The following is a 57,671-nucleotide window of genomic DNA, read 5'->3' on the forward strand; positions in this document are numbered from 1 at the left end:
AGAATAGATTGCTCATGTCATACCCCTGAAACTCACGGGTATGAATCACGCAGGCGGGATGACGGCAACCAAATTAATAGGTCCAGAACCTAGGGATTGTGCCGCTCAAAGGCGATAGGGCTGGCTAGGACGGTTGGCAAGATCGCGATGTGGCCAAGATCTTGGAGAAAGCTAACAAGTATAGAAGTGGCTACCTTGCCCGCGCAATCAGGCGCCGGGTAAGTGAAGTTTTTGCTAAGTATTAGCTAGAGCTTCACGCCGCCGCGACTGGGCCTGAAGTCCGAACCTTTTGGCCGTTGCTATCAGCGGACCCGGTTTCGGTTGGCGTTCCCTTGGCGACTTGCACCTGATTGCGCCCTTTGTCTTTTGCCATATACAGCGCGTCATCGGCGGCGCGCATTAAATCTTGCGGCATGGTGCCGTGCGCCGGGTAATGCGATAAACCAACCGAAATCGTTATTCGCGGCAGCGACTTGTCACCGTATCGGACCGAAACCGCTTCGACCGACTGCCGTAATTTCTCGGCACGGCTCACCGCGTCATCCGGGGTGTTGTCCGGCAAGATCAGCATGAATTCCTCACCACCAATACGGCAGGCAACCTCGTCCCGGTCACAGCCCTGTTCCAAGGCGGCTCCGACTGCGCGCAGCACCATGTCGCCTGCATCATGGCCATGAGTGTCGTTGAACTTCTTGAAATGATCGACATCAACGGCGATCAGGCTCAGCGGTACACCGGTCTGTTGACTGCGTGAAATAGACTTGCGCAGGGTTTCCGTCATATGACGACGGTTGAACAGTCCGGTCAAAGGATCACGCACGGACTGGTCGTGCAGCTGATCGCGCATCCTCACATTTGCAATGGCCATGCTGATCTGTTCAGCACAGAGCTGCGCCAGTTTCCTGCTGACGTGAAACTCTTCTTCGCAGTTTTCATGTGCCCGAAGATGCAACAATCCAACCGTCTCGCCATGAGCCAGAATCGGAAAACAGAAATATTGGCGCCCGTCATGCGGTTCCGCATGTTCGCAGATGAAATCAATCTCGGAGGCGCCGAATTCATAGGTACGCCCCCGGCGCAGACCCCAGCACCCCTCGGGGTGGATATGTGCCTTATGGGTGCCGCCGTTCCAACTGGCACAGCCATCAAGCACATCGCGCGAGTTCGAGTAGACGTAAACGCTGCCCTCTGCTTCGGGCAGGATATGGGTCATAAAGCGCGAAACCATATCGAACAGTTCATCCAGCGAACGGCTGGATTGCAGCCATTCGTTCAGCTCCCCTAGCAGCCGCACCTCACGCGCCAGGCGGAGCTGGTCTGCCATCAGATCACGCTCTTTCTCGGATTGTTTGTGCAAAGAGCGCAGTTGCGCCCGGTTGGTCCTGTAGGTCACCAATGACACCATCGCCAGCGCCAACAGGGCCACACCGCTTAGAACGATCAGCGAAATTCTCAGCCGGGTTATGAAGGTCGCCCGCAAATCCGAGATATCGGTAAAAAACTCTATCGCACCGATGAAGCGACCGTTTTTGGTAACCGGCATAAAGACTTTGACTATGTGATGCGCACTGGAGTTCTGAATGTTGCCTGTGTGCAAGTCCAAGCCGTCAATCTCGGATAGGGGCACAACCTCTTGTAAATAGTACACCATTCCCCGGGCAACATCGGCGCGAAAGAACGCGCTGTCTTCGCTCAGGCCGACCTCACCTTGACGAGTGGACCAGACCACGCGTCCACTCGTGTCGAACAACCTGAACCGGTAGACATCCGATGCTTCGGGCATCGAGGTCAGAAACTCTGCGTCATGCCCGTCTATATGGCCGGTTCGCAGCGTTTTTTCGGGGTCTTCAAGATGCAAAACAACCCGGCGTTTCCACAATTCTGACTGTTTGAGGATATCTGTCCGCAGCATCCGTTCCACCAAGGGCGCAGGAAGCCTATAGACACCCCAACCCGCACCAATGGCGAGGCTGATCAGCAATAGGGTGATCCCGGTCCATTTGAGTCGATGATTGATCGTCCCCCGCTCAGCCAATGCCATATCCATATGCTCCCAAACCTTTGGGCCAAGCATCTGACCTAAGGCTTTACAGAGAGTTAATGGCATCAGTCGAACACCGCTTCATTTGGTTGGAATTGAACGCAAGGAAAATCTTAAAAGCTTGTGAACAAGCCGTGAACAAAGCCTTTCCCTTTGCGCCCATCCGGCGTAGTTTGAGAGTATGAGCAGTTTTGACGAAATGGACGCCTTCGAGGGCGCATTGCTGTCGGCGCGGGCGATGCCTGCGGTGGCTGTCGACTATTTGAACGACCTCAACCCGGCACAGCGCGAAGCGGTCGAGCGGCTGGACGGTCCGGTTTTGATGCTGGCAGGTGCCGGCACGGGCAAGACCAAGGCACTGACCGCGCGGATCACCCATCTGCTCAGATCTCATCGGGTGCGTGAGAATGAGATTCTGGCCGTGACCTTCACCAACAAGGCCGCGCGCGAGATGAAAGAACGGGTCGGGCGCATGCTGGGCCGACCTGCCGAAGGGATGCCGTGGCTGGGAACGTTCCACGCGATCTGCGTCAAACTGTTGCGCCGCCATGCCGAACTGGCGGGCCTCAAGTCGAATTTTACCATTTTGGATACGGATGACCAAAAGCGCTTGCTCAAGCAACTGACTCAGGCAGCCAATATCGACGACAAACGCTGGCCTGCGCGGATGCTGGCCGGGATCATTGATGACTGGAAAAACCGCGCGCTGACGCCAGATAGAGTGCCTGCTGCGGATGCCGGAGCTTATAATAACAAAGGCATTGAGCTTTATGCCCAATACCAGACCCGCCTGCGTGAGCTGAATGCGGTGGATTTCGGCGATCTGCTGTTGCACATGGTCACGATCTTTCAAACCCATCCGGATGTTCTGGAGCAATACCAGCGCTGGTTCCGCTACATCCTTGTGGACGAGTATCAGGATACCAACGTCGCCCAATATCTCTGGCTGCGTCTGCTGGCCGGGGGGCATAAGAATATCTGCTGTGTTGGCGATGACGATCAGTCGATCTATGGCTGGCGCGGGGCCGAGGTAGGCAACATCCTGCGGTTCGAGAAAGATTTTCCCGGTGCTTTTGTGGTTCGGCTGGAACAGAACTACCGCTCGACCCCGCATATTCTGGCGGCGGCTTCGAACGTTATTCGGGGCAATGAAAGCCGGTTGGGCAAAGAGCTTTGGACCGACAGAGAAGAGGGTGAAAAGGTTCGCCTGATTGGCCATTGGGATGGTGAGGAAGAGGCGCGTTGGATCGGAGAAGAGATCGACGCGATGCAGAGCGGGACGCGTGGCGTGCGTCCGATGAACCTGGACGAAATGGCTATCCTCGTGCGCGCGTCGCACCAGATGCGCGCGTTCGAGGATCGGTTCCTGACCATCGGGATGCCCTACAAGGTGATCGGCGGGCCACGGTTTTATGAGCGGATGGAGATTCGCGATGCCATGGCCTATTTCCGGTTGGTGGTCAGCCCCGAGGATGATCTGGCGTTCGAGCGGATCGTAAACACGCCCAAGCGCGGCCTTGGGGACAAGGCGCAGCAGACCATTCAAGTGGTGGCGCGTGAAAACGGGGTGTCCCTGGTCGAAGGGGCGCGGATCGTGGTCGAGCAGGGGCTGATCAAGGGCAAGGGTGGCAAGGCGCTGCGCGAGTTGATCGACGGGCTGGCTCGGTGGAATGCGATGACACGCGGACCACGGATCGAAGTGGATGATGACACCGTCATTGATGACGGGGTGTCTCCGATCCGCTATGGCGCGCCCGAGCACACGCATATCGAACTGGCGCAGATCGTGCTGGATGAATCCGGCTATACCGCCCATTGGCAGAATGAGAAAACGCCCGAGGCGCCGGGGCGGCTGGAAAACCTCAAGGAACTGGTCAACCAGCTGGACAATTTCGAGAACCTGCAAGGGTTCTTGGAACATGTCAGCCTGGTCATGGACAATGAAAAGGAAACGGATGGGGCAAAGGTCTCGATCATGACTTTGCATGCGGCCAAGGGGCTGGAGTTTCCCGCCGTGTTCCTGCCGGGTTGGGAGGATGGCTTGTTCCCGTCGCAGCGGTCGATGGACGAGACCGGAATCAAAGGGCTCGAAGAGGAACGGCGCCTGGCCTATGTGGGCATCACCCGTGCCGAAGAGGTCTGTACGATTTCCTTTGCCGCCAACCGCCGGGTGTTCGGGCAATGGCAGAATTCGATGCCATCACGGTTTATTGACGAACTGCCCGAGGAGCATGTCGAGGTTCTGACGCCTCCGGGACTCTATGGCGGGGGGCAGCCCTCGGCCGGGATCGAAACCCGTGCGGCTGAGGCAAATGTCTATAACTCACCCGGCTGGAAACGGCTGCAGGCGCGGCAGGGACAATATGGCATGTCGCAACCGCGCGAAACCCGCAACACGGTGATCGACGCAACCGCAGTGGCAAGTTTCACGCTGGGCGAACGGGTGTTTCACAAGAAATTCGGCTATGGCGCTGTGGAGGGCATCGAGGGCGACAAGGTTGAGGTCGCGTTCGACAAGGCGGGCACCAAGAAGGTTGTTGCCCAGTATCTTTTTCCGAAGGACGACGTTCCGTTTTAACCAAAAGGAATGCGCCTGACGGCGCATGCTCAATGTTTTGAAAGGCGCCTGGGTGGGCGCCTTTTTCTTTGGGAGAAACGAAAAACGGCGGTTCCCAGGGAGGAGGAAGGAAACCGCCGTTCTTTTCAACACCAGGGCAGGGAGGAGGAGAGCCCCGATGTATCCGAACCCGGGTTTGATCCCGGTATGAGGAAGACGCGGCGACGTCAGGGAGGAGGAGAGACGTCGCCGCGTACTTTCAACATCAGGGCAGGGAGGAGGAGAGCCCCGATGTATCTGCTTCCGGCGTTCAGGGCCGGTATAAAAGGCGGCAACGTCAGGGAGGAGGAGAGACGTTGCCGCAGATTGCAGACCCAAGGGAGGAGTAGGGTCTGATCTCTGTATTGCTGTGCGCTTAACGCGCGAATTGTTCTTCTGCGGCCTGCATTGCCAGCCGACGGATCATTGAGCGGTGCAGGCCCAGGTCGGCCAACTCGCGATCGGACAGCTCGGACAGTTCGTTAACCGTCTGGCGGTAGGCTCGATAGCGTGCAAACCGGGTCTTTGCGGTTTCGATCATCGAAGCCAGGCCGAATGCCGGAGCGCTTCTCAGAGCGGTTTGTTGTGTTGCTACACCCATCTGCGTAACCCGTTTCGTATGTTGGTGCCGAAGTGTTTCGGCGTTTGCTTGAGGATGAAAATAAGCAAATGCTGCGATTGCACAATAGTTGACGTCGTCAATGCTGCTATGCAGCAAATGCATGGATATCAAAGAGTTGAATGTTGGCAATCGAATATGCCTTAAAAATATGGGTTTGAGTTGCGCCAAGGGTGTCGCTTCTAATGCGGTTCCACTGAAAACCATAGGATCGTGACGTAAGGTCCGATTGCTTCGGTACGGTTATCGAAGAAGCCGAACGGCTGTGCTCGTGCGTATATGGGAAATCGTGGGTTCAGGTGGTTTTTAGTAACTTGGGGGTGCATGGGAGCCGAGCCACCTTTGTTGATTCGTAGTTTGGAATGGAGGATTTGCTGGCTCTATCTACGGGGAATCGACGAAAGTAAAAAAATGTTGGGAATTCATGGGACGTTCAGAATTTCTCTGATTTATCTATATATGGTTACTATAAGGTAGTTGTATCCTAATTCTGGTGTATAAATTGAGTTTCCATTCATTTTCTTATCGATTACATTGTGAGCTGGGGCATGAGTGTGAGAAATTTTCTATTGATTTCCATGAATTCCCATGCCATCCCTTAGTTATCCGATGAGGACGAGGCACATGGGGCGCTAAACGACCCCGAACCAATAAAATCAGGTTTCATACAGGCTTCTCGCTTTCATCAATCAAGAGATCCGGCGCGCGGGCGAGCAGACATCCCCCCAGGTGGCGCGCGCAGCTGGACATCCCGCAAAGCGGGTCAATGCGGCGGGTTGATCAGTGGCAGCAGATCAACCCGCCGTTTTAATTCTGGGGGGAGTGAGAATTTCAAGTGGGGCGCAAGCGAAAGGGACAGTCGTCTTGGCGCGCAGGTTTAGAGGTGAAAGCCACCATAAGGTGGACACGAAGGGCAGGGTATCAATCCCGGCCTCGTTTCGCCGTGTGCTTGAAGCTTCTGATCCCAACTGGAAGCCCGGTGACAATCCCGAACTTGTAATTGTTTATGGCGACCACAGGCGCAAATTCCTTGAATGCTATACTATGCAGGCGATTGACGAGGTTGACGCCAAGATCGATGCGCTTCCGCGCGGTTCGATGCAGCGGAAAACCCTGCAGCGTATGTTCCACGGGCAATCCTTTCCGACCAATGTGGACGAGACCGGGCGTCTGGTCCTGCCTGCCAAGCTGCGCAGCAAGATTGACCTAGAGGGCGAAGCCTTCTTTATTGCTGCCGGCGACACGTTCCAGATCTGGAAGCCTGAAACCTATGAGTCTGATGAATTAGCGGCGGCCGAAGAATGGCTGGATGATCAGCCCGAAGATTTTGACCCTCTGGTGTTCCTAGATGGCGTCGGGGACGCGTGACGGCATGGCCGGTGCGCAACCCTCTTCTGACAAACCACATATTCCGGTATTATTGCGCCCTTTGCTGGCTGCGGTCTCTCCGGTGTCGGGTGTTTGGTTGGACGGAACCTTTGGTGCCGGGGGATATACCCGTGGCCTGCTCGAGGCAGGCGCGGACAAGGTCGTCGGCGTTGATCGTGATCCGCTGGCCTTTGAAATGGCTGCGGACTGGGCCAAGGGCTATGGCGATCGGCTGGTGATGCAGCCCGGCGTCTTTTCGCGTCTGGACGAATACGCGCAGGACTTAGACGGGGTGGTGCTGGACCTTGGGGTTTCCTCCATGCAGCTGGATTTGGCCGAGCGTGGCTTTTCCTTTATGAAGGACGGCCCGCTGGACATGCGCATGAGCCAGGACGGCGAAAGCGCGGCTGATCTGGTCAACACCGCAAGCGAAGCGCAACTCGCCGACATCCTGTTTCACTATGGTGAAGAACGCGCCAGCAGGCGAATTGCCAGGTCTATAGTCAAGGCGCGGGCGGAAGAGCCGATCACAACCACTTTGCGGTTGGTGGGGCTTATCGAATCCTGTCTGCCCAGGCCCAAACCCGGTCAATCGCATCCCGCGACACGCAGCTTTCAGGGGCTGCGCATCGCGGTGAATGCAGAATATGAAGAATTGTTCCAGGGCCTGATGGCCGCTGAGCGCGCGCTGAAACCTGGCGGGCAGCTGGCTGTTGTGACGTTTCATTCGATCGAAGACCGCATGGTCAAGCGGTTCTTTCAGTCGCGGGCGGGCAAAACAGGCCGGGCAAATCGCTATGCGCCCGAAATTGCGCAGGACCAGCCGCAATTTACGCTCAAAACCCGTAAGGCAGTGGGGCCGGACGAGCAGGAATTACAAGAAAACCCGCGTTCGCGCTCAGCCAAGCTGCGTGTTGCTGTGCGCACTGAGGCTCCGGCGGGGGAAATTGAAGCCCGCGCCATTGGGATGCCGCAACTAGAGGGAAGGGCAAAATGAAGAGTGTATTGTATGTGTTGACTGCCTTGGCCGTGTTCGGGGTGGCCCTTTGGGCGTATCAAGAGAACTACCGCACCCAGCAAGTTGTGAAAGAAACGCAAACACTGCAACGAGAGATCGGCGTGGCGCAGGTCCGACTGGCCGTTCTGAATGCGGAATGGGCTTATTTGAACCGTCCTGATCGTCTTCGAGAGCTGGCGGATCTGAATTTTGAACGTCTCGGCCTGCTGCCCTTGCGAGCAGAGCAGTTTGGGCGCGCGGATCAGGTTGCCTATGCCGAGGATCCAGATCTTCCGATTGTCGATCCCATCGAATTGCAGGCGATAACCAACATTAAGGCGTTGGGAGAGGTTCAGTTCCCATGACGCGCACGCCCCTCCGCCCTCTGGCCCGTGTCCTGGATGCGCGTGCACGCGGTGAAAATCCCAAGGTTATCGAGCGCGAAAACATCCAGAAGCGCCATGAAGATATGAAGGACAGGGCCCGCGCTCGGGCCGAGGGCCGTTTGCTGGTGCTGGGTCTTTTCTTCTTTTGCGCCTTCTCGGTGGTGGGCGTTCGGATGGGGATGCTTGCGACATCCGAGGCGCAAGAACCCTTGGCCAACGCCCCCGGTGCCACAATCGCGATGCAGCGCGCCAATATTGTTGACCGCGAAGGGCGCATTCTGGCGACCAACCTGGACACCTATTCCGTCTATGCCCAGCCGCCGTTGATGATCGATCCGATTGCCGCCGCGGATCAACTGGTGGCAATCTTCCCGGATTTGGAAAAAGACCGTCTGATCAAGGATTTCACCGGCAACCGCAAGTTCCTGTGGATCAAAAAGCGTATCTCGCCCGAGCAGAAGCAAGCCGTGCATGACATCGGTGATCCAGGTATTCTGTTCGGCCCGCGCGAAATGCGCCTATACCCGAATGGCAAGCTGGCAGCACATATCCTTGGCGGGTCAGGTTTTGGGCGTGAAGGTGTCAGTGCTGCCGAGGTGATCGGCGTGGCCGGGATTGAAAAGCAATTCGACGATTATCTGCGGGACCCTGCCAACGGAAACAAGCCGCTGCAACTCTCGCTGGATCTGACTGTACAGGCCGCTGTCGAACAGGTGCTTTTTGGTGGCATGAAGATCATGAACGCCAAAGGCGCCTCAGCCGTTTTGATGGATGCGCATACGGGCGAGGTCATCTCGGCGGCGTCGCTGCCATCCTTTGATCCCAATGATCGCCCGCGCCCCCCGACCTCGGGGTTCGATCCATCGGACAGCCCCTTGTTCAACCGCTATGTGCAGGGCGTTTACGAGCTGGGATCGGTGTTCAAGATATTCACCGCCGCGCAGGCAATTCAGCTTGGTCTGGTGAATTCTGAAACGATCATCGACACCTCGGGTCCGATGAAAATCGGGCGTTTTCCGATTGGTGAGTTCAACGGCAAGAATTACGGCAAGATCAGCGTGGCGGATGTGATCGTCCACAGCTCGAACCGGGGTACTGGGCGTCTGGCGCTGCAAATTGGCGCGCAGCGGCAACAGGAATTCCTGCGTTCGCTGGGCATGTTCGAACCGACCCCGTTCGAGATTGTCGAAGCAAAAGGTGGCGAGCCGCTCAAGCCCAAGAAATGGGGTGAGCTGAGCACAGTGACCATTTCTTATGGCCATGGCTTGTCGACCAGCCCGATGCATCTGGCGGCGGGATATGCGGCGATTGCCAATGGCGGGTATTATGTCAGCCCAACCATTCTGCGCCGGAGCGGGTCACAATATGGCCCGCGCGTGATGTCGCAGGGGGCGGCGACGCAGGCGCAGAAGATGCTGCGCAAGGTTGTCACCGATGGCACCGCCAGCTTTGGCGATGTCGCGGGGTATGACGTGGCAGGTAAAACCGGTACGGCAGACAAACCGAAACCGCGCGGTGGGTACTATGATGACAAAGTCATCGCCACTTTTGCGACGATCTTCCCGGCCTATGATCCGAAATACGTACTTATCGTCACTCTGGATGAACCTTCCATCGTGGCCTATGGCGAAAAACGCCGTACAGCAGGGTGGACAGCCGTACCTGTGGCTGCGGAGCTGATCGGGCGTGTCGCGCCCTTGTTGGGATTGCGCCCCCGGCTTGAGCCTGAGGCGCGCGCTGCTATAACGCTGACCTCGAATTAGGCGTCCGGCGAAAGGTGGGTCATGGGCACTAGGACTAAGAAACTCAGCCAACTGGCCCTGACCGCACGTGCGGGTGCAAACCCTGAGATTACCGGGTTGGCCGTTGATAGCCGCGAGGTCAAAGACGGTTATCTGTTTGCGGCACTTCCGGGAACGCGCGTCCATGGCGCAGAGTTCATTCAATATGCTCTGCGCATGGGGGCCGCCGCAATCCTCACCGATGCCGAAGGGGCCGAGGTCGCAGCGGGCGTGCTTGCGGGGTCGGATGCCGCGCTGGTGGTGGTTGAAGACCCAAGGCAGGCGCTGGCAGGATGCGCAGCACTGTGGTTCGGAAAGCAGCCTCAGACCATCGTGGCTGTGACGGGGACCAATGGTAAAACCTCTGTCGCGACCTTTGTCCGCCAAATCTGGATGGAACTGGGTCATGCGGCCGTCAACCTGGGCACAACCGGGGTCGAGGGCGCATGGACTGCCCCTTTGGCGCATACAACGCCCGAACCGATCACCCTGCATCGGTGTTTGGCCGACGCGGCTGAGAACGGTGTGACACATGCCGCGATGGAAGCATCCTCGCATGGTCTCGAGCAGCGCCGCCTGGACGGGGTACAGTTGGCGGCAGCGGGTTTCTCGAATTTCACCCAGGATCATCTGGATTATCACGAAACCTTCGAGGCGTATTTTGCCGCCAAAGCAGGACTTTTCGACCGCGTGTTGCCTCAGGACGGCACGGTTGTGGTCAACATGAGCGATCCAAAGGGTGGGCAGGTTCGTCGTATCGCTGAAACCCGTGGGCAAAATGTGCTGACCGTTGGATTGGGTGATGCAGATCTGTGTCTGCTCAATCAGCGCTTTGATGCAACCGGGCAGGATCTGCGATTTTCGTGGCAGGGTAAGGTATATCAGACCCGATTGAACCTGATCGGTGGGTTCCAGGCTGAAAACATCCTGCTGGCATGTGGGCTGGTGATCGCTGGTGGCGAAGATCCCAGGCGTGTTTTCGAGACCCTGCCACATCTGACGACGGTCCGGGGACGGATGCAACTGGCTGCGACGCGTGAAAACGGAGCTGCTGTGTTTGTCGATTACGCCCATACGCCAGATGCTGTGGCCACGGCACTCAAGGCTTTGCGCCCTCATGTTATGGGCCGGCTGATTGCCGTCATCGGTGCCGGCGGAGATCGTGATGCGACCAAGCGACCGCTGATGGGCAAGGCTGCGGCCAATAACGCTGATGTGGTATTTGTTACCGACGACAATCCCCGCACCGAAGACCCAGCTACCATTCGTACTGCGGTGATGCTGGGCGCGCCCGAGGCAACCGAAGTGGGTGATCGTGCCGAAGCCATCCTGCGCGGCATAGATGCCCTGCAACCGGGTGATGCGCTGCTGATCGCCGGTAAAGGGCACGAGACAGGCCAGATCGTGGGCGATCAGGTTTTACCTTTCGACGACGTAGAACAGGCCAGCATCAGCGTGGCCGCCCTCGACGGGAGGGTAGCATGACGCTCTGGACTGCGGCCGAGGCTGTTGCGGCCACTGGCGGGCGTGCCACCGCCGATTGGCAGGTCAATGGCGTATCCATCGACACCCGCACATTGCAGCCCGGAGATCTATTTGTTGCGCTGAAGGCGGCGCGCGATGGTCACGACTTTGTGACGCAAGCGCTTGAGAAGGGCGCAGGCGCCGCGCTGGTCTCGCAGATACCCGAAGGCGTTTCCCCGGACGCGCCGTTACTGATCGTCGAGGACGTGCAGACCGGGCTTGAGGCGCTGGGACAGGCGGCTCGTGCCCGGACAGAGGCGCGCGTGGTCGGTGTAACCGGCAGCGTCGGCAAGACATCGACCAAGGAAATGCTAGCCAATATTCTGGAAACGCAGGGGAAAACTCATGCCAGCGTTGCCAGCTACAACAACCATTGGGGTGTGCCGCTGACGCTGGCGCGGATGCCGCGCGATACCGAATTCGCTGTGATCGAGATCGGGATGAATCATCCCGGAGAGATTGCTCCGCTGGCGCGTCAGGCCCGTCCACACGTGGGAATGGTCACCACAGTTGCGGCAGTCCATCTGGAAGCATTCGAGTCGGTTGCAGGTATAGCGAAAGAGAAAGCCGCGATATTCGAAGGGTTGGTCCCGGGCGGTGCGGCCATCGTGAATGCGGATATCGAACACGCCGACATCCTGCGCCAATACGCAGATGAGGCCGGAGCAGGGATCGTCGATTTTGGGCGCGCTGCGTCAGATTACGTGCTGACCGGAGTTGTGCAAAAACCTGACTCGGTCCATGCAACGGCCGGCGTCGACGGAAAAGACATCTCTTTTGATGTGCAATCAGCAGGCACTCATTTCGCCATGAATGCGCTTGGGGCATTGGCCGCCTGCGTTGAACTTGGTGTTGACCTGAACGACGCCATCACCGGCCTGCGCAACTGGTCGCCGGTAAAAGGTCGCGGCGTTCGCGAGCAGATTTCGCTGGCCGGTGGTGGTCAGATCGAATTGCTGGACGACAGCTATAACGCCAATCCAACTTCGATGGAGGCTGCCTTGGAAGTTTTGGCCGCCTCACAGGGCATGCGCCGGATCGCGTTTCTGGGTGATATGAAAGAGCTGGGCGCGCAAGAGATCCCCATGCATGCAGCGATGGCGAATGTCGCGGCTATGACGCAGATGGATCAGGTTCACTGCATTGGCCCGCTTATGAAAGCGCTTTACGATGCGTTGCCAGCGGAAAAGCGCGGACTTTGGTTTGAGACCAGCGTTGAGATGGCTGAACGGCTGCCAGAGCTGATCTGCGCAGGCGACACTGTTCTGGCCAAAGGATCACTCAGCATGGCGCTGGCGCGAATTGTTGACGGTTTGCGGGAAATGGGGCAAGGGGACGCGCTTGAGCCATGATCGCCGCACGGGAAAGGTATTGATATGCTCTATTGGTTGACCGGCCTGTCGGACGGAGGGGATTTTTTCAACCTCTTCAGGTACATCACGTTCCGGGCAGGCGGTGCCTTTATGACAGCGCTGATTTTCGGGTTTATTTTTGGCAAACCGCTGATCAATGTTCTGCGTCGCAAGCAGGGCAAAGGGCAACCGATCCGGGATGATGGCCCCGAGGGGCACTTTTCCAAGGCGGGTACGCCGACCATGGGCGGCTTGCTGATCGTGGGCGCGCTTGTCACATCGACACTGGTTTGGGCACGGTGGGACAACCCCTATGTCTGGATGGTCTTATTCGTAACGTTGGCCTATGCCGCCATTGGGTTTGCAGATGACTATGCCAAGGTCTCCAAGCAAAACACCAAAGGTGTTTCTGGAAAAATGCGGTTAGGACTTGGTGTGATTATCGCGGTTCTGGCATCTATTTGGGCCACGATGCACCACCCTGAGGCGCTGCAGAATCAGCTTGCGGTACCGGTGTTCAAAGACACGCTGCTTAACCTGGGGATATTCTACATTCCCTTTGCGATTGTCGTGATTGTTGGCTCAGCAAATGCGGTGAACCTGACCGACGGGTTGGACGGTCTGGCGATCATGCCCGCAATGATCGCGGCATCGACCCTGGGGATCATCGCCTATGCGGTGGGCCGGGTCGACTTTACCGAGTATCTGGATGTGCATTACGTGCCCGGTACCGGCGAGATCTTCATTTTCACCTCGGCCCTGTTCGGCGCTGGCCTTGGGTTTCTATGGTATAACGCGCCGCCTGCGGCCGTGTTCATGGGGGACACCGGATCGCTTGCCTTGGGCGGCGCTTTGGGCGCGATTGCGGTGGCCACCAAACACGAATTGGTGCTCGCCGTTGTCGGAGGTCTGTTCGTGGTCGAAGCGCTGAGCGTGATCATCCAGGTGCTGTACTTCAAACGCACAGGACGCCGCGTGTTCCTGATGGCCCCTATCCACCATCACTATGAGAAAAAGGGCTGGGCCGAGCCCACCATCGTGATCCGGTTCTGGATCATCTCTCTGATCCTGGCGATGATCGGTCTGGCCACGTTGAAAGTGCGCTAACAACGCCTGTTCCCTGCAGATTACGCCCGAACTCAGGCGAAACCCACCTTCCAAACGCACCACATGCCGGTATGGTGGTGCAATAGATTATGGATTGGTGCGGCGTTGGATTGGCTTGCAGATTTTGGGTTTTCCATTTGGGCTTGGTTTGGGGATGAGGATCACCAAAACAGGGTGACGGCAATTTCGGCTGCGGTCGCAGTTTTCTTGACGTTAATCGGGATGGTACTGGGTGCGATCTGGTTTTGTATTCAATGGATATCGCCAAAATCAAAACCCCTGCACGACGACCCTAAACCAACCCCGCTTCCGGACGTCAACGTGCTGACTCTGGATCAGCATTTGGCGATTCTAGAAAAGCGTGAGCATCAGTTAGAGCAGAAACTGGCAACTGCCCGTGATGATGAGAAAGCGCAGTTAATTGCACAGATTGCTGAGCTCAAAAATCAGATGGCCAATCCAGACGCGTCGCTTGCAACAGCGCGAAAACGTATTGCCGAGTTAGAAGCGCTGTTGGAACGATCCGGTAATGAAATCGGCGGGGATCGTCTGGCAGAGGCGCGGGAGGCTTTGGAAAAAGGCGATTACTCCATCGCGGATGATTTGTTTGCCGAAATTGAGGAGCGTCGCAAACTGGAGATTGAGGAAGCCGCGCGCGCGGCCTTTGGCCGTGGAGAGATTGCTGAGGCTGAAGTCCGCTGGGCTGATGCTGCTGCGCACTATGCCCGGGCGGCAAAACTGGATGCACGTTTTGAGAACTTGCGAAAGGCCAGCGACCTTGCAGAGCGCTCTGGCAACTATGATGCAGCCTTGCGTTTCAGCGGTGAACTTCTAGAAGTTGCCCGATTGGATGAAACACTTGAAGGTCTCGCTCAGGCACTCAACGAACATGCAATCAACTTAAAAGCGCTGGACCGCATCGATGAGGCCGAGCTACTCTCTCGCGAGGCACTGGAGATTGGTCGTAAAACGGTCGGTGTCGAGCATCCGGACTATGCCATCCGTCTCAACAATCTCGCCTCGTTGCTGGAAACAACGGGTCGTTTAGATGATGCTGAGGGGCTCTATCGCGAGGCACTGGCCATTGGTCGCAAAACGGTCGGTGTCGAGCATCCAGACTATGCCATCCGTCTCAACAATCTTGCCGGGTTGCTGCAGACTATGGGTCTTTATGACGAGGCCGAGCCGCTCTATCAAGAGGCATTGGAGATTGGTCGCAAAACGATTGGTGCCGAACATCCGAACTATGCCATCCGACTGAACAACCTCGCCGTGTTGCTAAAGACAATGGGTCGTTATGATGAGGCCGAGCCGCTTTATCGCGAGGCACTGGAGATTGACCGCAATGCGCTGGGCTCCGAGCACACCGGCTATGCAACCGACCTCAACAATCTCGCCATGTTGCTGGAGGCTACTGGTCGCTACGATGAGGCCGAGCCGCTTTATCGCGAGGTGCTTGAGATTGACCGCAAAGCGCTTGGTGTCGATCATCACGGCTACGCAATCGACCTCAATAACCTCGCCGGTTTGCTGACTGCAACGGGTCGGTATGATGAAGCCGAGCCGCTATGTCGCGAGGCGCTGGGCATTCTTGAGAAGGCTCTAGGGTCCGAGCACCCAAAAACGGTAACCGTCCAGAAAAACTTGAATGACTTGCGCGCAAACAAGCCCGGCTAACCGCGCTTGCATTCCACATCGTGGCCTGTACAGGGTAGTCTGCGCGGCAAACGGCAAGGATGGAGTGCACGAATGATCCCGGTCAAAGGGTTTTCTGGACAGAAAGTTGCGGTTCTGGGGCTGGGTCGGTCTGGCCTGACCACGGCGCGCGCCTTGCGGGCCGGTACTGCCGAACCCGTCTGCTGGGATGATAATCCGGCTGCACGCGCGGCGGCCGAAGCCGAAGGGTTCACATGCTGCGATCTAGGCCGTCACGGGGCGTTTGATGAGGTTGCCTGTCTGATTGTCTCACCCGGGATACCGCATCTCTACCCATCGCCGAACCCTGTGGTGGCCGCAGCGCTTGAGGCCGGGGTGCCGGTGGATAACGATATCGGTTTGTTTTTCCGCTCGTTCGCTGGGCCGGAATGGGACAATCTCGATATTCCGCCCCGCGTCGTCGCGGTAACCGGGTCGAACGGGAAATCAACCACCGCCGCCCTTATCCATCATATCCTTATCGAAGCCGGCCGTGAGGCACAGCTGGCGGGGAATATCGGCCGAGGCGTTTTGGACATTGATCCAGGGGGCAATGGCTCGGTCGTGGTGTTGGAGTTGTCGAGCTATCAGACAGAGCTTGCGCGGTCGCTGACACCTGATGTGGCCGTTTTCACCAATCTGTCACCGGATCATCTGGATCGTCACGGCGGCACGGGGGGCTATTTCGCCGCCAAGCGCCGTCTGTTTGCCGAAGGTGGCCCTGACCGTGCCGTGATCGGCGTGGATGAGGACGAAGGCGCCTTTCTGGCTGGTCAGCTGGCCGAAGCGCCAACGGATGACCGGGTGATCCGTATTTCGGTTGCCCGCAAGTTGACCGGACCCGGATGGCAGGTATTTGCGCGCAAAGGGTTCCTGTCGGAATATCGCAAGGGGCGACAGGCGGGGTCGATTGACCTGCGCGAGATCAAAGGTCTGCCCGGTGCACATAATCACCAGAATGCCTGTGCCGCCTACGCCACGTGCCGCGCGTTGGGGTTGGCCCCACGGATCATTCAGGATGCGTTGCACAGCTATCCGGGCCTGCCGCATCGCAGTCAGATCATTGCCGAAGCGGATGGGGTCACCTATGTGAACGATTCAAAGGCGACCAATGTCGACAGCGCTGTAAAGGCGTTGAACGCGTTCAAGAAGGTCCGCTGGATCTGTGGCGGGCTTGAGAAAGAGGGCGGGTTGTCTGCACTCAACTCAGCCAGTGAACATGTGCTCAAGGCTTATGTGATCGGGCGCGAAGCTGCCGGATTTGCAATGCAGTTACAGGCAGATACCGTGGTTTGCACCACAATGGCAGAAGCCGTTGAACAGGCAATGAACGACGCGCAGTCGGGCGAGACGATTTTGCTGGCCCCTGCCGCAGCCAGTTTTGATCAATATGACAATTTCGAACAACGCGGTGAGGATTTTGCCGAACAGGTTCGCAAACGGCTTTAGAACACGCCATTTGCAATAGATCGCCGGTTGGGCCAAGCTGAGATGCTATCAGCTTGACGCGCCATATTTTTTGGTTTTGCTACCCGTCAAATTCAACACGAGGTTATGACTATGCCATATCGTAAGTTTTCCCTGATCCTGCCTGCCATTCTGATTGCGGGTGCCTGCACCAACACTGGCGCAAACTACCAGCCGATCATTGATGGTCCGGTTGGCCCTAATTACAACGTTGATCTGCAGCAGTGCCAACAGCTTGCGGCATCGCAGGCATCTGTTGATGGCACCACGGCCGGGAATGCAGCCATCGGCGCCGTTGGCGCAGCCGCAGTGACCGGGATCGTACAGGACAGCAGCGATAATCTGGGCCGTGCTGCAGTTGCAGGTGCGTTGGTTGGCGCCGGTGCGGATGTGATCAACAAGAACCAGAACAAAGAAGTGTTGGTGCGTAACTGCATGCGTGGCCGTGGGTACAACGTCGTCGGCTAGTGCCGCGCAAATACCGTGTCGGCTAACCACGACTGGCGATTGCAGTTCCAGCGGCATGGCCTGAGGACCATGCCCATTGGAAATTGTACCCGCCCAGCCAACCGGTGACATCCACCGCTTCACCTATCGCATAGAGGCCGGGGACATCCCTGGCCTCCATCGTTTTTGACGACAGATCATCGGTGTCGATGCCGCCCAGCGTGACCTCGGCGGTGCGATAGCCTTCGGTCCCGGAAGGGGTCAGATGCCAGTTCGACAGGGCCTCGACCAGGTCCGAAAGGGCAGTGTCCGATTGGTCGGCCAGATTGCCCTGCATGGGAATGTGTTGGCTCAGGAAATCGACCAATCGCGCGGGTAACTGCCGGGAAAGTTCAGTAGTCAGGGCTTTGCGTCCGCTGTTTTGGCGCTGATCTCGCAGCAGGTCGAACAGTGGCATATCCTGGATGAGGTTGACCCGGATCGCCTCACCCTCGCGCCAGTATGAGGATAGTTGCAGCGCAGCTGGTCCGCTGAGGCCGCGATGGGTGAAAAGCAAAGCCTCGTCAAAGCTGGTCCGGTCGTTCGACAGCCGCGTCGGCAGCGAGACACCGGACAGGTCCTTGAACCTGCCATCGGAAAAGGTGAACGGCACCAGAGCCGCGCGTGTCTCGGTCATCCGCAATCCAAACTGGTGCGCGATGTCATAAGCCAGACCCGTCGCCCCCATTTTAGGGATCGACTTGCCGCCTGTGGCCAGTACCAGATTGGTGCAGGTCAGGGCATGACGCTGCCCCTCGCGCTCAACCGTCAGCGCGAAACCAGTGTCGGTTTTGCGCAGGTCCTTCATCTCGGTCCTTACCCACAGCTCGGCCCCGGCGCGCTCTATTTCATCCAGCAACATTTGGATGATCTGTTTCGAGGAACCGTCGCAGAACAGCTGTCCCAGTGTTTTCTCGTGCCAAGCGATGTCATGACGCCCGACCATTTCAATGAAATCCCACTGCGTGTAGCGCGCCAATGCGGACTTACAGAAATGCGGGTTCTGAGACAGGAAGTTGCCTGACCCTGCATACATATTGGTGAAATTGCACCGCCCGCCGCCCGATATGCGGATTTTCTCACCCGGCGCCTTCGCGTGATCGATCACCAGAACGCGCCCAACGCAATGGGCGGCACACATCAAGCCAGCAGCACCGGCGCCCAGGATGATCGTATCATAAGTCATGCGCGGGGGATGGCGTGGAATGGCTGGGATGGCAAGGGGGAGACGTGAAAACGCGCTGCAAACGTCCGTCCGTGACTGTGGCTCCGTCCTCTGATTGGTTTGGGAAAATGGAATGAAATTGGCAGTTGGAACATTTGTGATATTGGCCGGAATACCATGTGCCAGAATACGCCTGACAAGGAAGCTCAATTTGACGCACTGCACAGGAGGCCGGTTCAGTGATCACGCGCATTTCCCAAGTCACAGTTCAACTGGGAAAAAAGGCTGAATTGGTCGAATCCAGGAGGATAAAGCACTACGATCTTGTTCCCTAGGTGATCCGAACGCCCGGGACGGGAAGCCATGAAGCGGATCACTGGCTTGAAGGCGCCAATTTCCCCCTGTTGCGGCGTCATTCCACTAGCCCAAACGCTAAAACCCCTGTAGACTCGCACGTAGACCCCGAAAACGGGGCGTTGACGAGGCAGATAGTGGCGGTATCTCATGACTGAGATGGTGTATGGCGCGGTCCAAGACCAGCGCGGAGAACCGATTCTACCGAAGTGGTGGCGGACGATTGATCGTTGGACGATGTCCTGCGTACTGATCCTGTTTGTCATCGGGCTGTTGCTGGGGTTGGCCTCATCGCCGCCGCTGGCTGGTCGCAACGGGTTCGACCCGTTCCATTACGTCGAACGCCAGGCGTTGTTCGGCGGAATGGCGCTTGTTGCGATGCTGCTGACTTCGATGATGTCGCCCACACTGGTTCGACGTCTGGCGGTGTTGGGGTTTCTTGCTGCTTTTGTCGCGCTGGTCTTCCTTCCCGTCTTTGGCACAGATTTTGGCAAAGGTGCGGTGCGTTGGTATTCGCTTGGCTTTGCCTCGCTGCAGCCGTCTGAATTTCTGAAACCCGGGTTTATCGTTGTGGCGGCCTGGTTGCTGGCCGCGTCACAACAGATCAACGGCCCGCCCGGTCGGCTATGGTCTTTTGCGCTGTGCATGGCGATTGTCGCCATGTTGGTTATGCAGCCCGATTTTGGTCAGGCCTGCCTGATCCTGTTTGGCTGGGGCGTGATGTATTTCGTTGCCGGTGCGCCGATGTTGTTGCTGGTTGGTATGGCGGGGTTTGTCGTGCTAGGCGGTATGTTCGCCTATTCCAACTCGGAACATTTCGCCCGACGTATTGACGGATTTCTGAACCAAGAGGTCGATCCGACCACCCAGCTGGGCTATGCCACCAATGCGATCCGCGAGGGCGGGCTTTTCGGTGTCGGCGTGGGTGAAGGGCAGGTGAAATGGTCGCTGCCCGATGCCCATACGGATTTCATCATCGCTGTCGCGGCCGAGGAATATGGCCTGATCCTGGTGCTGATCATCATCGCGCTGTATTCCCTGATCGTCGTGCGGTCATTGCTGCGGCTGATGCGCGAGCGCGACATGTTCATCCGCCTGGCGGGCACCGGTCTGGCCTGCATGTTCGGGGTTCAGGCGATGATCAATATGGGCGTCGCCGTGCGCCTTTTGCCTGCCAAAGGCATGACTTTGCCGTTCGTTAGCTATGGTGGGTCCTCGCTGATTGCAGGTGGTATTGCAATCGGCATGCTTCTGGCGTTTACCCGCACCCGCCCACAGGGCGAACTTGGTGATATTCTACGCGGACGAGGCTGATGGGCAAACCCTACCTTCTGATTGCGGCTGGCGGGACCGGGGGCCACATGTTCCCGGCTCAGGCGCTAGCCGAGGCGATGCTGCACAGGGGCTGGCGTGTGCGCTTGTCCACCGATACGCGCGGCGCACGATATACGGGTGGCTTTCCGCATTCGACTGAAATTGTCGAGGCGTCCTCGGCAACCTTCGCTCGTGGCGGACTGGCCGCCAAACTGATGGTCGGTCCCAAGATCGCAGGTGGTGTCGCCGGTATGGCGTTTCAGATGCTGCGCGACCGACCGGACGTCGTGGTCGGCTTTGGCGGTTACCCCTCGATCCCAGCGCTGGGCGCTGCGACGATGTTGAAGATCCCGCGCATGATCCATGAGCAGAACGGCGTTTTGGGCCGCGTGAATCAGCTGTTTGCGACCCGCGTGGCGCAGGTGGCTTGTGGTGTCTGGCCGACTGATCTGCCGGACGGTGCAAAGGGCATACATACCGGCAACCCGGTTCGGGCCGCCGTGCTGGACCGGGCTGCGGCGGGCTATATCCCACCGGGCGATTACCCGATGTCGATCCTGGTGATGGGTGGCTCGCAAGGTGCGCGCATCCTTAGTCAGATTGTGCCCGAAGCGATTGCCGCGCTGCCTGATGAGATGCGCCGACATATTCGTGTCGCGCATCAGGCCCGCGACGAAGACGGCGCCCGTGTTTCCGCGTTTTATGACGACCACGGTATCCGTGCCGAAGTGAAACCGTTCTTTCAGGATGTGCCCCGTCGCATGTCTGATGCGCAGCTGGTGATATCACGCTCAGGCGCGTCAAGTGTGGCGGATATATCCGTCATCGGGCGGCCCTCGATCCTGATCCCGTATGCCGCCGCAGCGGGCGATCATCAGACCGCCAATGCACGCGGGCTGGTTCAGGCCGGAGGGGCAATCATGATCCCCGAGAACCTGCTTGACGTTCCTTCGCTGACACAGCAAATCACCGCAGTTCTGACAAACCCCGAAGCCGCGCAAAAGATGGCCCATGCCGCCTTATCGACCGGCGCACCGGACGCGACCGAGCGCTTGGTCGCCCAGGTCGAACAGTTGGCGCAGAAGGAGACCGCATGACCCCAGCAACCAAACTGCCGCAGGATGTCGGGCCGATCCATTTTGTGGGGATTGGCGGGATCGGGATGTCGGGCATTGCCGAGGTGCTTTTGAATCTAGGCTATCGTGTGCAAGGTTCGGACTTGAAGGCCTCGAAGATCACCGACCGTTTGGCGGGGCTGGGGGCCGAAATCTTCGTTGGTCAAAGCGCTGAAAACCTTGAGAACGCCGCCGTGGTTGTGGTGTCGACCGCGATCAAACCGGGCAACCCGGAGCTGGACGGTGCCCGTGCGCGCGGCCTGCCAGTGGTGCGTCGGGCCGACATGCTGGCCGAGTTGATGCGCCTGAAATCCAACATTGCCATTGCCGGAACCCACGGCAAGACCACCACCACCACGATGATGGCTGAACTGATGGTGGCAGGGGAATTTGACCCGACCGTGATCAATGGCGGTATCATTCACGCTTATGGCTCGAACGCGCGGATGGGGCAGGGCGAATGGATGGTGGTCGAGGCGGACGAATCCGACGGCTCGTTCAACCGTCTGCCTGCGACCATTGCCATTGTCACCAATATCGACCCCGAGCATATGGAACATTGGGGCGATTTCGACCAGCTGCGCGACGGGTTCTACGAATTTGTCTCGAACCTGCCGTTTTACGGGCTTGCCGTCTGCTGCACCGACCACGCCGAAGTGCAAACACTGGTGGGTCGCATCACAGACCGGCGCGTGCGGACTTATGGTTTCAACGCGCAGGCGGATGTGCGGGCCGAGAACCTGACCTATAAGGGCGGCGTCGCACATTTCGACATTCACCTGCAATACGAAGACAAGAGGATCGAGGGTTGCACCCTGCCGATGCCCGGCGACCACAACGTCTCGAACGCATTGTCGGCCGTCGCTGTTGCCCGCCACCTGGGCATGAAAGCCGCCGAAATCCGCGAAGCGTTGGCTAATTTCGGTGGCGTCAATCGTCGCTTTACCAAAGTGGGTGAGGTCGATGGCGTCACGATCATCGACGATTACGGTCACCACCCGGTTGAAATCGCAGCGGTTCTGAAAGCCGCACGCCAGGCCACTGAAGGCCGAGTGATAGCGGTCCATCAACCCCACAGGTATTCGCGTTTGTCTAATCTGTTCGATGATTTCTGTACCTGTTTCAATGACGCCGACGTTGTTGCCATCGCCGATATTTTCGCTGCCGGAGAGGACCCGATCGAAGGGGCGTCCCGCGATGACCTGGTTCAGGGGCTGATCCGGCATGGGCATCGACATGCCCGCGCTTTGATGGACGAATCCGATCTTGAACGCCTGGTTCGTGAACAGGCCCGCCCCGGAGACATGGTTGTCTGCCTTGGTGCCGGTACGATCAGCGCCTGGGCCAATGGCCTGCCTTCGCGCTTGCAGAAATAACAGGCGATGTGACGTAATGGACTCTTTTGTGGTGCAACCCTAAAGAGTGATCGTGCAACCGCAGAAAAAGCGGTCTCGGAGGCAAGATTTGGCGTATTCGGTATTATTTGCAGGGTTGTGGGTCATAGCATCGACTATCGTGGCCATGCTACCGATGCGCCTGCAATTTCCACCGGGGATTGTGTTGGTTATCGTTGCGCCGGCGCTGATTGTCTGGCTGGGTTACGATTTCGGCTGGTTCTTTTCGGTCCTGGGCTTTGCGGCTTTTGCATCCATGTTCCGAAACCCAATTCGCCACTATTGGCAACGTTGGACAGGCCGAGGGGACGACGAATGAATTGGTCCATTGCCCTTGCCGCCCTGTGGGGAGTTGTTGCGAATGTCCTGGCGATGATCCCCAGCAAGGATAATCACTGGACCCGCGCCTATTTCTTGATTGCTGCGGGTATTCCTATCGTTGGCTATGTCACGCTGCAGAACGGTCCGTGGATCGGGTTGATTGTTCTGGTTGCTGGGATCTCGGTACTGCGTTGGCCCGTGATTTATCTGGGCCGGTGGTTGCGTCGGATCCTGGGTGCCGCGCAATAGCGGATACAGCTTGCTTTGGCGGTTCGAATCCGCGAATTAGCGGCCATGACTTCTGTTCCCTCGCCACGCGGCAAGCTCACCCAGAACCGCCCGCTGAATGATCTGACCTGGTTGCGGGTCGGAGGACCGGCGGATTACCTCTTTCAACCCGCCGACCAGGAAGACCTGCAGCAGTTTCTGCGCGACTTGCCTGACGATATCACGGTTTTCCCGATGGGCGTCGGCTCAAACCTGATCGTCCGGGACGGTGGGCTGCGCGCCGTAGTGATCCGGTTGGGCCGGGGATTTAATGGCATCTCGATTGAGGGCAACATTGTCACCGCAGGCGCGGCAGCGCTGGATGCGCATGTGGCGCGCAAGGCAGCTGATGCGGGCGTGGACCTGACGTTTTTGCGAACCATTCCGGGGTCGATTGGCGGCGCTGTGCGGATGAATGCGGGATGTTATGGCAGCTATACGGCGGATGTTCTGTGCAAGGCGACGATCATTACGCGGCAAGGGCAGGTCGTCGATCTGACGCCCGAAGAACTGAATTTTCGCTATCGTCAGTCGGATCTGCCTGAGGGTGCGGTGCTGATCTCGGCCACGTTCGAAGGCCCCCTAGATGATCCTGATGAACTGCATGCCCGCATGGACTCGCAGTTGAAAAAGCGGGATGAGACCCAGCCGACCAAAGATCGCAGCGCGGGCTCGACCTTTCGCAATCCGGCGGGATTTTCCTCAACCGGTCGCGCGGATGATGTGCATGACCTCAAGGCCTGGAAGGTGATCGACGACGCGGGAATGCGGGGCGTGATGCGGGGCGGGGCGCAGATGAGCCCCAAGCATTCCAATTTTCTGATCAACACCGGCTCTGCCACCGCTGCCGACCTCGAAGGGTTGGGCGAAGATGTGCGAAAAAAGGTTTACGAAACAAGCGGCATCACGCTAGAGTGGGAAATCATGCGGGTCGGTGATCCGCTGACAGATTAAAGCTCCGACCGTCAGACCCAAAACAGGCAAAATAGGGCGACGGATCAAAGGCATAAAGCAGGACGGACCACCACATAAGGTCCGCAGAATTTGAGGCGCACGACGTGGGTAGTTCGAGCAGGACAAACCCCAAAGTGGCGGTATTGATGGGTGGACCCTCGGCGGAACGTGAGGTGTCTCTCAGCTCTGGGCGCGAATGCGCGGCCGCCCTAAGGGGAGAAGGCTTTGAAGTGGTCGAACTGGACGCGGGTCCGGACCTCTATGTGCGCCTTTTGGATATCAAGCCGGATGTGGTCTTCAACGCTCTGCATGGTCGCTGGGGCGAGGATGGCTGCGTGCAGGGTCTGCTGGAGTGGTTGCGTATTCCCTATACTCATTCCGGTGTGCTGGCATCGGCGTTGGCCATGGACAAGCAGCGCAGCAAAGCGGCGTTCCGTATCGCGGGTCTGCCAGTCGCCGAAAGTGTGATCGAGGCCAAATCCGAAGTTGCCGCGCGTCACACGATGGAACCGCCCTATGTGGTCAAGCCCAACAACGAGGGTTCCAGCGTCGGCATTTATCTGGTGCATGAAGGCGCCAACACTCCACCGAAACTGGCAGACGACATGCCCGAACTGGTAATGGTCGAACAATATGTGGCTGGCCGCGAGTTGACCGTCACAGTCATGGGCGACCGCGCTTTGACCGTGACAGAAATCATGACGGATGGCTGGTACGATTACGATGCCAAGTACAAGCCGGGTGGGTCGTGGCATGTGCTGCCTGCTGAAATCCCGCAGGACATTTTTGACCTTTGTATGGGCTTTGCCAAACAGGCGCATGATCTGTTGGGTTGCAAAGGCGTCAGCCGCACAGATTTTCGGTGGGATGACAGCAAGGGCGCAGAGGGCTTGTTCCTTCTGGAAACCAACACCCAGCCGGGAATGACGCCGACGTCACTGGCTCCGGAACAGGGCGCGCATTGCGGGATAACCTTCGGCCAGCTTTGCGCATGGATGGTGGAGGACGCATCATGCGACCGCTGACAGCCACCCGTGCGCCGGTTATCCATCGCTCAAAGCCACTTGCTGGTCCGGATGCCGATTTCGCTTCGGGGGACCGCAACAATGTAGAACCCAAGTTCCGCCTGCGGCGACTTTGGGGGCGTAAGTCATCGGCGTTTGATCCGGCGCCGTCCCGCCTAAGCTATCGGTTACAGCGCTGGATGTTGACGCCTGGTGTTCGCCGTGGCCTGAAATACGGGCTGCCGGTCTTCGCTGTGTGTGCAGCGCTTGGCGGGTATTTCAGCTCTCAGGACCGGCGCGAAGCGATTGTGGCTCATGTCCATGATGTGAAAATCTCGATCCAGCAGCGACCAGAATTCATGGTCAACCTGATGGCGATTGATGGGGCGGGAACCAACCTTTCGGAAGACATTCGTGAAGTGGTGCCGCTGGACTTCCCAATCAGTTCCTGGGACCTGGATGTCGAACAGATGCGCGAAACGATCACAGGATTGGATCCGGTTAAATCAGCCTCTGTGCGCATCCGTCCAGGAGGTATCCTGCAGGTGGATGTTGTCGAACGGCAGCCCGCCATTGTCTGGCGTACCCGCCGAGGGGTCGAATTGCTGGATGAAACCGGCGCGCATGTTGAAATCATCGCATCGCGGCAGGATCACTCCAATTTGCCACTGATCGCGGGTGAGGGCGCGGATTCCTATGTACCCGAAGCGCTGCAACTGACGGCCACAGCCAGCAGTCTGGGCAATCGGGTGCGCGGTCTGGTGCGAATTGGCGAACGTCGCTGGGATCTGGTTCTGGATCGCGGTCAGCGCATCATGTTGCCGACGGAACGGCCAGTGCGCGCATTGGAACGCGTGTTGGCCGTGAACGAGGTTCAGGATCTTCTGGAACGCGATGTGGCCGTGGTGGATATGCGCCTGGGTCAGCGACCGACAATCCGAATGACCAAAGCCGCCAGCGAAGACTGGTGGAATACAAAAGTAGATGTGAGTAGCGGGCAGTAACGACAATGATGACCGATCTTTATCAGTCCCAACGGGCCATGCGGCAAATGCGCAGGCAGGCGATGCAACGCGGCGTTGTCGCTATTCTAGATGTCGGGAGCTCTAAGATTTCCTGCCTTGTGCTGCGGTTCGACGGCGCCGGACGTTTGCACGAGGACAGTGGCATCGGGTCTCTGGCCGGACAATCCGGGTTTCGGGTGATCGGTGCCGCGACCACGCGTTCCCGTGGTGTGCAATTTGGCGAAGTCACTGCGATGCAGGAGACCGAGCGCGCCATTCGAACCGCGCTTCAGGCCGCGCAGAAAATGGCAGATATCCGTGTCGACCATGTGATCGCCTGTTTCTCGGGGGCAAACCCGCGGTCCTATGGTTTGGATGCCCAGGTGGATCTGGAAGGTCAGCTGGTAACCGAGGCCGAAGTCGGCCGTGTTCTCAATGCCTGTGACGTACCCGACTATGGTGCGGGCCGCGAAGTCCTACATGCTCAGCCGGTGAATTTTGCGCTGGATAACCGATCGGGCTTGATCGACCCAAGGGGTCAGATGGGGCAATCGCTGGCCGTCGATATGCACATGCTGACCGTGGACGCGGTTGCAATCCAGAATATCGTGCGCTGTATCAAGCGTTGCGATCTCGAATTGGCCGGTATCGCGAATTCGGCCTATGTCTCGGGTATTTCGGCGCTGGTTGAGGATGAACAGGAACTGGGTGCCGCCTGTATCGACATGGGCGGTGGCACCACGAGCGTGTCAATATTCATGAAGAAACACATGATCTATGCCGATTGCGTGCGCATGGGTGGGGATCATGTGACCAGTGACATCTCGATGGGGCTGGGCGTTCCGGCGTCTGTTGCCGAACGGATCAAGACATTCAATGGCGGCGTTCACGCGACCGGCGCGGATGACCGCGACCTGATCGACATTGGCGGTGATACCGGCGATTGGGAACATGACCGCCGTACCGTCAGCCGGGCAGAGTTGATAGGTATCATGCGTCCACGTGTCGAAGAAATCCTGGAGGAAGTGCGTGTACGGCTGGATGCGGCTGGCTTTGAGCACATGCCCAGCCAGCAGATCGTCCTGACCGGAGGCGGCAGCCAAATCATGGGGCTGGACGGGTTGGCCTCTCGTATTCTGGGGCAGCGTGTTCGCCTTGGTCGCCCGCTGCGGGTCCATGGGTTGCCGCAATCGGCCACAGGGCCGGGGTTCTCTTCGGTTGTGGGGCTAAGCCTGTTTGCAGCCAACCCACAGGATGAATGGTGGGATTTTGAAATCCCCGTAGACACCTATTCCGCACGCCCGTTCAAGCGCGCTGTGCGGTGGTTCCGTGACAACTGGTAAAGCCGCGATCGCGGCGCTGGTCATGGCTGTGCCGTCAGCGATAGAGGCTCAGACCCGTATCACACCCGAAGCCTTCCTGGGGGCCGTTCAAGGAAAGACCGTAAAGTTTCACGTCTATGACAGCGGTATGCTGGTCGGCACCGAAGAGTTCCTGAGCCCGACTCTCTCGGTCTGGCGTATGGAGGGCAAGGGTTGTGTGTACGGGAAAATTACAACTCCTAATGGGCAGATTTGCTTTCTGTACGACGATGACGAGGATGGTCTGCCAGTTTGCTGGTGGCCGTTTTTGTATGAAGACCAGTTGATGGTGCGAATGGTCGGTTTCTCTAGGACAGAAATTCAAGAGGTCAGGGACATTTCTGAGAAGGGTCTTAACTGCCCAAGTGCCCCAATTAGCTAAAGAAATATCTTGCAGGGGCTGTCAAAATCCCGCAAGATATCCACAGGGCCCGTCAGAGGCCTTGCGAGAGGGCTTGAGCAGTTTTCCGCAGTCAGAATGTAAATGAATTGCAAGTGACGCGCCCGTCAACCGTGGCGCGAGCGTCGCATGTTTTGTGGTGCTTTGAGATAATTCCGCAACATCTGGCAATCTCTGCCAAATACTGTTTTCAGGTGCCTTATTTCCTCCATATTTTGTGGATTTTCGCGATTTTTGGCGTGACGTTTGCCGTTTGGATCGGTAGGATTGTTAGTGGATAGGTAAGAAAAACACCGCGTTGGCGGGTTATATAAACAGGCGGACAGAAGCATGACATTGAATCTTTCGATGCCCGGGCACGACGAGCTGAAGCCTCGGATTACAGTTTTTGGCGTTGGCGGAGCGGGCGGTAACGCCGTCAACAACATGATTGAAAAACAGTTGGACGGTGTCGATTTTGTCGTTGCCAACACCGATGCCCAGGCGCTGCAGCAAAGCCAGTCTTCGTCACGAGTTCAACTGGGCGTGAAAGTCACCGAAGGTCTGGGTGCGGGCGCGCGTCCGACAGTGGGTGCGGCAGCGGCCGAAGAAAGCATCGAGCAGATTGTAGACCATCTGGCAGGCGCGCATATGTGCTTCATCACGGCCGGTATGGGCGGTGGCACCGGCACGGGTGCCGCACCGATCATCGCGCAGGCAGCGCGTGAATTGGGTGTTTTGACCGTCGGTGTTGTGACCAAGCCTTTCCAGTTCGAAGGCGCCAAGCGGATGCGTCAGGCCGAAGACGGTGTTGAAGCCTTGCAGCGCGTTGTCGACACGCTGATCATCATTCCAAACCAGAACCTGTTCCGTCTGGCCAACGAAAAGACCACGTTTACCGAGGCGTTTTCGATGGCGGATGACGTTCTGTATCAGGGTGTCAAAGGCGTGACCGACCTGATGGTGCGTCCGGGCCTGATCAACCTCGACTTCGCGGATGTTCGCGCCGTTATGGACGAGATGGGCAAGGCGATGATGGGCACGGGCGAAGCCACCGGCGAAGATCGCGCCGTACAGGCCGCCGAGAAGGCCATCGCCAACCCGCTGTTGGACGAAATCAGCCTCAAGGGTGCCAAGGGCGTTCTGATCAACATCACTGGCAGCCACGACCTGACCCTGTTCGAACTGGACGAAGCCGCAAACCGTATCCGTGAGGAAGTGGACCCAGAGGCGAATATCATCGTCGGCTCCACGCTGGATACCGCAATGGAAGGCGGCATGCGCGTTTCGGTTGTGGCAACAGGTATCGACGCCAGCGAAAAGCAGGATGATGTGCCTGTCGCGCGTCGTTCGATGTCGGCACCGCTGACCCGTTCGGTTTCTGCAGAGGAAGCGGCCCTGGAAGAAATGTCAGTGGCGGCAAGCGCCGAACCTGAACCTCAGCCCGAACCAACGCGTGAACCTTCGCTGTTTGAAACAACTGAAGAGCCGATGGAACCGCAGTTCCAACCGCGCGCAGAACAGGATGATGACGGCCTGCCACCCCCGGCTTATCAGCCGCGCGTGGCCGAATTCGAGCCGACTCCCGAGCCGGTCGAATACGCCCCAGAAAGCTTTGTTGCACCTCAGCCGCAAGCACCCGCAGGATCGCCATCACCTGAAGCGCTGAGGCGCTTGCAGGCAGCCGTCCAGAATGTACCTCCGGCTGAAAGAGGTCATCCTGCGCCTCGGCCGCAGGAGGTCTCCGATAGTCATGGGGATGCCGACCGCCCGCGGTTTGGTTTTAACCGCCTGATTGATCGCATGACCGGCCACGCAGCCGATACTCCGGCGCAGCAACCGGCCCGCCAGCAGCCGGTCTTGCGCCAATCTGACGCTACGGCACCTGCACATGTCGAGGACGACCCGGAGCAGGATCGGATCGAAATACCGGCCTTCCTTCGCCGTCAAGCCAACTGATCGCGGTAACAATATACTAAAGAGGGGCTGCCATTTGGCGGCCCTTTCTTATTTTAAAACAGTGCATTATCCCTATGTGAGCAGGGTTTTGCCGACCTGTCACATTCATGTTTCATTCGGTTGCAAAGAGTGAGTTGAGCCTTTTGACCTGCTTCCTTAGTTGAATGCCAACACGGCCATCACAGGTCGGACGCCACTCACCGAGGTCACACTTGCAACATACGCTCAAATCTTCGATCACGTTTACAGGCCTCGGGCTGCACAGCGGTAAGCCTGCGACGATGATCCTGAAGCCGGCTGCTGCTGGCCACGGCATCTGGTTCAAACGGACGGATATCGAGCTGGGCAATGCGTTGATCCCTGCAATCTACGATGTGGTCGATCGTACCCCGCTTTGTACCCGACTGGTCAATGAAGCGCGCGTTACGGTTTCCACCGTCGAGCATATCATGGCAGCTTTGGCTGGATGCGGTGTCCACAATGCGCTGATCGAGATTGATGGCCCCGAGGTGCCGATCATGGACGGGTCTTCGATTGAATTCGTTCGTGGCATCATGTTGAAAGGCGTGCGTCGTCAGGCAAGCCCGGTCCTGGCCTATGAAGTTCTTAAACCTGTGACCGCAACCCGAGAGGGTGCCAGTGCTTCGATTGCGCCTGCGGACGGTTTGATTATCGATTTTCATATCGATTTTGAAGACAGCGCCATTGGTCGTCAGACTAAGACGCTGGATATGTGCAATGGCTCTTTTGCACGCGAGCTTAGTGATTGCCGGACATTCTGCCGTCGTACCGACGTCGAAGCAATGCGCGAGAACGGCTTGGCTCTTGGCGGCACGCTTGAAAATGCTGTGGTCGTTCAGGGCGACGAAGTTCTGACCCCGGGTGGCCTTCGCCACGCGGACGAGGCGGTGCGTCACAAGATGCTAGATGCTCTGGGGGATTTGTATTTGGCGGGTGGACCGATTCTGGGTCATTTCACCGGCGACAAGTCTGGTCATGCAATGACAAACACGCTGCTGCGCAAGCTGTTTGAAACACCCGGTGCTGTGCGTCCGATCCTGTGTACCCCCGAACAGGCCGCGCGTCTGCCCGGACAGGGTCTGGTCTGGGACGAAATCCCCGAAGTCGCCTGATTGGTTCCACTCTGCTGACAAATCCGCCAAAGGGCCTACTAAGGCGTTTTGCACTGGAATTTTATGTGCTAGACCAAGGCCCAAACCGGGGTATTCCCATTAAGCAAGACGACAAGGATTGGCGGAATGATAGGCACCAAAGCGGCGGTCAGATTCGCAGGGGCGGTACTTCTGACAGCAGTTTTGACAGCGTGCAACAGCGGGGGCGCTGACCGCAATCAGAACCTAGAAGGGTTCACCCCCGAACAGATTTTCACGCGTGGGGAATTTGAGCTGTCGGAGAATCGTTCCGACGATGCGGCGTGGTACTTCTCTGAGGTTGAACGTCTTTACCCTTACTCTGACTGGGCAAAGCGCGCGCTGATCATGCAGGCGTTTTCGTACCATGCAGATGAGAATTACGAAGAAAGCCGTGCAGCGGCACAGCGCTATATAGATTTCTATCCAACCGACGAAGATGCGGCCTATGCCCAATATCTGTTGGCACTCAGCTATTATGACCAGATTGACGAGGTGGGCCGCGATCAGGGCCTGACGTTCCAGGCGCTTCAGTCATTGCGCACGGTGATCGAAGTCTATCCGGACAGCGAATATGCCACCTCCGCCGTGTTGAAATTCGATCTGGCCTTTGACCATCTGGCTGGCAAAGAAATGGAGATCGGACGTTATTATCTGCGTCAGGATCACTATACTGCCGCGATCAACCGGTTCCGTGTTGTGGTAGAGGATTTTCAGACAACTTCGCATACCGCTGAAGCGCTCTATCGCCTGATCGAGGCCTATCTCTCGTTGGGTCTGGTGGATGAGGCGCAATCGGCCGGTGCAATTCTGGGTTACAACTACCAATCCTCGGAATGGTATGACGCTGGCTATAAGCTGCTGACCTCTCGCGGGCTGAAACTCAAAAGCCGCGGCAACAACTGGCTCAGCACGATTTATCGCCAGACCGTCAAAGGTCAGTGGTTGTAATCGCCATGGCTAAAGGCGTGGGACGCTGAGACCCGATGCTGCGCGCCCTTGATATCCGCGATATGCTGATCATCGACCGGTTGGAACTGACGTTCCAGCCGGGATTGAACGCGTTGACCGGCGAGACCGGCGCGGGCAAGTCGATCCTACTGGATTCGCTTGGGTTCGTTCTGGGCTGGCGCGGGCGGGCCGAGCTGGTGCGTCAGGGGGCCGCTCAGGGTGAAGTTGTGGCCGAGTTCGAGCTGCACGAAAACCACCCCGCACATGCGATTTTGGCCGAAGCCGGATTGCCCGGAGGTGAAGAGCTGATCTTGCGCCGCGTGAACACAGCCGAGGGCCGGAAAACCGCGTGGGTCAATGACCGGCGTTGCTCGGGCGAGGTGCTGCGGGCCTTGTCGGAAACCCTGGTGGAACTGCATGGCCAGCACGATGATCGCGGCCTGCTGAACCCACGTGGCCACCGCGCGATGCTGGATGATTTTGCCGGGGCAGGGGGGCAACTGGCCACTGTGCGCTCTGCATGGTCCGAGATGTCGCGTGCGCGCAAGCTTTTGTCTGAGGTCGAATCTGCCTTGGCTGCCATGCGGGCAGAGGAAGAATTTCTGCGCCATGCGGTCACTGAGCTTGATAAGCTTGATCCGCAGCCCGGCGAGGATGCCGAACTGGATGCAAGGCGCCGCATGATGCAGGGGGCAGAGCGGATTCGCGATGACGTCGCCCGTGCCTATGACTTGCTTGGCAGTGATGGGGCTGAGGGCGCGATGTCTGATGCTCTGCGCTGGCTGGAAGGCGTGTCCGATAATGCAGGCGGGCAGTTGGAAGAGCCTGTTGCCGCACTGGGGCGTGCACTGGTCGAATTGGGCGAGGCGCAAGATGGCGTTAATGCCAGTCTTCAGGCGCTGGACTTCAATCCGGTTGAACTGGAAGCAGTCGAGGAACGGCTTTTCGCCATTCGTGCGTTGGCCCGAAAGCATGACGTTGCCCCGGACGACTTGGGCGGGTTCGCGGAGACTTTGCGTGAGCGGCTGAACCGTTTGGATGCTGGTGACGCTGATCTGGCCGACAGGCGCGTTGCGGTTGAGACTGCGCAGGCAGTTTATCACAAGGCTGCGGAGGCACTCAGCAGCCTGCGCCAACGGGCAGCGGGTGAACTTGACACCGCTGTGATGGCCGAGCTTGCACCGCTGAAAATGGAACGCGCTGTGTTCCAGACCGAGATCACCCCGTCCGATCCCGGCCCCGAAGGTGCGGATGCTGTGGCGTTCTCCGTTGCCACCAACCCCGGTGCACCGTCTGGACCGTTAAACAAAATCGCCTCGGGCGGTGAACTGAGCCGCTTCTTGCTGGCGCTCAAGGTCTGTCTGACCGGCGATGACAGCGCGCGCACGATGATCTTTGATGAGATCGACAGGGGTGTTGGCGGCGCGACCGCGGATGCTGTTGGCAGGCGTCTGGCTGCGCTCGCGCAGGGGGGGCAGGTGTTGGTTGTGACGCATTCGCCGCAGGTCGCCGCCCGTGCCGCCTATCATTGGCGTGTTCAGAAACATGTGACCGACGGGCAAACCCTGTCGACCGTGGTTCCATTGGCCCAAGCCGACCGGGTGGACGAAATTGCCAGGATGGTCGCCGGTGACACGATCACGGACGAAGCGCGTGCCGCTGCCCGTGCTCTTCTGGACGCATAGGCCCTCACAGACGCGCGATCCGGCTTTTATCCGTGCCCTCCGTGGCTTAGTAAGGGGTGTATCCTGATCCCCCGAGGGCAAATGACCCAGTCAACCCGCACCGTTCTGCGCAACCAGCTCAATCAGGCTCTGGCCGCGATGAAGGACGCGTGGCGGGTGATGCGCAGGCGCGGGCCCAGCCAAATTCAGTTCTGGTTCATCGCGCTGGCGATTGGGATTGCCGCAGGCTTTATGGCATTGGGATTTCGTAAGGCAATTCAGGCATTGCAGGCCTATGTCTACGACACCGGGGATATCTCGTTACTGCACAGCCATGTGGAAAAGCTGCCGTGGTTCCTGATCCTGATCACACCGATCATCGGCGGTCTTATCGTTGGCATCATCCTGCACCGGTATACCGATGACGGGCGCGTGCGTTCAGTTGCCGATGTAATCGAAGGCGCTGCCCTCACCGATGGTCGGGTCGAAGGCAAGGCGGGTATCGCGTCTTTTTTCTCCTCGCTGATTACGCTCAGCACAGGTGGATCTACGGGTCGAGAAGGGCCGGTTGTGCATATGGCAGGCGTGATCTCGACCTGGGTCAGTAATCGTATCCATGCCGACGGAATTACCGGGCGTGATTTGCTGGGATGTGCGGTGGCGGCGGCAGTTTCGGCCAGTTTCAACTCACCCATTGCCGGTGCTTTGTTCGCGCTTGAGGTGGTGCTGCGCCATTTCGCGGTGCATGCTTTTGCGCCCATCGTTATCGCTTCGGTCGCCGGGACGGTGATTAACCGGCTGGAATACGGCGACGTGACCGAATTCACGCTAGATACCCCCGGATCCCTGCAATTCTATGTCGAGCTGCCCGCGTTTCTGATCCTTGGGTTGATCTGCGGGTTGGTGGCCTTGCTTCTGATGCGGTCGATCTTCTTTGCAGAAGATATTGGCAATCACATTCAAAGCCGGCTGTCCTTGCCCGGATGGCTGCGTCCTGCTGTATCAGGCGCAATGTTGGGACTGATCGCGATCTGGTTTCCCCACATCATCGGCGTTGGATACGAAACCACGATCCGGGCTCTGGCCGGAGATTTGGTTCTGACAACCGCCATCCTGTTCGCAATCATCAAAACTGTGGCTGTTGCGATCACGATGGGGGGACGTATGGGTGGCGGTGTGTTTTCACCCTCGCTGATGATAGGTGCGTTAACCGGGTTGGCATTCGGGTTGATTGCAACGGGTTTGCTGCCCGATGTATCGGGTACCCATACCCTCTACGCATTTGCCGGGATGGGCGCGGTGGCCGCTGCCGTGCTTGGTGCCCCGATTTCGACCACGATGATTGTCTTTGAACTGACCGGAGATTGGCAGATCGGTCTGGCGGTGATGGTGTCGGTTTCAATGTCCACGGCGCTGGCTTCGCGCCTCGTGGATCGATCCTTCTTCCTGACACAACTGGAACGGCGCAATGTGCATCTGGCCGCGGGGCCACAGGCCTATCTTCTGGCAATGTTGCGCGCAGGCGCAGTGATGCGACCGCTTGGCGATGCACGTTCAATCACCCGGGAAGAAGCACAGGTTTTGATTGATCAGGGTCTTTTTGTTCAGGCAAGCGCTACGCTTGAGGCGGCGATGCCGTTCTTCGACCGAGACGAAATCCTCTGCATACCGGTTGTTGTGAGCGGTGATGACGGAGCTGAGACGCCAGTCGGTACGCTCTACCATATTGATGCGCTAAAGGCCTATAACCGCGCGTTGGCGGCCACAGCTGCAGAAGAACATTCATAACAGGGGCCCCTGTAACATTGGTCTTTGTCCATCTTGTTCCTTGAAACAGGCGAGGCATTGACGCGATACGATCTTTGGATCTGCACCTGCCGGGCGTGGCCAGTCGAAATCCCGAGGCTCATGTGTACGATTCTATTGCGGACTTTTGTCGGTATCTGGTCAAAGAACGGCAGTGTGGCACAGCCCAATTCCGCTGCGGCTGCGCCAATGTCTGATTTTGGAAGTTAGATTCAATTTCCTCAGAATCGGATTTGTACACTCTTTGTCTGTCATCGCGCTCTGAGGGCAACAATCCGAGCGAGTGATGAACTTTGCGCCAACACCGCTCCTTACGATCTGTTGGCATTCGCCGCTGGAAGGAGGCCATCCGGGCGCAACAGCAGCAGCAAGATGACTGAGGCCAGAACCATTGCGTCCCGGTATGGGGCCAGACTGTCTGGCAAGAAAGCCTGTAGCAGAACCTCCAGCCCGCCGACGATGAACCCACCAAGGACAGCGCCGCCCAAGCTGCCCAAACCTCCAAGTACGGTCGCAATGAAGGCCTTGAGAACGGGGAAAAATCCCATCAGTGGATCCACTGACCCGCGTTGTGCCGTCCAGATGACAGCGGCAATACCCGCAAGTAGCCCTGACAGGGCAAAAGCCACAGCAACGACCCGGTTGGCCTTGATACCCAGCAGTTTGAGCATCTCGATATCTTCGGCAGCGGCGCGCATGGCCATGCCAATCGTTGTGCGCCGCAACACGAATGTCAGGCCTGCAAGGGCTGAAAATGTTACTATGATTGATACGGTCGGGATAATGCCAAATGTCGTCTGGCCGATATGATAAGTGCCAGACCATGACGCTGGAAAAGAGATCGGGACGGGTCTGGCGGAAATTCCGTTCTGGAACAGAACTTTGAGGATCTCGGACACAGCGAAAGATGTGATCAAAAGTGCAACGACATCCGCGCCGCGCATGGCGCGAAACGCTGTACGCTCCATTGCCATGGCCATGAACACAGAAGCGCCAAGCCCGACAACAAGAGCGGCGATCGGCGGCAGGCCAAAGCTCATGGCCAGAAAGATGCCATAGCCCCCAAAAGTCATGATTTCGCCATGCGCGAAATTGATCAACCGCACAATAGAGAACACAATCGCCAGCCCCAGGGCCAGCATCGCATAAATTCCCCCAAGGCTAAGCGCGTTGATCATTTGTTGAAGAAGAACTTCCATCGCTCAAGCCGCCAGATATGCGGATTGCAAGACCGCGTCATTTGCTAGTTCCGATGGTGCACCGGCAGCGGCAACAGCGCCATTCGCCAGCACCACGGCATGATCGGCAATGTCCAGGGCAAGAGCCGCGTTTTGCTCGACCAGAAGCACTGAAATACCGTCGGCTTTCAATTCTTCTACGATGTCGAAAATCTGATCCACGACCTGCGGCGCAAGACCAAGCGACGGTTCGTCCAGCAACAGCAAGCGCGGTCCGCTCATCAAGGCACGTCCCACCGCCAGCATCTGTTGTTCGCCCCCCGACAAAAGCCCCGCCATCTGACGGCGGCGTTCGCCCAGGATCGGGAAACGCTCTTTCATCTCGGCCAAACGTTTGGCGCTGAGCTTCTCGTCGCCCAGAATTGATCCGGCCAGCAAAAGATTTTCTTCGACCGTCAGCTGCGCAAACACGCGGCGTCCTTCCGGTGAGATGGCCACACCCGCCCGCACAATGGCGTCGGGTTTGGCCCCTGTCATATCCTTGCCAAAAAGGGAAACAGCGCCCGATACCACGGGCAAAGCACCTGCGATGGCCATGACCGTCGTTGTCTTGCCTGCGCCATTGGCCCCTAAAAGCGCCGTTATGCCGCCTTTGGGGACGATCAGGTCAATGCCCTGAACCGCGCGGATTGGGCCATAGCGGACGTGCAAGCCTTGGATATCGAGTGCTGTTTCCATTGGGTTCAGACCTTACGGCTGTGGCAGGATTGCGGGATCAGCTGAGGTGCGCAGGACAAACTCTTTTTCGCCTGCATCGGTAATCCGCGCGACCACAACATCACGCAGAGGCATCCGGTCGGTCCCCGCGAAAGTGAAGTTGGACATGATACCCTCACCATTCTCAATGCCGGCCATTGCGGCAGTCACGGCAGCAGGGTCTGTCGTGCCAGCCGCTGCGACAGCATCCTCGATCATATGCGCAATATCGCAGCCATTGACGTAGTAATTGTTGTCAGGCGTGATCCCCTTTGCAGCAGAGAACCGAGCGATGAAATCGGCATAGGCAGAGCCTTCGTCTGGGAAGCCACCAGATGTATGCGCTACGCCTGTGACGACATCACCAAGGCCGCGTACGGTTGGTGAATCGAGTACGTCACCTCCCATCACCTGGGTATCAACCCCGGCACCGCGCAGCGCACGGATGAAGGCCGGGAAATCAGGCTCCCAAGCCCATGTGACGATCACATCCGGGGTGGTATCCGCATTCTTGATGGTCGTCACGATGGCAGAAAAGTCCGGCTGGTTCAGCGAATAGTTGCTTTCCCCGACAACGGCACCACCAAGCGATGTGAAGGCCTCGCCAAAGTACTCGGGCCCACCCAATGTGTAGGCACTGTCTGGGGATTTCACGAGCCAGACACGTTCGAACCCTTGCTCGCGTGCGTGGCCTGCCAGTACGGCGGCCTGTTGGTTGTCCGCAGGGTAACTGCCAAAGACATGTTCACCGACTTGCGTCAGAACCGGGGCTGTTCCGGCAAAGGTCATTGTTGGGATGCTGTCAGCCGCTGTGATCTGGGCCGCGGCGATTGTCGGATCGGCATCGGCTGACGCCACGATGAACTGCGCGCCGTCATCGATCATTTCCTGTACGACTTTAACGCCTTCGGCGATGTCAGACCGGGTGTCGCGCACGATCAGCTCAACCGGTGTTGTGCCGTTCAGGCCCCCCTTGGCGTTCATTTCGTCAATGCAGAACTGGAACCCGGCATAGGCGGGTCCATCATAGGGGGCCAGATAGCCCGATTGCGCGGACATTACGCCGATTTTATAACTCTCAGCCATCGCTGTTCCAGCCAGGCCGGTGATAACTGCTGTTGAAAGAAGAAGGGCATTACGTATCATTTTATTGCTACCTCTGTTGGTTGACTTCGGTTGGTTTCGCTAATTTCTGCTTTTTGGGCTGTGCGCCCTTTGCCGATGTAAGCCTCGATGACTTTGGGATTTGCGCGCACGTCTTCAGGCGTGCCTTGCGCGATGACGCCACCTTGGTGCATCACCACGATCCAGTCCGACAGGCGGTTCACGAACCTCAGGTCATGATCGATCAGAAGGACACCGATGCCGCGTGTTTTGCCGACCTTAATCAGCCGATCAGCCAGGTCATCTGTTTCGCCGGGATTCATGCCAGCGGCCGGTTCATCCAGTAAAAGAATCTTCGGGTCTTGTGCCAAAGCGCGGGCGATTTCCAGGCGCTTGCGGGCACCATATGGCAGGCTGTCGGCGCGATACCCGGCGACTTCCCCAAGATCAAAGGCATCCAGTTCACGCAGGGTGATAGCCGCGGCAGTCTTGCGGTCGTGACCTGCGGCCAAAGCGGCAACAAGAACATTTTCGTAGGCTGTCAGACCGCTGAACAGGCGCAAGTTCTGGAAGCTACGCGAGACACCAAAGCCTGGCACTTTGTGATGCGAGACACGGGTCAGATCAACCTCGCCCATATGCGCAGAACCGGTGTCCGCCTGATAGGCGCGTGTCAGCAAGTTAACAAGCGTGGACTTGCCAGCACCGTTGGGGCCAATCAGGCCAGTGATGCGCCCAGTCGGAGCTTCGAAACTGACGTCTCTTACGGCTTTGACGCCTGCGAAACTTTTTGACAGGTTTGATGCTTTCAGCGTGGCTGGGACGACGGGCTCGGGCGTGCGCGCAGGAGTTACTCGGGACTTCAGGCGCCCGAGCAGGTTTGCATCGGCGCCAGGGCCAAGTTCAAAGCCTCCGACCAGACCCTGAGGTCGCGCCCAGATCACCAGCAGGATGGCAAGCCCCAGGACAATCGTCGTCAGGCCAAAGACCTCGGGCAAGGTGACGCCAAGCACAGTTGAGCCGCCTTCGAACTGGCGCACAGTGTCCTGCAGCAGCGTCACCGCGATCACCCCGACCACTGCGCCGCCAACCGATGACATTCCACCGACAATCATCATGACCACCTGCGCAAAGACGAGCCCAAGGTAGAAGGATGCGGGTGAAAATGCCCCCAGCATATGCCCGTAAAGTGCACCCGCGACTGTCGCCATGGTACCAGAGGCACACCAAGCGATGAATCTTGTGCGTCGGGCATTGATGCCAAGTGCTGTTGCGGCATCCTCATCGTCACGGGCCGCGCGGGAAAACAGGCCCAAACGGCTTTCGCGATACCAACGGGCCAGCAGGATTGCGACCGTGGCCGCGCCGAGGGCCAGAACCAGATCTGTCACCCTTGGCACACCGTAAAACGTCTGGCTGCCGCGTGTGATCTCGCGTGCGGCGATGGCCACGCCATGGGCGATGATCAGCAGGCCAAGCGTGGCAATCGTGGCAGACGCACCCACAAGCCGAGCGATGGCGCTTCCGGTTAGGGCTGCAAAGGCAAGTCCCGCAAGGGCGACCACCGGCAGCGACACCCAGATCGTTACTTCATGGCCTGCCAGAAATGACGGAAGATCCGGCAGGGCAGAACGTTGAAGAGCAGCAGGCATGGTGAGAATGCCTGACAGATAAGCGCCTAGCGCCAAAAACGCGCCATGCCCGAAAGACACAATGCCCGTGTTGCCGCAATAAATCGCAAGGGCCACTACAGCGACCACATTGACACACATCTGTACAGCAATCCGCTCGCCAGTGCGTCCAAAAATCAACGTCAGCCCAAGCACCACAGCCAGCAGCACAGCAACCGCCGCCGCCGTCCGGAGCAAGTTGGACGCCCGCAAGCGTCCGGGATGTGTATGAAGGGGGGCGATGCTCATGAGGGAATGTCCCCTACCGCTGTAACGATTGCGTCTGCCAGCAGATCCGCCCACAGCCCGACTTGCGATTGTTCGCGGATTTGATCGTTTCGAATTTCAATCAGGCAATGCACAAGCTCACGGGGTTCTGCATGCGCTGGAATAAACCAATCGCCCTCAGTTTCGATCTGATAGGGCTTGTTCAACGCAAAGGTCATGTCAGGGCGGCGCTGCGCGATATGTGCCATCAATGCTTTGGCAGCACCGCCTGTTCCGCGGCTTAAAAAGCCTGCCTGCCAAGGCCGGTCCTTGCCATCGAGATGCGGTGTAAAGGAATGGATCGAAAACGCGGCACGACGCGGACGGTTGGCAAAGAGCCGATTCAACTCTGCATCCATAGGTCGAAAGATTTCATCGACACGCATGGCCCGGCTCAATTCGGTGATCGCGCTGTTCCCCGGCACCTCAACCTGGTCGCTGATCGCAGGGACCGCCAAGGGGCTGTCAGGGGGACGGTTACAGTCAAATACCAGCCGTGAGTAATTTTGGATGACGAGAGGCGCGTTCAACTGTTCAGCCAACTGGCGCGCTACATTCTGGGCACCAATGTCCCAGCCGCGGTGGCTTTCAATGACGTCGCGGGGGACGCCCAAATCTCCAAGCATCTCGGGGACCGCATTGCCTGCATGCTCACACAGCAGCACGATCTCCGACGTGCTATCTGCATTAACGACGTCAATCGGCGCAGGATCGTTCGGCCCCAATAAGGTATCAGTACACAAATTCATGCAGCTTGGACCGCACGGTGTGTGCATCGTCTTATTATACCGAGCAGATCCTTGGGGTCGTGCGGGTCGGCAACCAGATCCAGCATTTCGCTTGGGGCGCCGTCAGTCGCTTTTTGGTGCAGCCAGCGTGTGGCCGAGAAATCCTCGACCACAAAGCCAACACCATCAAAAACCGTGATCTGATCGTCGTAGGTTCGTCCCTTTTTAGAACCGGTTAGAACCTGCCACAGTTCGTTGACCGCGTGATCCGGGTCGAGTTGCTGGATATCGCCCTCAATGCGCGTCTGTTTTGGGTACTCTACAGAAATGTCATTGCGCATCAGAATATCCCGTTGCCGATACTCGCAGCGGTTTTAGCTGATTTGGGGGCCAGTATACGCGTCACCATCGCCGATATTGCCACCGTGCGAAGCGCCGTTAGAAGGGTCATTTCAGAAATGAGTCGTCGATAGCCGGTATCAACAGAGGCCAGCACACCAACGACGGTTAGGGTTTGCAGGCCGACCTTGGTGTTCGATCGGTGTCCGTTCATGGACTTGAAGGTGTGATCCACACCATCATAGGTTGGCATCAGTTCAATCACACCGACCTTAGAATGGGACGCCACGCGCGGTGTCTTGTCAAATACCGGCCAGCGTTTGAAATCGGCTTTGATCATATTGGCCAATCCTGCAAGGCAGTCCCGTAGGCCATGCTTATGGACCAGGGACCGCATGTTTTCGACGCTGACAAATGGAACCAATGCTCTGTCAGAGGGCGCGCTCATCAGTATGTTCCTTCGTACGCGGCGCATTTCTGTGCTGTGTCCATGTCTTTTACCGCGTCGATTTCTGCAGCCTTATGGGCGGCGTAGACGCTCGCGAAATCTGGTCCGAACCAACTGGTGACGGTCGTATCCGCCTGAAACGCCTCAAGGGCGGCCTCAAGCGTTTCGGGCAGGCGCACAAAACCACGCGCCGTGAGATCATCCGCTGACAGAAGCGACAGGTCTTCCTCGGTCGGCGCAGGCGCTTTCAGCCCATCTTCGATCCCCTGAACACCAGCATGTACAACAGCGGCCAAAGCCAGGTAAGGCGACGCCGCTGCATCCGCCGCGCGGTATTCAATGTTGAATTGTCTGGCGATTGAAGCGGGGTCCTTTGCCGTCACAGGGCAGACCCTTAACGAGGCCTCGCGGTCTCGGAACCCGAGATTGTTATACGCAGCCGACCACCGGTGCGGAGTAAGGCGTTCGTATGACACGACAGACGGTGCCGTCAGCGCTAAAATGTTAGGCAGGTATTTTAGCACGCCAGCAGCGAACCCATCAGTAAGTCTGGACATCCCGCAGGGGCCGCTTGCATCAAATGTGACCGGCTCGCCGGCATCGTCGACAAAGCTCATGTGGATATGAACGCCATTGCCGACGCTCGCCACATCGCGGATTGGCGTAAAGGTTGCAGCCTCACCCAGGTGACGCGCTGCCGAGCGAGTAAGCTCGCGCAGGACTACTGCCGCATCTGCCGAGCGCACACCTTTGGCAGGGCCGATAACGACCTCGTATTGATTGGGGCCGAATTCCTTCATGATACTGTCTGGCTCGAGCCCGTTTTCGGCGAGTGTCGCCATCAGCACTTCGCAAAGCTTCCGCTGAATCTCGAACCCTTCGCGTCCGTATCCCTGGTTTTCCACCGCCGGTGGGCTTTTCAGTTGAAACTCGTGCTCGAACGCCGAGATCAGATGAACGCCCGCCACATCATGCAGGCGCTTCAGCGCGGATTTGAGGATAGCGCGCGTACAAAAGGCCCAAGGATCCCCGTCAAGCGTGACGACATCGCCCATCAGGAAATGCTCGGTCACATCTCCAAATGTCGCCCGGGCCTCTGCGTTTGCATCGGGAATCAAAAGCAAATCACCTAGTGCGCCGAACGGGCTGTCAGCGATTATGTCGAAACAGGTGATCTGCACATTGGTAGGGGTCCAGCCGACCCCCCGCACCAGCCGTTTTTCCAACTGATCAGCGGGAAAGGCTTTGCCGCGCACCTTTCCGGCAACATCGGATATGGCAGCAAAAATTAGCGGCAGGGTCATTTTTCATTTTCCTCTTGAGTAAAGCGCAAAGCATCCCAGGCCTTGATGCGGTCTCGGGTCTGTTCCCAGTTGTCCTCGGCAATCCGCGTCACGATGGCCTCGGTCACCGAGAGTGCCGCCGAGTAAGTATCCCACAAGGTGCCGCTATCAATTGGCACCGGCATGACCTCATGGGCGTGTTTGGCAATCGGTGAAATCCATTTGTCCGTCATCAGGATCACACGGGCATTCCGATCGCGTGAGGCAACAAGCGACAGCTGCTCCAGCGCCGGTTGGTAACGGCGAAAATCAACAGCATAAAGGATATCCCCGGGCCGCATCCGCAACAGATATTCTGGCCAGCCTTCAGGCGTATCAGGCAGATGAAACACATCCTTGCGGATCTGACGCAGGTGGAACGAAAGATGCTTGGCGATCGTATCGCTGATCCGGCCACCCAGCACGTAAACGCTGCGTTTCGGGTTGGTCAGAAGGGTGCAGATCTGGTTAAACTGATCTTCGGTGATAGCATCAGCCGCCATGGCCATCTGGCTGGCCGATTTGGAAATAAAGTCCTTCAGATATCCCCCATGAACGGGCCGTTCCGCCTGGTGGAGTTGAACCGGCGAGCGGTGCCCTTCTTTCAATTCCGCGATAAGATCACGTTGGAAATCCTGATATCCATCAAGTCCAATCTTGGTAACAAACCGTGAGATTGAAGGCGGTGACACCTCGGCGTGTTTTGCCAGCTCCTGGATCGAGGAAAGGCCAGCAAATGGGTAATCCGACAGGATAGCTGCAGCAAGTTTGCGCTCTCCGCTGGTTAGCATATCGGCTGCGTTCTCGATGCGGTCTCTGATCAACATGCGTTATATGGTGATGGAAAAATATTTTCTGTCAATCTAAATTGAATTGACTTTGGAATTTTATTTTCTTTTAGTATGGACGTCATGATCGCCCTCATTCATAAAATTAGACCTCTTGGGCAAACATTTGAAAGCAGAGACAGACATGGAATTGACCCGCGATCTTCCACTAGAATATGACCAATCGGGATTGCTGTTTATTGACGTGCAGAACTTTGCAGCCCACAGGGATGGTGCCGAATTCGAAGGGCTGACAAATGCCGAGTTTGACGCAAAGTTTGGCTGGTTTTTTGAGCAGCTGAAATCCCGTATCGTACCTAATATGCAAGCCTTGCAAAAGGGATTTCGCGCGGCGGGAATCGAGGTTCTTTACACAACGATTGAAAGTCTGACCAAAGACGGGCGCGACAGATCTCTGGATTACAAAATCACGGGCTTCAACGTGCCCAAAGGATCCTGGGACGGCAAGGTGATCGACGAACTGGCACCAGCCGATGATGAGATCGTGTTTCCAAAATCTTCGTCCTCAGTCTTTGTCTCGACCCACATAGATTACGTGTTGCGCAATCTCGGCATAAAGCAATTGGTGCTGGCAGGGATCGTGACCGATCAATGCGTCGAAAGCGCAATTCGCGATGCCTGTGATCTGGGCTATCTGGTCACCCAAGTAACGGATGCCTGCATGACCTACACGCAAGAGCGTCACGACAATTCCCTGCAAACGATCAAAGGCTACTGCCGTCAGGTGACGACAGCCGAATTGCTTGACGAAATCGGTCGTGGCTAGGTCGGTGAGGCGCCCAGCCGATCCGTTTGACGGCGCGTCTCAGGCGTTACCCACACCCGTTTTCTCGCCAAATTCCGATTTTCCCCTGCGCGTCAGTTCAACCTGTCATCATCCAAAAAATCGCTCAGAAATGTTTGGCGAGCCACACTCAAAACAGCATGTGAGATCAGAGACAAACCCACACTTTTCGGTAAAACGTCCAAGCATTATCTGCCCTCACCACATGTTTTCCTTGATGCAGCGAATGCCAGTTTCAGAGTGACATAGTAAAAAGGCTACATAAGTGGTCACGGATTTGCCGATACACAAAGTAAATGCCAGGTTGAAACCATTTTTTTGATCGGTATCGGGGCCTTGGGAACAGCGGTAGGGCCACGAGCGTTGTAATTGCGGCTCCAAGTGGTTACATAGGAAACACTAAAGTTCTGGTTTTCTGCAGCCTAGGCGTATCGCCTGCTAGAGTGAACTAAGTTCTTCCATCATGAAAATTCAGCTGTCACGTCCTCTACTTGGATTTGATGTTTGGGAAAGTTGCCGATGTTATCGCGCACGACCACATCGCTTGTGATGTTAGTTGATCCGTTTGTGGTGATCAGACGCACCGATGGCTTGCCAATAAACCACAACGCAACCGTTGATCAAATGAGCTTCCGATAGGCAAGAACTGCGCCTATCGACCATCGCGTCCTGAGAATGACCTGGGCGCAAGATTAAGATTGCGCAGAAAGACATAAAACAGCGAGGCGGCGCTTTCTCCGCCAGAGGATCTAAAATGACATTTCCAGAATGGACGAAACCAGGCATCTACGGTGCTTTGTGTGGTGCGGTTGCGGTCTCAATCCTTGGCTTTACCTGGGGCGGATGGACAACCAGCGGCAGCGCTCAAGAGTTGGCGAAAGACCATGCTAGCGAAGAAGTAACGCTTGCGATGGTGCCGGTCTGCCTGAATAGGTCAACCGCTGACCCCAAGCGCGAAGAAATAATCGAAACACTGCAAGAGGCCTCTGGCTTTAACCGCCGCAAGGCCATGATGGATACAGGTTGGGCAACACTGCCGGGGTCAGATTCGCCAAGCCGCGACCTCGCAGATGCCTGTATCGCGGGGCTTGAGCTGGATGGATCATAAGGCAAAGGCAATGCCGCAACTCTTTCGGACGACTTGGCGCGCAAATCTGTCACTAGGCATTCAGATGAGTGCGGTGCTGATTGGGTTTACACTCTGTGCTTTGCTTTTATTTTCGATGCCTGCCTTCGCTCAATCTACATCGCAATCGGTGCCAGAAAATGCCACTGCAACAAGTTACGGTGACGGTTGGAAATGCAACGCCGGGTATAGGTTGAGTGGCGACGTCTGCGCAGCTGTCGTAGTGCCAGAAAATGCCTATCCGACCAACCGTACCTATGGTTTAGGTTGGGAATGTCTTCATGGTTTTCGCGAGAACGATGAAGCGACCTGTGTTGCGGTGATTGTACCCGATGGCGGATTCCTTGATTCATCAGGTGAACGCTGGCATTGCTCGCGCGGTTTTCTCAAAATCGACGATACGTGCCAAGAAATTGTCGTACCCGCAAACGCTTATCTGGCTGATACGACCTATGGACCCGCGTGGGAATGCAAACGTGGGTTCGAAGCATTGGACGACCGTTGCGTCGCCATTGTGGTCCCGGCCAACGCGTATTTGAATTCATCAGGATACGGCCAACCCTGGACATGTGAACGTGGATATTTTGTACAGGATGGCACGTGCGCGGCCGTCATGATCCCTGAACATGCCTACTTGGACGATGCAACGTACGGCACGGGATGGAAGTGCGAGCGGGGATACGCGACCTCAGGTGTGAAATGCGAAACAATAGAGCTTCCTGCGAATGCCCATCTTGACAGGTCCGGAAACCGTTGGAACTGCAACAAGAATTTCAAGTCATCTAAAGGTCTGTGCGTTCTCGATAACTGAGCGCGCGGCGCGACTATTTCGACTTTGGTATCCGATGGTGACGACCGTGTTGCCTTGGGTGTCGACCACACAAAGGAAACATCATGAAAACCGACTTTAACGTGGCAAACACGATCCGTCGTCCTGTTAGCGGGGCGCAGGCGCCGCCATTTACCAGCGACGAACCCATAAGATCAACTTCTGCCACTCAGATCATCTTGCCGCCAACTGCGATTGTCTATTGCCAAGGTAACTTTGCCAAGGCGGATGGCAAAACTGCAAATGGCCTCGTTCGCCATTCAGAGGCCTACAGGATCCTGTCTGTCATCGATAGCGATCACGACGGCAAAGACAGCGGGTTGGTTCTTGACGATACTGTAAACCACATTCCGGTCTTCAGAAGTCTGGACGCTGCTGTTGTCCATGAAGCTGTAATCCCAGAAACCCTCATTTACGGGATGGCACCATCTACGGGCAGGCTCTCATCGACAGATCGTGACGTTGTTCTCGACGCGATTTCACTTGGTATGAACATCGTCAGTGGATTGCATGAATATCTGGGCGATGATCCAGAAATCGCCTCTTTTGCGGTCGAACGCAAAGTCACCATCCGAGATATTCGCAAACCCAAACCCAGCAAGGATATGCGCCTGTTCGATGGAAGTATTGCAGGTGTGAAAGCACTGCGCATAGCTGTTCTTGGGACCGACTGCGCCATCGGAAAGCGGACAACAGCGACTGTTTTAGCCCGTGCCTTGAACGCAAGGGGTATCAAGACTGTCCTTGTTGGTACGGGCCAGACAGGTTTGATGCAGGGTGCAAAATATGGGGTGGCAATGGATGCCGTACCGCCGCAGTTCTGTTGCGGCGAACTTGAAGGCGCGATCGTTGACGCTTCCGAGTCTGAACGACCCGATGTCATATTGATCGAAGGTCAAGGCGCGTTGAGCCATCCGGCATTCTGCACATCCGCCTTTATCCTGCGGGGCAGCCAGCCGGACGCCGTAATCCTCCAGCACGCTCCAAAGCGCGCGCATCGCTGTGACTTTCCCAATATGCCGATGCCCAAGCCTGCAAGTGAGATTGCCCTTATCGAAGCATTTGCTGACACAAAGGTCATTGGTGTCACGCTCAATCATGAGGGGATGTCCGAGGCCGAGGTAACCGACACGATCGCTGCACAGTCACAAATACTCGGGCTGCCGGTAACGGATGTACTCAGCCGGCCGGCTTCGCATTTGCTTGCAATGGTTGTTGCCGCTTACCCTGGGTTACATCACTCGACACCCGTGGCTGCGATATGAGTACCCCTCGCATTGAGGTGCATCTGAGCAAGATACGTCACAATGCGAAGACTGTTGTCGAGCGCCTCAAGACACGCGGCATCGGTGTCACCGGTGTGACCAAGGCAGTGTGCGGGCATCCAGCCATCGCTCAGGCAATGCTCGACGGCGGCGCTGTGGGGCTTGCGGAAGCGCGGCTTAGTAACGTGCGAAGGTTACGCAACGCGGGCATGACATGCCCGATCACATTGATCCGTACACCAACGCTGAGCCAGGTCGATCAGGTCATCCAATACTGTGAGGCGAGCTACAATACAGAAATCCTCGTGATTACCGCTCTGGCCGCCGCCGCGATCCGAAGAGACTGCATTCACGGCATTATCCTGATGGTTGAGATGGGCGATCTGCGCGAAGGGATCATGCCAAAGGACCTCGGCTCGGTTGCACAGCAAGTGGTGGACATGCCCGGCGTTACACTGAAAGGCATCGGAGCGAACTTTGCATGTCTGGGGGGAATTGCCCCGAATGCTGCAGATATGGAGGCCCTATCTGACCTGGCGAATGAAACAGAGGGGCAGTGTGGTCCCTTCCTTCACACGGTATCTGGCGGAAACTCGGCCAACCTTCCTTGGGCCCTCGGCGGACACCCAGTTTGTCGCATCAATGATCTAAGGCTGGGGGAAGCAATACTTCTGGGCGTTGATCCGGTTTCCGGAGATCAGATAGGCGGGATGTATACGGATGCATTCACGCTTGTCGCTGAGGTAATTGAAACAGGGTCCAAACCTGCATCTCACCCTCAGAGCATCTGCGATCCGGTATTCAAAAGACTTCACCTCGTCCCGAAAAGCGGACAGAGCACACAAATAATTCTGGCCGTTGGTCAGCAAGATACGGACATTTTGGGGCTTTCGATGCCCCCTGGATACAGGTTTATCGGTGCAACAAGCGATCATCTTGTCGTTGGCACTTACCATTCGACGCAAAGCGTAGGATCGGAAATGAAGTTCCAAATGAACTATAGTGCATTGATGAATGCTATGTCCGCTCCTGACGTTAAGACAAAGCTGCTCCGTGGCAGTCATTCACGACACGCGCATGTCTCTCAAGGATCAGGCAATCACCTGGCATCGATTTGAACACTCAACTGATAAATGCACCGTTGAAAACGGTTAGGAGAATAACCATTGGCAAAGCTGACAAAAAAAACTGTCTTCAATGCACACGTTCCCAAGGCGGAAACACCGATGGACAAAACAACGCGGATCGTTAGAGAAATGGTCAACGAAGAAGCAGAGCAAAGACAGATCAAGAATGCCCGGCTCCGCAAAACTCGGCTCGAAAGGGATGCGAATACATTATCTGAAGCCTGTCCGCCGAAGCCCGTCAAAAAGCGGTGACAGGATAGTCGCCCCTTCTTTTTGCGCGACTGGAATGATCGAAACACGAACAAAGCGGCTAGCGAGCATTTTTTTTCCCATGCATCAATCGCACCCATACTCATTTTACGGATACTGCCATGACAATCTCAGATGAGAGCTCAGAAAAAATTCACTATATCTGCCAGACATATGTGGAAAATAAGCCCGGTCGCGGAGGGCAAGGAAGCTTGAAAATTGGCAAGCAATTTGAATATTCCACGGCAGCAGAGGCACAAAACAGAGCAGAAAGGGAAGCGCTATCCGACGATTGCGCTGGCGCTGATGCCTACATGGTCAGTGAGGACCCGAACAGTGGCGAGGTCGGGGCGCCGAGCTTCATCATTAGGCTTGGAAATGTTCCGGAATTTGATGAGTTTTAGATCTTGAGCAGGCTTCAGTTTAACTCTCTAAACTCACATTGATTGCGGCATTAGATCGACAAAAAGCAAATCTATTTGGTGCCAGAAAAACAGACCATTTTGGGCGTGGGTTTTGCCAAGAAACTGCGCCATGAATACCGGAAAAAAGCAGTTTTTAGTGTAGGCGCAGCGAGAAATCCCAAGGTGCAGGTCGGGCTCGTTTGATACTTTCGTGGTATCCAGCGTAAAGGATCGTTCTCTTACTTCGAGCCAGATTTTGACGTGAAGGCCAAAGCGATCTGGCCTTTCATATTGTGCAACAACTAGATTGAGTAGAGGTATTGCGCATCTGGGACATACGTCAGATTTGTTCGACCTTCACGGAATCAAGCGGGTAGAAGGCGACATGGCCTTTGATGTCTAAGGCAGAATGGATCGGGTCTTCATAGCTCCAAGCAGCGTTTTCAGTGACCGAGGATTTGTTGACGATCGAAAAATGCGTGGCTTGGCCCTTGTGTTTGCACTGCGTGACCTTGTCGGTAACATCCAGAAATGCCATCGCGATATCGGTACGAGGGAAATAGATGACCGGATCAAGATCGCCCTCGAGCAATTCCAGAGCATTTGTGGTTTCACCCAGAATGGCGCCTCCTGAACGGACGCTCCATTTGCCTGGTGTCTTGCGAATGGTGATCTCGGTCATCTTTGCTCTTTCCTCTGGTCCGGTTTCCCGCTTGTCCACTGCCCGGTATATGTAACGATGCGGTGTCAGATCGGTGCGGTTGCGGCATCCAACCACAGTTGGGCGTCATCTCCCAGCCTTGGTCGAACTTTTTCGGCAACTTCGCGGTGATATGCGTTCAGCCAGTCGCGTTCGACTGCCGTCAGCATATCGGTCAGAACCAAGCGTCGGTCGATAGGGACATAGGTCAATGTGCGCCATTCCAACATGGGACGTTCCGCGTCACCACTGGGCAGGGTAGGGGCAGATTGCACCACCAAAAGGTTTTCAATCCTGATTCCAAACGCACCTTCGCGGTAGTAACCCGGCTCATTCGACAAGATCATGCCCGGCAGCAAGGGCTCATGGCTGGCTTTGGACAGACGCTGAGGGCCCTCATGCACACTCAGATAGGCACCGACGCCGTGCCCGACACCGTGATTAAAGTCCTGACCCGCTGCCCATAGGGGAATACGCGCCACGGATTCGATATCACGTCCAGCCAACCCGGCAGGCCAGCGCAGCATAGACATGGCGATCATGCCTTTCAGCACGCGAGTAAAGCAGGCTTTTTCTTCTTCACCCACATTGCCGATAGCAATGGTCCGGGTAATATCAGTCGTGCCATCCAAATATTGTCCGCCGCTGTCCAGCACCAGGATATGACCGTCTTGCAGCAGGCTGTCGGTTTCCTCGGTCACCCGGTAATGCATGATCGCGCCATTGGGTCCTGTCCCTGCAATCGTATCGAACGAGATATCCTGCAGGGCATTATCCTTGCGCCGGTTCTCCTCAAGCCGAGTGACCACCTGCGTTTCCGTAACATCGCCAGCGGCTTGCGCATCCAGCCAGCACAGCGTTTCGATCACAGCGACAGCATCGCGCAGATGTGCCTCGGCACTGCCTGCGATTTCGGCAGGGTTCTTGCAGGCTTTGGGCAGCGCACAAGGGTCGCCGCCATCGACCATCTGCCCTTCTAGTACATCGGCCACTGCCTGTGGCAGCGTACCAAGATCAACCTGAACCTTACCGTCAAGCGCTGCGACAGCCGTCAAAAACGTGTCCGGCGCATGAACTGTGACTGAATCGGCCATCGCCACGTTCAGCTTTTGGTGCGCCATGAACAGATCCACGCGGCCATCCGCATGCAGTATAGCAAACCCATGCGCCACCGGGTTGTACCCGATATCGGAGCCCCGAATGTTCAACAACCACATGATCGAGTCGGGCAGGGTAATCACCGCTGCGCCACAGCCCGCGTCCTGCAGGGACTGCGCCAGACGCGCGATTTTGCTGTCTGCGCTTTCGCCCGCGAATTCGATCGGGTGCAGCTTTACCGGGTTCATTGGTGGATCGGGTTGATCCCACCAAACCCGGTCCACCAGATTGTCGCTGCGCACCAGTGTAATATCTCGTCCTTCAAGGTCGGTCTGCGTTTTCGCGATCTGACCCGCCGAATGTAGCCACGGATCAAAGCCAACCCGACCACCCTGCGGGAGTTGTTCCGTTAGCCACGCGGCAAGGCTGACCTCGGGCCATGGAACAGGTGTGTAATCGGCGGCGACCTGCGCTTTGACCTGCGTGCGATAACGTCCGTCAATGAAGACGCCGGCCTTATCTGCCAAAACCACGCAGAACCCGGCCGAACCTGTGAACCCGGTCAGCCAGGCAAGCCGTTCGTCGCGCGGGGCCACATACTCGCCTTGATGCACATCTGCGCGCGGGACCAAGAAACCGTCCAACTCATCGCGTGTCAATTCGGTCCGCAGATCGGCCAGCCGAGGCGGGCCCTGTTCCGGCCGTGCGGTCACGGCGAAGGACTGAAACATGTCATACCTCTATCAGTTTGGAGCGCGCGACGCCATGTTATGGAAAAGGCGATTCAGCCTACTCTCTTCATTCCCATCACCCGCGCTCGTGCGCGCGGATCACTGTCAAACAGAGCGGCCAGTTGCTCGGTCATGGCTCCGGCCAGTTGCTCGACATCCGTGATGGTCACGGCGCGGTCGTAATACCGGGTCACGTCATGGCCGATGCCGATGGCAAGCAATTCCACCATCTTGCGCTTTTCGACCATCCCGATCACATCGCGCAGGTGCTTTTCCAGATAGTTTGCAGGGTTCACGCTGAGCGTTGAATCATCGACCGGCGCCCCGTCCGAGATTACCATCAAAATCTTGCGCTGCTCGCGCCGTGCCGTCATCCGGCGATGCGCCCATTCCAGCGCCTCGCCGTCGATATTTTCCTTCAGCAGACCTTCTTTCATCATCAGCCCCAGATTGGGTCGGGCGCGTCGCCACGGGGCATCCGCGCCTTTGTAGATGATATGGCGCAGATCGTTCAGACGACCGGGCTGCTGTGGGCGGCCATCGTTCAGCCAGGCCTCGCGCGCCAGCCCGCCTTTCCACGCTCGCGTGGTAAAGCCCAGAATCTCGACCTTGACGTTGCAGCGTTCCAGCGTGCGTGCCAGAACATCCGCGCAGATCGCCGCGATCGAAATAGGTCGCCCGCGCATCGAGCCCGAATTATCCAACAGCAGCGTCACCACCGTATCGCGGAACTCAGTATCCTTCTCGACCTTAAAGCTCAGCGGTGTGGTTGGGCTTGCAACAACACGCGCCAGACGGCCGGCGTCCAGAATGCCTTCTTCGCGGTCGAACTCCCAGCTGCGGTTCTGTTGCGCCTGCAACCGGCGCTGCAATTTGTTGGCCAAACGGCTGACGGCGCCTTTCAGCGGTTCTAGCTGTTGATCCAGATAGGCCCGAAGGCGTTCCAGCTCAGCGGGCTCCGCCAGATCCTCGGCGGCGATCTCTTCGTCATGGGTGCTCAGGTAGACCTTATAGTCGGGATCAGCATCGGATGCAGGCGGAGGGGCAGGCGGCTCCAGCGGGGCCTCGCCCTCGGGCATCTCGGCCTCTTCTCCCATTTCATCCTCGGCCATCTCATCCATGGAGACTTGGGCCTGAGACTGATCCTGCTGTTCTTCCTGTGACTGCTCAGGGGTCGCATCCGCGTCCTGTTCGTCCTGATCATCCTGACCAGTGCTGTCGGGGTCGGGCTGTTCTTCGGCGTCGTCTTCGGCCTGATCTTCCTGATCTTCGTCCAGCTCATCCGGGTCATCGCCCAGCTGATCGCCATAGCCCAGATCCTTGATCATCTGGCGTGCAAACTTGGCGAATTCGGCCTGGTCCGAAAGCACCTCGTCAAGGTTCTCCAGTACGCCCCCCGCCTGATCTTCGATAAACCCGCGCCACAGGTTCATGACATTGTCAGCCGCAGGCGGCAGGTCGCGACCAGTGGCCAGATGCCGGATCAGATAGCCGGCGGCCACCGAAAGAGGCGCGTCAGCTGGTTGTTTGCATTGATCATACCCACGCCGGATCGCTTCGTGCCCGATCTTGACGTCGATGTTTGACGCAGTGCCTGGCATGTCCCGCGCACCCATCGCTTCGCACCGGGCAACCTCCATCGCCTCGTACAGATCGCGGGCCATGTCACCTGGAGGCGCATAGCGATTATGAGTAGCATCATCGTGATAGCGTCGCTGCAAAGCCAAAGCATCCGCGGTCCCGCGCGCCAACAGAACCTCTTCCCGCGTCATGCGCCGCGAGACCTGAGGCAACCGCATCGACTCACCCGACAGGCCCGACGGGTCGACCGTATAGCTCACCGTAAGTTCCGGATCGTCGGCCATCACTTTGGTGGCTTCGGCCAGAGCTTTCTTGAACGGATCAGCGGGGTTGTCTTTGGGTTTGCTCATCGGTGGCAGGTCCGGTCTTGTTCTACTCGGGCAACCTAGAGCCAATCATAGGTCTTGACCATAGGGTCGGCCTTGTTTTCCGGGTAATCAGCGGCACGCCCGAATTGCAAAAACGCCGGACCTGTAGAAAAGAGGCAACGCCCGGCTTCTGCGTGGCCTGTGATTCTAACTGGGGGTGACTTTTCCGTCAGTACAATGCAAAACGAACGGTACACGAACGCGTGATATAGTTATTTGTTTGGGACGGTTTTATGGGACTCAGAAGACAATTTCGAAAATTGTTCGGGATCAAAAGACAGACCATAGAATCACAGCCCTCGGGCTGGTTAGCCGAGAATGTTTTCTGTCAGTCACCCTCAACGCCGCTGAGTGAGATAGTTCACGTTTTCGATCCCAAATACAAAGATCCTGACCCAATCAACCTAGTGCATATCGTCAATTTCTTTTCTGTCGACGGAGCGATGAATGATGTCCAGCGCGCTACGTTGGATAGCATGGTGACTGCCAAATCAGATCCGTTGGCTGGTGAAGGTGAAACAACTTTGGTGCAGGTTCCGGTGCATGGGGACGAAGATCTGATTCAGGCCCATTACGGCCTGCAAGTTGCGACAAAACTGGAACGCACGGTTCTGGATGTCGGAACGTTTCGAATTCCTCGGCCTTTGCCACTTTTGTTTGATATTCTGGAAAAGGGTGCATCCGTTGCTAAACCCGGAGATTTTGTAATCTACACTAATGCAGATATTTGTCTTCAGCCCTATTTTTATGGCGCGGTACGTCAGCTTATTGCGGGTGGTTTCGATGCCATCACGATCAATCGCCGGACATTTGGCGATGCGCATGGGTTTTCCCATGACCCCCTGTCTATGGGTGAGGTCGGTATGCAGCATCCGGGTTTCGACTGCTTTGTTTTTTCCAAAGAAGTTTTCGATCAATTTGTCCGCACAGATTCCTGCCTCGGGATGTCTGGGGTCATACAGCCAATGCTATTCAATCTCGCTGCGCACTCGAAACGAATGCTGATGCTCAAGAATGTCAGTCTGACGTTTCATTTCGGCGATGATCGGCCGTGGAAAACCCAGGACTTTGATGATTATGCCATGCATAACTTCACAGAAGCGGCGGATAGTTTAACCAAATTGGCGGAAGACGTCAGTAAACGCGGTCATCTTCGCGAATTCTGTGACAATCACATTGGAATCTGGAAACTTGACGACGATGGACTGCTGGCTCCAGATGCGGCTCAAGAAGTTGCACAGGCACATTTGGCCAATAATGCATAAAGGCTAGCTTTCGTAGCTTTTGATGATGTGGCCCTGCCAGAGCTTCCGAAAGCCTATGCCACGCACAAGCCCCCGGAAGTTCCGTATATTTTGTTATCCCAAGCTGGTGCTTGCAGCGCTTTCCGGGAGTTCCTCGTCAAAACACCGCTGATAGAACTCGGCCACTGTCTGGCGCTCCAGCTCGTCGCATTTGTTCAGAAAGGATAGGCGGAAAGCATAGCCGACATTGCGGAAAATCTCGGCGTTTTGCGCCCAGTTGATCACGGTCCGGGGACTCATCACGGTCGAAAGATCACCGTTCATGAATGCAGTCCGAGTCAGATCGGCAACGGTGACCATCTGAGCGACGATCTTGCGGCCCTCGGCAGTGTTGTAATGCGGCGCTTTGGACAGAACGATCATCGTTTCTGCGTCATGGCTAAGGTAGTTCAGCGTCGCGACCAGAGACCAACGGTCCATCTGGGCTTGGTTGATCTGTTGTGTGCCGTGATACAGGCCGGTCGTGTCACCCAGGCCAACAGTATTGGCGGTGGCAAACAGGCGGAAATACTTGTGCGGGGTCAGAATCTCGTTCTGGTCCAGCAGGGTCAGGCTGCCATTGGTTTCCAGAACGCGCTGGATCACAAACATCACGTCTGCGCGCCCGGCATCGTATTCGTCAAAGACGATCGCAACAGGGTTACGCAGAGCCCAGGGCAGAATTCCTTCGTGGAAATCCGTGACCTGCTTGCCGTCGCGCAGTTTGATCGCGTCCTTGCCGATCAGGTCGATCCGGCTGATATGGCTGTCGAGGTTCACACGCACAGCCGGCCAATTCAGGCGTGCGGCAACCTGTTCGATATGGGTCGATTTACCGGTGCCGTGATAACCCTGAATCATCACGCGGCGGTTATGGGTAAACCCTGCGAGGATTGCCAGCGTCGTATCTGGGTCGAACTTATATGTCGGGTCGATCTCGGGAACCCGTTCTGTCTGTTCGTAAAAGCGTTTGACCTGCATGTCAGAATCGATGCCGAACACATCTCGGACCGAAATCTCTTCTGTTGGTTTTGCGTTTGCGTCAATCGGCCAATCCATGCCTGTCGTCCTTATCCTGATACCGCGGCCCCCGCGCGGGCTTCTGAACCCGTGTGTGGTGCAACATATTGCAGATAAGGGCAAGGGAAAGCGGCCCCCTTGGAAAGGTGAGCAGGTTTTTCTTTCAAACTGGCCCTATTGACGCGCGGGCGATCCTTGGTCGCGACGCGTACCAGGTGCAGGTCAAGCCGCGTTTGTCAACAAAGGCACTGCGGCCTGTTCGGACGCACATGCCGATCCATGTGTCGGAAATGCTGTATGCAGGTAAGTATTCAATAATCCAAATGTTGAAAATGACCTTATCAGACATATGAAAAATGGTCTCATGGGGTTTTTTGCAAGTTGCTCAAGTACACAGCAGATTTCTTTGCTAGTCGCGAGCCAGAACTGTCAGTTGGCAATACCAGACGTCGAGATGGCAGTTTCTGGATTCAGCGTCATCCTAAGGACGTGTAGAAACTAGGCAGGGCAACACTTTCGGCGAACGGGAAAGTGACCTCGGGCAAATGCCACAAGAAATTGTCACAACTTGCGGCTCGTCACGTGCAGATATTGAAATGTGTTGTGGAGGTGGTACACTATTTTGGACTTAGTTTAAGTAATAAGTAAAAGGTTGCCATGGCTTTAGTAATTACCGGTCCAACGAGGATTTTCTTTCCTCCGAACACGGACACATTTTCTGTGGACTACAACTCCAGCAAGCCAGCGTCTTGGTTTGTATCTGTAACAGATGACGGACTTCTTTCCCCTTCAGATTACTCGGTTACGATTTCCAGTGCTGGTTTACTAACAGTGGACCTGCAGCCGGGGGTTATTGTTCCCCCA

At 56.9% G+C, this 57,671-nt stretch carries 49 protein-coding genes and 1 pseudogene (1 of these 50 running past the window's edge); 35 read left to right on the forward strand and 15 right to left on the reverse strand.

Annotated elements, in window-relative coordinates:
* Window positions 1-253: 253 nt before the first annotated feature.
* Entirely contained in the window at window positions 254-2,041 is a 1,788-nt protein-coding gene (locus AC2FGB_RS09750) for a sensor domain-containing diguanylate cyclase (protein ID WP_496693963.1), read from the reverse strand.
* Between the two features lie 181 nt (window positions 2,042-2,222).
* On the opposite strand from AC2FGB_RS09750, the gene AC2FGB_RS09755 reads away from it, so the two are divergent.
* Window positions 2,223-4,619 (forward strand): ATP-dependent helicase, encoded by a 2,397-nt coding sequence (locus AC2FGB_RS09755; protein ID WP_142635059.1) that lies wholly within the window; start codon window positions 2,223-2,225, stop codon window positions 4,617-4,619.
* A gap of 394 nt (window positions 4,620-5,013) precedes the next feature.
* Here AC2FGB_RS09755 and AC2FGB_RS09760 read toward each other — a convergent pair whose 3' ends face one another.
* Window positions 5,014-5,238: a DUF1127 domain-containing protein gene (locus AC2FGB_RS09760; RefSeq protein ID WP_142635057.1), complete on the reverse strand. Its 225-nt coding sequence runs from the start codon at window positions 5,236-5,238 to the stop codon at window positions 5,014-5,016.
* Window positions 5,239-6,156: 918 nt separating this feature from the next.
* On the opposite strand from AC2FGB_RS09760, the gene mraZ reads away from it, so the two are divergent.
* From mraZ to AC2FGB_RS09810, 10 genes are all read left to right on the forward strand, one after another.
* Window positions 6,157-6,624 carry a division/cell wall cluster transcriptional repressor MraZ gene (mraZ, locus tag AC2FGB_RS09765; RefSeq protein WP_271950297.1) on the forward strand — a complete coding sequence of 156 codons (468 nt, stop codon included), beginning with the start codon at window positions 6,157-6,159 and terminating at the stop codon, window positions 6,622-6,624.
* A 4-nt stretch (window positions 6,625-6,628) separates the two neighbouring features.
* A complete protein-coding gene (rsmH, locus tag AC2FGB_RS09770) occupies window positions 6,629-7,621 on the forward strand; it encodes a 16S rRNA (cytosine(1402)-N(4))-methyltransferase RsmH (RefSeq protein ID WP_496693962.1) in 993 nt (330 codons plus the stop codon).
* Complete coding sequence (gene ftsL / locus AC2FGB_RS09775) at window positions 7,618-7,986, forward strand: cell division protein FtsL (protein WP_142635053.1); 369 nt, start codon at window positions 7,618-7,620, stop codon at window positions 7,984-7,986. The genes rsmH and ftsL overlap by 4 nt, the downstream gene beginning before the upstream one ends.
* Window positions 7,983-9,770 (forward strand): peptidoglycan D,D-transpeptidase FtsI family protein, encoded by a 1,788-nt coding sequence (locus AC2FGB_RS09780; RefSeq protein WP_496693959.1) that lies wholly within the window; start codon window positions 7,983-7,985, stop codon window positions 9,768-9,770. Before ftsL ends, AC2FGB_RS09780 begins: the two co-directional genes overlap by 4 nt.
* A 21-nt stretch (window positions 9,771-9,791) precedes the next feature.
* The gene (locus AC2FGB_RS09785) at window positions 9,792-11,273 is read left to right on the forward strand and encodes a UDP-N-acetylmuramoyl-L-alanyl-D-glutamate--2,6-diaminopimelate ligase (RefSeq protein ID WP_496693958.1); all 1,482 of its coding nucleotides are present in this window, start codon (window positions 9,792-9,794) and stop codon (window positions 11,271-11,273) included.
* Window positions 11,270-12,664 (forward strand): UDP-N-acetylmuramoyl-tripeptide--D-alanyl-D-alanine ligase, encoded by a 1,395-nt coding sequence (locus tag AC2FGB_RS09790; RefSeq protein ID WP_496693957.1) that lies wholly within the window; start codon window positions 11,270-11,272, stop codon window positions 12,662-12,664. The genes AC2FGB_RS09785 and AC2FGB_RS09790 overlap by 4 nt, the downstream gene beginning before the upstream one ends.
* 24 nt (window positions 12,665-12,688) lie before the next feature.
* Window positions 12,689-13,771, forward strand: coding sequence for a phospho-N-acetylmuramoyl-pentapeptide-transferase (gene mraY, locus AC2FGB_RS09795; protein WP_142635045.1), 1,083 nt, complete (start codon window positions 12,689-12,691; stop codon window positions 13,769-13,771).
* Window positions 13,772-14,092: 321 nt separating this feature from the next.
* Entirely contained in the window at window positions 14,093-15,448 is a 1,356-nt protein-coding gene (locus AC2FGB_RS09800; protein WP_496693956.1) for a tetratricopeptide repeat protein, read from the forward strand.
* A 72-nt stretch (window positions 15,449-15,520) separates the two neighbouring features.
* Window positions 15,521-16,915 (forward strand): UDP-N-acetylmuramoyl-L-alanine--D-glutamate ligase, encoded by a 1,395-nt coding sequence (gene murD / locus AC2FGB_RS09805; RefSeq protein WP_496693955.1) that lies wholly within the window; start codon window positions 15,521-15,523, stop codon window positions 16,913-16,915.
* A 111-nt stretch (window positions 16,916-17,026) separates the two neighbouring features.
* Window positions 17,027-17,401 carry a glycine zipper family protein gene (locus AC2FGB_RS09810; RefSeq protein WP_246097157.1) on the forward strand — a complete coding sequence of 125 codons (375 nt, stop codon included), beginning with the start codon at window positions 17,027-17,029 and terminating at the stop codon, window positions 17,399-17,401.
* A 22-nt stretch (window positions 17,402-17,423) separates the two neighbouring features.
* On the opposite strand, the gene AC2FGB_RS09815 is transcribed toward AC2FGB_RS09810, so the two are convergent.
* Window positions 17,424-18,605: a BaiN/RdsA family NAD(P)/FAD-dependent oxidoreductase gene (locus AC2FGB_RS09815; RefSeq protein ID WP_142635040.1), complete on the reverse strand. Its 1,182-nt coding sequence runs from the start codon at window positions 18,603-18,605 to the stop codon at window positions 17,424-17,426.
* 483 nt (window positions 18,606-19,088) lie between these two features.
* On the opposite strand from AC2FGB_RS09815, the gene ftsW reads away from it, so the two are divergent.
* The 15 genes from ftsW (at window position 19,089) to AC2FGB_RS09890 (ending at window position 35,564) form a co-directional block, all read left to right on the forward strand.
* Window positions 19,089-20,252 carry a putative lipid II flippase FtsW gene (gene ftsW, locus AC2FGB_RS09820; RefSeq protein WP_496689711.1) on the forward strand — a complete coding sequence of 388 codons (1,164 nt, stop codon included), beginning with the start codon at window positions 19,089-19,091 and terminating at the stop codon, window positions 20,250-20,252.
* Window positions 20,252-21,349 carry a UDP-N-acetylglucosamine--N-acetylmuramyl-(pentapeptide) pyrophosphoryl-undecaprenol N-acetylglucosamine transferase gene (locus AC2FGB_RS09825; RefSeq protein ID WP_496693954.1) on the forward strand — a complete coding sequence of 366 codons (1,098 nt, stop codon included), beginning with the start codon at window positions 20,252-20,254 and terminating at the stop codon, window positions 21,347-21,349. The genes ftsW and AC2FGB_RS09825 overlap by 1 nt, the downstream gene beginning before the upstream one ends.
* Window positions 21,346-22,743, forward strand: coding sequence for a UDP-N-acetylmuramate--L-alanine ligase (gene murC, locus AC2FGB_RS09830; RefSeq protein ID WP_282021454.1), 1,398 nt, complete (start codon window positions 21,346-21,348; stop codon window positions 22,741-22,743). Before AC2FGB_RS09825 ends, murC begins: the two co-directional genes overlap by 4 nt.
* A gap of 88 nt (window positions 22,744-22,831) precedes the next feature.
* Window positions 22,832-23,080 carry a DUF2484 family protein gene (locus AC2FGB_RS09835; RefSeq protein ID WP_142635033.1) on the forward strand — a complete coding sequence of 83 codons (249 nt, stop codon included), beginning with the start codon at window positions 22,832-22,834 and terminating at the stop codon, window positions 23,078-23,080.
* Window positions 23,077-23,331, forward strand: coding sequence for a DUF2484 family protein (locus AC2FGB_RS09840; RefSeq protein ID WP_142635031.1), 255 nt, complete (start codon window positions 23,077-23,079; stop codon window positions 23,329-23,331). Before AC2FGB_RS09835 ends, AC2FGB_RS09840 begins: the two co-directional genes overlap by 4 nt.
* Window positions 23,332-23,376: 45 nt before the next feature.
* Complete coding sequence (gene murB / locus AC2FGB_RS09845) at window positions 23,377-24,303, forward strand: UDP-N-acetylmuramate dehydrogenase (protein ID WP_142635030.1); 927 nt, start codon at window positions 23,377-23,379, stop codon at window positions 24,301-24,303.
* Window positions 24,304-24,407: 104 nt separating this feature from the next.
* Window positions 24,408-25,328 (forward strand): D-alanine--D-alanine ligase, encoded by a 921-nt coding sequence (locus AC2FGB_RS09850; protein WP_496689715.1) that lies wholly within the window; start codon window positions 24,408-24,410, stop codon window positions 25,326-25,328.
* Window positions 25,316-26,311, forward strand: a complete 996-nt coding sequence (locus AC2FGB_RS09855; protein ID WP_142635027.1) for a cell division protein FtsQ/DivIB — start codon at window positions 25,316-25,318, stop codon at window positions 26,309-26,311. Before AC2FGB_RS09850 ends, AC2FGB_RS09855 begins: the two co-directional genes overlap by 13 nt.
* A gap of 8 nt (window positions 26,312-26,319) precedes the next feature.
* Window positions 26,320-27,654 carry a cell division protein FtsA gene (gene ftsA, locus AC2FGB_RS09860; RefSeq protein ID WP_281972769.1) on the forward strand — a complete coding sequence of 445 codons (1,335 nt, stop codon included), beginning with the start codon at window positions 26,320-26,322 and terminating at the stop codon, window positions 27,652-27,654.
* Window positions 27,641-28,054: a hypothetical protein gene (locus AC2FGB_RS09865; RefSeq protein ID WP_271950279.1), complete on the forward strand. Its 414-nt coding sequence runs from the start codon at window positions 27,641-27,643 to the stop codon at window positions 28,052-28,054. Before ftsA ends, AC2FGB_RS09865 begins: the two co-directional genes overlap by 14 nt.
* A 348-nt stretch (window positions 28,055-28,402) precedes the next feature.
* The gene (gene ftsZ, locus AC2FGB_RS09870; protein ID WP_282027540.1) at window positions 28,403-30,010 is read left to right on the forward strand and encodes a cell division protein FtsZ; all 1,608 of its coding nucleotides are present in this window, start codon (window positions 28,403-28,405) and stop codon (window positions 30,008-30,010) included.
* Between the two features lie 212 nt (window positions 30,011-30,222).
* Complete coding sequence (gene lpxC, locus AC2FGB_RS09875; RefSeq protein ID WP_496693953.1) at window positions 30,223-31,143, forward strand: UDP-3-O-acyl-N-acetylglucosamine deacetylase; 921 nt, start codon at window positions 30,223-30,225, stop codon at window positions 31,141-31,143.
* Window positions 31,144-31,269: 126 nt separating this feature from the next.
* Entirely contained in the window at window positions 31,270-32,112 is an 843-nt protein-coding gene (locus AC2FGB_RS09880) for an outer membrane protein assembly factor BamD (protein ID WP_142635022.1), read from the forward strand.
* Between the two features lie 35 nt (window positions 32,113-32,147).
* Window positions 32,148-33,797: a DNA repair protein RecN gene (recN, locus tag AC2FGB_RS09885; protein WP_496689716.1), complete on the forward strand. Its 1,650-nt coding sequence runs from the start codon at window positions 32,148-32,150 to the stop codon at window positions 33,795-33,797.
* An 81-nt stretch (window positions 33,798-33,878) separates the two neighbouring features.
* Window positions 33,879-35,564, forward strand: a complete 1,686-nt coding sequence (locus AC2FGB_RS09890) for a chloride channel protein (protein WP_281972772.1) — start codon at window positions 33,879-33,881, stop codon at window positions 35,562-35,564.
* Between the two features lie 329 nt (window positions 35,565-35,893).
* Here AC2FGB_RS09890 and AC2FGB_RS09895 read toward each other — a convergent pair whose 3' ends face one another.
* From AC2FGB_RS09895 to AC2FGB_RS09930, 8 genes and pseudogenes are all read right to left on the reverse strand, one after another.
* On the reverse strand, window positions 35,894-36,781 hold the full coding sequence (locus AC2FGB_RS09895; RefSeq protein ID WP_142635016.1) for a branched-chain amino acid ABC transporter permease: 888 nt from the start codon (window positions 36,779-36,781) through the stop codon (window positions 35,894-35,896).
* Between the two features lie 3 nt (window positions 36,782-36,784).
* Window positions 36,785-37,498 (reverse strand): ABC transporter ATP-binding protein, encoded by a 714-nt coding sequence (locus tag AC2FGB_RS09900; RefSeq protein ID WP_142635014.1) that lies wholly within the window; start codon window positions 37,496-37,498, stop codon window positions 36,785-36,787.
* 12 nt (window positions 37,499-37,510) lie between these two features.
* A complete protein-coding gene (locus AC2FGB_RS09905; protein ID WP_142635012.1) occupies window positions 37,511-38,662 on the reverse strand; it encodes an ABC transporter substrate-binding protein in 1,152 nt (383 codons plus the stop codon).
* The gene (locus AC2FGB_RS09910; RefSeq protein WP_496689717.1) at window positions 38,659-40,539 is read right to left on the reverse strand and encodes a branched-chain amino acid ABC transporter ATP-binding protein/permease; all 1,881 of its coding nucleotides are present in this window, start codon (window positions 40,537-40,539) and stop codon (window positions 38,659-38,661) included. The genes AC2FGB_RS09905 and AC2FGB_RS09910 overlap by 4 nt, the downstream gene beginning before the upstream one ends.
* Complete coding sequence (locus AC2FGB_RS09915; protein ID WP_496693952.1) at window positions 40,536-41,306, reverse strand: N-formylglutamate amidohydrolase; 771 nt, start codon at window positions 41,304-41,306, stop codon at window positions 40,536-40,538. The genes AC2FGB_RS09910 and AC2FGB_RS09915 overlap by 4 nt, the downstream gene beginning before the upstream one ends.
* Window positions 41,303-42,072: pseudogene (locus tag AC2FGB_RS09920) on the reverse strand (Rossmann-fold NAD(P)-binding domain-containing protein). Before AC2FGB_RS09920 ends, AC2FGB_RS09915 begins: the two are co-directional and overlap by 4 nt.
* The gene (locus tag AC2FGB_RS09925; protein ID WP_496693951.1) at window positions 42,072-43,376 is read right to left on the reverse strand and encodes a glutamine synthetase family protein; all 1,305 of its coding nucleotides are present in this window, start codon (window positions 43,374-43,376) and stop codon (window positions 42,072-42,074) included. Before AC2FGB_RS09925 ends, AC2FGB_RS09920 begins: the two are co-directional and overlap by 1 nt.
* Window positions 43,373-44,221, reverse strand: coding sequence for a MurR/RpiR family transcriptional regulator (locus AC2FGB_RS09930; protein WP_496693950.1), 849 nt, complete (start codon window positions 44,219-44,221; stop codon window positions 43,373-43,375). Before AC2FGB_RS09930 ends, AC2FGB_RS09925 begins: the two co-directional genes overlap by 4 nt.
* A 145-nt stretch (window positions 44,222-44,366) precedes the next feature.
* On the opposite strand from AC2FGB_RS09930, the gene AC2FGB_RS09935 reads away from it, so the two are divergent.
* From AC2FGB_RS09935 to AC2FGB_RS09965, 7 genes are all read left to right on the forward strand, one after another.
* The gene (locus AC2FGB_RS09935) at window positions 44,367-45,008 is read left to right on the forward strand and encodes a cysteine hydrolase family protein (RefSeq protein WP_496689720.1); all 642 of its coding nucleotides are present in this window, start codon (window positions 44,367-44,369) and stop codon (window positions 45,006-45,008) included.
* Between the two features lie 772 nt (window positions 45,009-45,780).
* Complete coding sequence (locus AC2FGB_RS09940) at window positions 45,781-46,134, forward strand: hypothetical protein (protein ID WP_142635000.1); 354 nt, start codon at window positions 45,781-45,783, stop codon at window positions 46,132-46,134.
* 64 nt (window positions 46,135-46,198) lie between these two features.
* Window positions 46,199-46,963, forward strand: coding sequence for a hypothetical protein (locus AC2FGB_RS09945; RefSeq protein WP_496693949.1), 765 nt, complete (start codon window positions 46,199-46,201; stop codon window positions 46,961-46,963).
* A gap of 83 nt (window positions 46,964-47,046) precedes the next feature.
* A complete protein-coding gene (locus AC2FGB_RS09950; protein ID WP_496693948.1) occupies window positions 47,047-48,246 on the forward strand; it encodes an N-acetyltransferase DgcN family protein in 1,200 nt (399 codons plus the stop codon).
* Window positions 48,243-49,364 carry an alanine/ornithine racemase family PLP-dependent enzyme gene (locus AC2FGB_RS09955; RefSeq protein ID WP_496693947.1) on the forward strand — a complete coding sequence of 374 codons (1,122 nt, stop codon included), beginning with the start codon at window positions 48,243-48,245 and terminating at the stop codon, window positions 49,362-49,364. The genes AC2FGB_RS09950 and AC2FGB_RS09955 overlap by 4 nt, the downstream gene beginning before the upstream one ends.
* Before the next feature lie 48 nt (window positions 49,365-49,412).
* Window positions 49,413-49,625 carry a hypothetical protein gene (locus AC2FGB_RS09960; RefSeq protein ID WP_281972780.1) on the forward strand — a complete coding sequence of 71 codons (213 nt, stop codon included), beginning with the start codon at window positions 49,413-49,415 and terminating at the stop codon, window positions 49,623-49,625.
* Window positions 49,626-49,744: 119 nt separating this feature from the next.
* Complete coding sequence (locus AC2FGB_RS09965) at window positions 49,745-50,026, forward strand: hypothetical protein (protein ID WP_282021446.1); 282 nt, start codon at window positions 49,745-49,747, stop codon at window positions 50,024-50,026.
* Between the two features lie 340 nt (window positions 50,027-50,366).
* Here AC2FGB_RS09965 and AC2FGB_RS09970 read toward each other — a convergent pair whose 3' ends face one another.
* The 3 genes from AC2FGB_RS09970 to cobT form a co-directional block, all read right to left on the reverse strand.
* Complete coding sequence (locus AC2FGB_RS09970) at window positions 50,367-50,708, reverse strand: DUF427 domain-containing protein (protein ID WP_142634990.1); 342 nt, start codon at window positions 50,706-50,708, stop codon at window positions 50,367-50,369.
* A gap of 65 nt (window positions 50,709-50,773) precedes the next feature.
* Window positions 50,774-52,555 (reverse strand): aminopeptidase P family protein, encoded by a 1,782-nt coding sequence (locus AC2FGB_RS09975; protein ID WP_496693946.1) that lies wholly within the window; start codon window positions 52,553-52,555, stop codon window positions 50,774-50,776.
* A 53-nt stretch (window positions 52,556-52,608) separates the two neighbouring features.
* Complete coding sequence (cobT, locus tag AC2FGB_RS09980; RefSeq protein WP_142634986.1) at window positions 52,609-54,486, reverse strand: cobaltochelatase subunit CobT; 1,878 nt, start codon at window positions 54,484-54,486, stop codon at window positions 52,609-52,611.
* A 461-nt stretch (window positions 54,487-54,947) separates the two neighbouring features.
* On the opposite strand from cobT, the gene AC2FGB_RS09985 reads away from it, so the two are divergent.
* Window positions 54,948-55,769, forward strand: coding sequence for a hypothetical protein (locus AC2FGB_RS09985; RefSeq protein WP_496693945.1), 822 nt, complete (start codon window positions 54,948-54,950; stop codon window positions 55,767-55,769).
* A gap of 93 nt (window positions 55,770-55,862) precedes the next feature.
* On the opposite strand, the gene cobS is transcribed toward AC2FGB_RS09985, so the two are convergent.
* A complete protein-coding gene (cobS, locus tag AC2FGB_RS09990) occupies window positions 55,863-56,846 on the reverse strand; it encodes a cobaltochelatase subunit CobS (protein ID WP_496690879.1) in 984 nt (327 codons plus the stop codon).
* Between the two features lie 618 nt (window positions 56,847-57,464).
* Between cobS and AC2FGB_RS09995 the strand changes: the two genes are divergently transcribed.
* Window positions 57,465-57,671 carry the beginning of a Hint domain-containing protein gene (locus tag AC2FGB_RS09995; protein ID WP_142634979.1) on the forward strand. Its footprint extends 696 nt past the window's final position, so only the first 207 of its 903 coding nucleotides appear in the window; it begins with the start codon at window positions 57,465-57,467; its stop codon lies beyond the right edge, outside the window.

It is taken from the genome of Ruegeria sp. CDSC021 (assembly GCF_059610845.1).

Bases quoted from the DNA above. Each gene is read 5' to 3' on its own strand.
- AC2FGB_RS09750 (WP_496693963.1), bottom strand. From the start codon at position 2,041: ATGGCATTGGCTGAGCGGGGGACGATCAATCATCGACTCAAATGGACC.
- AC2FGB_RS09755 (WP_142635059.1), top strand. From the start codon at position 2,223: ATGAGCAGTTTTGACGAAATGGACGCCTTCGAGGGCGCATTGCTGTCG.
- AC2FGB_RS09760 (WP_142635057.1), bottom strand. From the start codon at position 5,238: ATGGGTGTAGCAACACAACAAACCGCTCTGAGAAGCGCTCCGGCATTC.
- rsmH (WP_496693962.1), top strand. From the start codon at position 6,629: ATGGCCGGTGCGCAACCCTCTTCTGACAAACCACATATTCCGGTATTA.
- ftsL (WP_142635053.1), top strand. From the start codon at position 7,618: ATGAAGAGTGTATTGTATGTGTTGACTGCCTTGGCCGTGTTCGGGGTG.
- AC2FGB_RS09780 (WP_496693959.1), top strand. From the start codon at position 7,983: ATGACGCGCACGCCCCTCCGCCCTCTGGCCCGTGTCCTGGATGCGCGT.
- AC2FGB_RS09785 (WP_496693958.1), top strand. From the start codon at position 9,792: ATGGGCACTAGGACTAAGAAACTCAGCCAACTGGCCCTGACCGCACGT.
- AC2FGB_RS09790 (WP_496693957.1), top strand. From the start codon at position 11,270: ATGACGCTCTGGACTGCGGCCGAGGCTGTTGCGGCCACTGGCGGGCGT.
- mraY (WP_142635045.1), top strand. From the start codon at position 12,689: ATGCTCTATTGGTTGACCGGCCTGTCGGACGGAGGGGATTTTTTCAAC.
- murD (WP_496693955.1), top strand. From the start codon at position 15,521: ATGATCCCGGTCAAAGGGTTTTCTGGACAGAAAGTTGCGGTTCTGGGG.
- AC2FGB_RS09810 (WP_246097157.1), top strand. From the start codon at position 17,027: ATGCCATATCGTAAGTTTTCCCTGATCCTGCCTGCCATTCTGATTGCG.
- AC2FGB_RS09815 (WP_142635040.1), bottom strand. From the start codon at position 18,605: ATGACTTATGATACGATCATCCTGGGCGCCGGTGCTGCTGGCTTGATG.
- ftsW (WP_496689711.1), top strand. From the start codon at position 19,089: ATGACTGAGATGGTGTATGGCGCGGTCCAAGACCAGCGCGGAGAACCG.
- AC2FGB_RS09825 (WP_496693954.1), top strand. From the start codon at position 20,252: ATGGGCAAACCCTACCTTCTGATTGCGGCTGGCGGGACCGGGGGCCAC.
- murC (WP_282021454.1), top strand. From the start codon at position 21,346: ATGACCCCAGCAACCAAACTGCCGCAGGATGTCGGGCCGATCCATTTT.
- AC2FGB_RS09840 (WP_142635031.1), top strand. From the start codon at position 23,077: ATGAATTGGTCCATTGCCCTTGCCGCCCTGTGGGGAGTTGTTGCGAAT.
- murB (WP_142635030.1), top strand. From the start codon at position 23,377: ATGACTTCTGTTCCCTCGCCACGCGGCAAGCTCACCCAGAACCGCCCG.
- AC2FGB_RS09855 (WP_142635027.1), top strand. From the start codon at position 25,316: ATGCGACCGCTGACAGCCACCCGTGCGCCGGTTATCCATCGCTCAAAG.
- ftsA (WP_281972769.1), top strand. From the start codon at position 26,320: ATGACCGATCTTTATCAGTCCCAACGGGCCATGCGGCAAATGCGCAGG.
- ftsZ (WP_282027540.1), top strand. From the start codon at position 28,403: ATGACATTGAATCTTTCGATGCCCGGGCACGACGAGCTGAAGCCTCGG.
- AC2FGB_RS09880 (WP_142635022.1), top strand. From the start codon at position 31,270: ATGATAGGCACCAAAGCGGCGGTCAGATTCGCAGGGGCGGTACTTCTG.
- recN (WP_496689716.1), top strand. From the start codon at position 32,148: ATGCTGCGCGCCCTTGATATCCGCGATATGCTGATCATCGACCGGTTG.
- AC2FGB_RS09890 (WP_281972772.1), top strand. From the start codon at position 33,879: ATGACCCAGTCAACCCGCACCGTTCTGCGCAACCAGCTCAATCAGGCT.
- AC2FGB_RS09895 (WP_142635016.1), bottom strand. From the start codon at position 36,781: ATGGAAGTTCTTCTTCAACAAATGATCAACGCGCTTAGCCTTGGGGGA.
- AC2FGB_RS09900 (WP_142635014.1), bottom strand. From the start codon at position 37,498: ATGGAAACAGCACTCGATATCCAAGGCTTGCACGTCCGCTATGGCCCA.
- AC2FGB_RS09905 (WP_142635012.1), bottom strand. From the start codon at position 38,662: ATGATACGTAATGCCCTTCTTCTTTCAACAGCAGTTATCACCGGCCTG.
- AC2FGB_RS09910 (WP_496689717.1), bottom strand. From the start codon at position 40,539: ATGAGCATCGCCCCCCTTCATACACATCCCGGACGCTTGCGGGCGTCC.
- AC2FGB_RS09915 (WP_496693952.1), bottom strand. From the start codon at position 41,306: ATGAATTTGTGTACTGATACCTTATTGGGGCCGAACGATCCTGCGCCG.
- AC2FGB_RS09925 (WP_496693951.1), bottom strand. From the start codon at position 43,376: ATGACCCTGCCGCTAATTTTTGCTGCCATATCCGATGTTGCCGGAAAG.
- AC2FGB_RS09930 (WP_496693950.1), bottom strand. From the start codon at position 44,221: ATGTTGATCAGAGACCGCATCGAGAACGCAGCCGATATGCTAACCAGC.
- AC2FGB_RS09935 (WP_496689720.1), top strand. From the start codon at position 44,367: ATGGAATTGACCCGCGATCTTCCACTAGAATATGACCAATCGGGATTG.
- AC2FGB_RS09940 (WP_142635000.1), top strand. From the start codon at position 45,781: ATGACATTTCCAGAATGGACGAAACCAGGCATCTACGGTGCTTTGTGT.
- AC2FGB_RS09945 (WP_496693949.1), top strand. From the start codon at position 46,199: ATGAGTGCGGTGCTGATTGGGTTTACACTCTGTGCTTTGCTTTTATTT.
- AC2FGB_RS09950 (WP_496693948.1), top strand. From the start codon at position 47,047: ATGAAAACCGACTTTAACGTGGCAAACACGATCCGTCGTCCTGTTAGC.
- AC2FGB_RS09955 (WP_496693947.1), top strand. From the start codon at position 48,243: ATGAGTACCCCTCGCATTGAGGTGCATCTGAGCAAGATACGTCACAAT.
- AC2FGB_RS09965 (WP_282021446.1), top strand. From the start codon at position 49,745: ATGACAATCTCAGATGAGAGCTCAGAAAAAATTCACTATATCTGCCAG.
- AC2FGB_RS09970 (WP_142634990.1), bottom strand. From the start codon at position 50,708: ATGACCGAGATCACCATTCGCAAGACACCAGGCAAATGGAGCGTCCGT.
- AC2FGB_RS09975 (WP_496693946.1), bottom strand. From the start codon at position 52,555: ATGTTTCAGTCCTTCGCCGTGACCGCACGGCCGGAACAGGGCCCGCCT.
- cobT (WP_142634986.1), bottom strand. From the start codon at position 54,486: ATGAGCAAACCCAAAGACAACCCCGCTGATCCGTTCAAGAAAGCTCTG.
- AC2FGB_RS09985 (WP_496693945.1), top strand. From the start codon at position 54,948: ATGAATGATGTCCAGCGCGCTACGTTGGATAGCATGGTGACTGCCAAA.
- cobS (WP_496690879.1), bottom strand. From the start codon at position 56,846: ATGGATTGGCCGATTGACGCAAACGCAAAACCAACAGAAGAGATTTCG.